Here is a 57671-nt window from a genome sequence, read left to right as displayed (position 1 = left end):
AGAAGAATTGCTGCGCATTGCTCAAGAGAAATATCACAGCATTGTAGAAAATGCGATTGCAGGCATTTTTCAAAGCACACCTTCAGGAGGCTATATCAGCGCTAATCCAGCTTTGGCAAAATTGTACGGTTACGACTCGCCACAAGAATTGATGTCCGACATTACAAATATTTCTCAGCAACTGTACGTTAACCAGGCACGCCGCCTCGAATTCGTGGCTGCTATGGAGGCTGACAATGCCGTTTCTGGGTTTGAATCTATGGTATGCCGCAAAGACGGGCGCCGGATTTGGGTGTCAGAAAATGTCCGGGCTGTTCGAGATGCAAAAGGTGAGCTGCTCTACTATGAGGGTACTGTTTCTGACATTACAGAGCGAAAATTAGCGCAAGAAGCGCTCAAAGTTCAACAGGAACAAAGCGAGAAGTTGCTGTTAAATATTTTGCCCAAACCAATAGCAGAACGCTTGAAGGCGCAGCAAAGTACGATCGCCGACAGTTTTGCCGACGTAAGTGTTTTATTTGCTGATATTGTTGGCTTTACAGAGTTGTCTGCTAGAATGTCTCCGACGGAGTTGGTAAAGCGCTTGAACGTGATTTTTTCCCACTTCGACCAGTTAGCAGAAAAGTACGGTGTGGAGAAAATTAAGACTATTGGCGATGCTTACATGGTAGTCGGGGGATTGCCTAGGCCGAGAGATGACCACGCCGAGGCGATCGCCCAAATGGCCCTGGGAATGCAGGCAAAAATAGCAAAGTTGTCCGCCGACACAGGGGAAAAACTGGCAATTCGCGTCGGCATCAATTCCGGGCCGGTGGTGGCGGGAGTAATTGGTGTGAGCAAGTTCACCTATGATTTGTGGGGAGATACGGTGAATGTAGCGGCGAGGATGGAAGCTACGGGGAATGCCGGCAGAATTCAAGTTACTGATGTTACTTATGAGCTTTTGAAAGATAAGTATTTGTTTGAGAGGCGAGGCGTGATTCCGGTAAAAGGTAAGGGGGATATGATGACTTATTGGTTGCTAGAAAAAAAGTAAAAATTAGGAATTGGGCATCGGGCATTGGGCATCGGGCATTGGGCATCGGGCATTGGGCATGGGGCATGGGGCATTGGGCATGGGGCATTGGGCATTGGGCATCGGGCATCGGGCATTGGGCATTGGGCATCGGGCATCGGGCATGGGGCATCGGGCATTGGGCATTGGGCATTGGGCATCGGGCATTGGGAATAATGTTCTTGTGGGGCCTTGCTTCTAGCCCGTTCCTAAAGAGATGGTGCTGCTATGATGAAAGTAGTTAACGAAACTTTACATAATAGCCGTGACTGCACAACAATTAGTATCTGCAACGAGTTTTGAAAAGCTAATTTGGACTTGGAAAGGTCACAAAATCCAATATACCGTCCAAGGAACCGGCCGCCCTCTGATCTTGATTCACGGATTTGGGGCTTCGATCGGACATTGGCGGCAAAATATCCCCGTACTCGCGGCCGGCGGCTATCGTGTATTTGCTCTGGACTTGCTGGGATTCGGTGCTTCCGCCAAACCAGCCCTAGATTACACTCTGGAATTGTGGGAAGAATTGCTGACAGATTTCTCGGCGGATCTGGTACAAGAACCGGCTGTATTTGTCGGGAATTCGATCGGCGCTTTGCTGAGTTTGATGGTAGTGGCCAACCATCCAGAAATATCAGCCGGCGGTGTCTTAATCAACTGTGCTGGCGGGCTCAACCACCGGCCGGAGGAACTGAATTTCCCGCTGCGAGTAGTGATGGGGAGTTTTAGTAAATTAGTTCGATCGCCCCTGATCGGCCCGTTTGTATTCAACAACATCCGCCAAAAACACCGAATCCGCAACACCCTGCGCCAAGTTTACAGCAACCACGAAGCCATCACCGACGAACTCGTAGAACTCCTGCACGCCCCCTCCTGCGAGCCCGGAGCTCAACAAGTGTTTGCCTCAATTCTCACAGCCCCAGCAGGCCCTCAACCCTCAGAACTGCTGCCCAAAGTCGATCGTCCGTTATTGGTACTTTGGGGCGCAGACGACCCCTGGACGCCCATCGCCGGCAGCCAGATTTATCAACAATTGGCCGCCAACGGTAAACCAGTGAAATTTGTTTCAATTCCCAACACAGGCCACTGTCCCCACGACGAGCGGCCCAGTGAAGTCAACACTCTGATTTTGGACTGGCTGCTGGAAGTCAAGTAAAATTTTTCTGATCGAGGCAAGCCTTGGGCGATCGAGTCAAACCCTTGCATGGCAAAAGTTTTGCCTCACTCCACCGCACTTTCAGCCCGGCAACAGCCGACTCAAAAAACAATTTTTGTAAAAAGTATTGACACAATTTACTGAGTCGGCTATAGTGATGGACGTGTGAGGAGCGAACCAGAAGAAGCACCGAGACGAAACACGGCCAGTCGTCGGTGCTTTTTCTGTTGAAAAGCATTTTTAAGAGTTTTAAATTATCTATAATTCACATCCCCCATATCTGTAAGCCCGCCCCGCCTTCTTCATTTCTTCCTTCGCGTTCTTCGCGTCTTCGCGGTTCGTTAAATAAATATTCTGATGCTGCAAAAAAAGTAATTGACTGGACTTGAACTCAAAAAATCCGAAAGTGTGGATTTTTTTTTCTAATCAAAACTTGATTGCATAGAACTCAAAACTAGACAGTTATATAATAACTTACATATTGTCCCTGAGTTGGGGCGGGTCGATCTAGATTTTTTCCAGATGTCGGCAAACCCGCCCCTGCGGTATTTGTGCTACAAATATCAGCGATCGCCCAAAACAAATTGTTCGATCGCAGCCGCCACCCCGTCTTCCTCCACATCCGGCGCCACCCAATTAGCAGTAGCCTTGACCCCCTCAGGAGCATTGCCCATCGCCACGCCCACGCCAGCGTAGGTAATCATTTCTACATCATTAAAATTGTCGCCGATCGCCATCACGTTCGCCGCCTGCAAACCCAAAAATTCCTCCGCTAAATACTGCACGGCATCTCCCTTATGCGCCAAAGGATGCGTAGCTTCAAAAAAAGTAGCAACCGATCGAGTCAAATAAAGCTCCGCAGGCGTGTAGCGCAGCCGCATACTGCTGAGCAAGCCGTCGAGTACCCCCGGATTCTCGCACAAAGCCAAAACTTTCGTCGGTTCCCCCGGAATATCTCGCCGCAAATCTTTAAGCGCGATCGGTTCAATGCCCGATCGTGCGGCATAAATTCGGGTAGCTTCGGTAATTTCCGGCACGTAAAGTTGGTCGTCAATGTAGAAATGGATCGAAAGGAGCGATCGCAAATGCGGTTCTTCAAAAGAATCTAACAGTTGCAGAGCAGTTTGTTTCGACAGCGGCAAGTGCCTGAGCCGCTTTTGAGTAGCCGGATCTTGAATCCACGCGCCCTGGTAGCAAATCAGCGGCAATGTTGAGCCGATGTCGCGGTGAAAACGCAAAGCCGATCTGTACATCCTGCCCGTAGCGATGGCCACTTTCACTCCCCGCGACGAGGCCGCCAAAATTGCCTGCTTGACGGATACTCGGATGTCATTTGACAAACCTGCGATCGTGCCGTCGATATCCAGTACCAGTAGTTTAATCTCTGCGGTGCCAAAAGCGCGATCGGCCGCAGTCGCTGGATTTGAGGCAGTTATATTCTGCATGATTGTTTTTAGATTTTAGCTGTTGATTTGCACGCACCAGTTTATTTTGGCACTGCCGGGATAGCAAAGTGTGGCTTCGGATTTTTTGAAGACTAAGATATATATAAGTAAGTAAGCGCAAAAATCAATAAGATCGAGGATGGGCCCTCCGGGGCGGGTTTAGGTAATATCACAAGATACAAGGCACTCTACTGCTACAAAACCCGCCCCACCCATCTAATGTTTATTTGTAACCACTTACTTAATATCCATAAGAGCCCCCCGTAAACTGGCGTAATAACCGCCCTCGACCTGCGTTATGTATTCCCACTTACTTAAGTAGACCACTTTCATAAAATCCTGCAACTGGAGGCAATATCTCAACCATTATGTTATCATTCATTTTCACTTCTTCAATCTCAAATCTTCAATCTAAAATCTAAAATCGTTATGATTACCATTCCGGGATACCGCATTGACGGAGAACTTTATAAAAACTCTCACACAGCTATTTATCGAGGGATGCAGCTTAAGGAACAAAAACCTGTTATCCTCAAAACTCTCACGCCGCCATACCCTACCCCAGCGCAAATAGCCCAACTCCTGCACGAATCCGAAATCCTTAAAAATTTGAATTTGCCAGGAATATTCAAGCTTTACAAAATAGAAAAATACAATCACTTTCCTGTTTTAGTGTTAGAAGATTTTGGCGGCATTTCTCTAAAAGACTTTCTCAGCCACAACCAGCTAGAGTTACAACAATTTCTGCAGATTGGCATAAAACTAGCAGAAACTATCGGGCAACTCCACGAACACCACATCATCCACAAAGATATTAAACCCAGCAATATTATTGTCAATATCGAGACAGGAGATATCAAGATTGCTGATTTTGCGATCGCCTCGCTGCTACCAGGCGAAAATCAAGCCCTCAGCCATCCCAATTTACTCGAAGGAACCCTCGCCTATATGTCTCCCGAACAAACCGGACGCATGAATCGGGCGATCGACTACCGCACCGATTTTTATTCTTTAGGCGTCACTTTTTATGAAATGCTCTGCGGCGAATTGCCTTTTAATGCGATCGATCCAATGGAATTAGTACACTGCCATATTGCCAAAAAACCAGTTTCTCCTTGTAAGAAGAGAAAGCAGAAAATAGAAGGTAGAATCAATCAAGCAGAAATCGGCGAGATTCCTCAAGTCGTTTGCGATCTCGTAATGAAACTATTAGCAAAAACCGCCGAAGATAGGTATCAAAGTGCTTTCGGACTTGCGTGGGACTTAGAAAATTGTCTCACTCAACTCCAAACAACCGGCGAAATTTCTCACATCACCCTCGGCGAGCAAGATCAATCAAGTCACCTGCAAATTTCCCAAAAACTTTACGGGCGAGAAGAAGAAGTTAATCTGCTGCTGAGTACCTTCGATCGCATCAAGCGAGGAAATACAGAAATCGTCCTGATTTCCGGTTGTGCCGGTCTGGGCAAATCCTGCTTAGCCTATGAACTCTTTAAGCCGATAGTGCAGGAAAACGGGTATTTTATTGACAGCAAATTTGAGCAATTTAAGCGCGATATTCCCTACGGTTTTTTGCTGCAAGCTTTTCAAGAATTGTTGCGGCAAATCCTCACAGAAACTGCCGCCCAAGTCCAAGTTTGGAGAGAAAAAATCTTAAAAGCTCTCGGCGGCAACTGCCAAGTAATTATTGAAGTTATTCCCGAAGTAGAACTGATTGTTGGGCCGCAACCCCCAGTGCCAGATTTAGGAGCAAATGAATCTCAAAATCGCTTTAATTTAGTATTTAAAAAATTTATCCGCGTCTTTACTCAAAAAAAACACCCGCTGGTAATATTCATCGACAATTTGCAGTGGGTCGATTCAGCATCACTCAAGTTAATACAACTGCTAGCAACTGACCTCGAAATTCAATACTTATTAATAATTGGAGCCTATCGAGAACAGGAAGTAGATGCCAATCATCCCGTAATGCTGACTGCAGAAGCAATTTCCCAAGCAGGCGTGACTGTGAGCGCGATCGCCCTTTCGCCTTTAGATATTAACAGCGTCAATCAATTCGTTGCGGACACTCTGAACTGCGCACCAGAAAAGTCGCTAACTTTAGCAGAATTGCTCTTTAAACAAACCGCAGGAAATCCATTTTTTTTGAGTCAATTTATGAAGTCTCTTTACTCAAAAAAATTGCTCCAGTTTAAATTTAAACCCTCGCAAAATTCCGTCGAGCGAGCCGAACCTAACAATTCTGACTATACCCAAAAAATCCCAGAAGGATTGGTGAACAAATGCCAACCCAAAGGCGAGTGGCAGTGGGATATCGAGCAAATACAAGAAATGGGAATAACTGACAATGTTGTAGAATTAATGATAGACAACATTCATAAACTTTCAGAGAATACCCAGGAAATGCTCAAATTAGCCGCTTGTATCGGCAACAAATTTGATTTAGGAATTCTCTCCACGCTCGGCGAAAAACCTCTGGCTTCCGCAGCAACAGACCTCTGGGAAGCACTTAAGTCCGGCCTAATTTTGCCCGTAAATAACGCCTACAAAATTCCGATTGCCCTAGCAGCGAGCACAGAATTAACAGACCAAATATCTAGAGACTTTACAGATGGATTGTCCCTACCAGTTGCTGATGCTGCTGGCGCGACTTACAAGTTTTTGCACGAGCGAGTGCAGCAAGCAGCTTACGCTTTAATATCCGACTCTCATAAACAAGAAATTCATCTCAAAATCGGCAGATATCTGCTGCAAAATGCCCATCCAGAGCAATTAGAAAAAAATATTTTTGAAACCGTTAACCAACTAAATGCAGGCAAAGAAATCATCAGTAGTGAATTAGAAATATTTAAATTGTGCCAATTAAATTTAATGGCAGGCCGCCAAGCAAAAGCAAGTGCAGCTTACGAACTCGCCGTCAAATATTTAACCGCAGGTATTGAACTGCTTCCCCCGGAAAGTTGGCAAACTGACTACGACTTGACTCTTGCACTCTACGAGTCAGCTGCAGAAGCAGCTTACCTGAATACGGAGTTTGAACAAATGGAAAAATGGGCAGAAATTGTCCTGCAACAAGCAAAAAATGAACTAGACAAAATCAAAGTTTTTGAAATCAGAATCACAGCTTGTGCGATGCAAACCCAACTCCAAGAATCGGTAAAAATTGGTCGGCAAGCACTAAAAATGTTAGGAATAAACTTTCCCGAATCGCCTAGTCCCCTCCACATTCAGCAAGCATTGACCCAAACCGCAGCTTATTTTACGGAAAAAAACATAGAAGATTTAATTAACTTGCCGATCATGATAAATCCGCGCAAATTAGCAACAATGCGCGTGCTTTCCAGTATGTTTTCAGCTACGCTTATAGTTGAACCAGTGCTGCTGCCCCTGATTGTATGTGAGCAAGTTAATTTATCTATTAACTACGGAAATTCTGCTTTTTCCGCCTTCGGTTATGCTCATTACGGGGCTATTTTAAAAGGAATATTTAGAGATCTTGAATCAGCAGACCGCTTCGGTCAATTAGCTTTAGATTTGCTCGCTCAATTAAATGCTGTAGAGTTTAAAAGCAAGACGCTTAATTTAGTAGCATTCATTTGGATGCACGGCAAGCATCACGTTAAAGACACTTTACCGCTGTTAGAGGAAGCCTATCAAATCGCGCTAGAAAATGGTGATTTAGAAGGGATAGGATATTCTGCAGTAAATATTTGTCAGTCTTTGTATTTCATCGGTCAAGAATTGCCACAACTCCAACAAAAAATGGCAAATTACAACCATTTGCTGTCTCAACTCAAGCAAGAAACAGTATTGACTTGGAATCAAATATATCGGCAAACAGTTTTGCAATTGATGGGAAACTTAGCAAGTTCTGAAATTTTATTAGGTGAAGCTTACAGCGAAGAAAAATTGTTGCCACTGCTGTTGAAAGTTAACGATCGGGTGGGACTCCAACACTTTTATTTACAAAAATTAATTTTAGCGTATTTATTTGGAGATGTCGAGCAAGCGCTAGAAAATGCAGCGCAAGCCGAAGTTTATTTAGACGGAGTTGTGGGCTTTATTAATGTTCCTGAATACCATTTTTACGATGCTCTGGCGCGACTAGCAGCATATCCATCTGCAACGAAGGAAGAACAAGAAGAGCATCTTTATTACGCGACAGGTAACCTAAAAAATCTGCAAAAAAAAGCGTTTTTTGCCCCGATGAACCTTCAGCACAAATGCGACTTAATCACCGCAGAAAAAGCGCGAATTTTGGGTAACATTGTGAGCGCAATGGAATATTACGACTGCGCAATTCAAGGCGCACAAGAAAACGGATACATACAGGTACAAGCACTTGCAGCAGAATTAGCCGGAGCGTTTTATCTATCCATAGGACGATCAAAAATTGCTAAAACTTACTTGACAGAGGCGCATTATTGCTATCAGCGCTGGGGAGCAAAAGCCAAAGCAGCGCATTTAGAATCAAAATACTCGCAGTTGCTAACTTCAGCCTCGATTTCAACTAATATCGAAACTCACAAATCTACCAGTAGCGCTTCCACTACGAGCGACTGTGCAGGCGTGCTAGACTTGACAACAGCAGTCAAAGCATCGCAAACCTTGGCTGGCGAAATAGTTCTAGACAAACTGCTGGCAAAAATGATGAAAATTGTTATTGAAAATGCCGGGGGGCAAACAGGCTTTTTAATACTAGAAAAAGACGGTCAATGGGTGATTGAAGCATCAGGATCTGTAGATGTCGATCGCGTAACTGTCATGCAATCAATTCCGATAGATTTTGGAGCCGAGGATCGAGAAGTAACTTTGCTGGCAGTTGCAGTTGTCAACTACGTCGTTCGTACCCAGGAAAGCCTAGTTTTAAACGATGCCGCCCGCGAAGGACAATTTACTCGCACACCCTATATAAATGCCGTTCAACCTAAATCAATTCTTTGCACTCCGTTAATCCACCAAGGCAAACTCAGCGGCATTATATATTTAGAAAATAATCTGACTACAGGCGCTTTTACGCCAGATCGGTTAGAAATATTAAAACTGCTGTCTTCTCAAATTTCTATCTCCATCGAAAACGCCCAACTTTACGCCAATTTGCACCAATTCAATCAGAATCTCGAAAATTTGGTACAGCAGCGTACCTCCGCTCTCTCCCAAACTTTAGAAGATCTAAAATCCGCCCAAAATAAATTGGTAGAATCGGAAAAAATGGCCGCCCTCGGAGGGTTGGTTGCAGGTGTTGCCCACGAAATCAATACTCCCATCGGCATCGGCATCACCGCCGCCTCCCTGCTAGCTGAAAAAGTCACAAAATTTGTTGAGCTTTACACCAATGGCCAAATTAAACGCTCTGAGTTAGAAAAGTTTCTGGATACCGCCATGCAAAGCAGTAATATGATCTTATCCAACCTGACGCGGGCGGCAGACTTGATTCACAGTTTTAAAGAAGTGGCAGTAGATCAGTCGAGCGAATTAAAACGAACGTTTAACTTAAAAAACTATCTTGAGGAAATTTTGATATCCTTAACTGTCAAACTAAAAAGAACTAAACACAAAATAGAGATTAAGTGCGATGAAAATATTGTACTGAACAGTTACCCTGGGGTGCTGTGTCAAATTGTGACAAATCTGGTGTTGAATTCCCTAATTCACGCTTACGATAGAGAAGACGCAGGAATTCTGACCTTTGATTTCAAACTAGAGGGCGATCGGCTAATATTTGAATATGCCGATAATGGCAAAGGAATTGCCCCAGAAAATCTCAGTAAAATTTTTGAACCGTTTTTTACAACCAAAAGATCTCAGGGCGGCACCGGATTGGGATTACACATTATTTATAACCTTGTTACTCAAAAACTAAAAGGCACTATTCGCTGCGAAAGTCAAGCTCAAAAAGGCACAAGATTTATGATTGAATTTCCCGCTAAAATGAGCAATTAGTTATTATACCGCCAGCATAAATATAAGTTTTATTTAGGAGAATGATAAATGTCAGAAGCTAGTAAAAACCTGTTGGCTGGGGGCGATGACGAATTAATAGCCGCAGGCGACGATGAATTAATATTTGCCGAAGAAGACGAGGTAGAAGAAAAGCCGATAGAAGCCAGTTGGAAAATATTAATTGTAGACGATGAAATAGAAATTCACAATATTACAAAACTAGCTTTAAAAGACTTTACATTTGAAAACAAACTCATTACATTTATTAGCGCTTACTCAGGCAAAGAAGCCAAAGAAATTATCCAAGCCCATCGAGATATAGCATTGATTTTACTCGATGTAGTTATGGAAACAGAAGAGGCAGGCTTGGAAGTAGTAAAATACATCCGCGATATTTTAGACAATCAGATAGTGCGGATTATTTTACGCACTGGACAGCCGGGACAAGTCCCAGAAGATGTAGTAATTGTCAGCTACGATATTAATGATTACAAAACTAAAACAGAACTGACAAACAAAAAGTTATTTACGACGGTAGTAACAGCACTGAGAGCATTTCGCTCCCTGACTCAAATCGAAGCCAGCAAAAGCGAACTCGAAAAAATTGCAGCAGCTTCCGCCCGCTTTGTCCCCCGCGAATTTTTAAGATTTCTTAAAATTGAAAGCATTGTTGATGCGAGATTGGGAGACTCTGTACAGGCAGAAATGACGATTATGTTTGCCGATATTCGCTCATTTACAAGTCTGTCAGAAAGTATGTCTCCCCAACAAAACTTTGATTTTATCAACTCTTACTTAAGCCGAGTTGGCCCAGTTATCCGTCAGTACAATGGTTTTATCGATAAATACATTGGTGACGGGATTATGGCTTTGTTTCCTAACAAGGCTGAAGATGCTGTGCAAGCAGCAATTGAGATGCAGCACCAAGTTAAAATTTATAACATACATAGGCAAAATAGCGGCTATCAACCTATTGCGCTCGGCATTGGTTTGCATACGGGGACTTTAATGTTAGGTACGATTGGCGAAGCGGAACGAATGGAAAGTACGGTGATTTCTGATGCCGTTAATTTAGCTTCCCGTGTGGAAGGATTGACAAAGCTCTATGGAGTTGGTATTGTAGCTAGCGTGCAAACCCTTTGCCGGCTAGACGATCCTCAACATTACAAGTGCCGGTTTCTCGATCGCGTTCAAGTAAAAGGAAAAAAAACACCTGTTGGTGTATTTGAAATTTACGACGGCGACTCGGAGACAATGATCGAACTAAAAGCACAAACCCAAACTTATTTTGAACAGGGAATTTTTTTATACTACCAGCAGCAATTCGCGCAAGCAAGGCGAATGTTTCGGCGCGTCTTGCAAGTCAACAAGTCTGATAAGGCAGCATCTTTTTATGCAGAACGCTGCGGTATCTTGATGAAGAATGCACTAATTATGACTCTGGAAGAAATTGAGATTTAGTTAAAAATAATGGGTAATGGGTAATTGATTATTGATAATTAGTATTTTTTCTTTCTTCCCTCGAACCTCTTCCTTCTCCCTTCTCCCCCATGCGCTTAAAATCCCTTGATGTTTTTCGCGGAATTGCGATCGCCTCGATGATTCTAGTCAACAACCCCGGCAGTTGGGAACAGGTGTATCCGCCACTAGAGCACGCAGAATGGCACGGCTGTACGCCGACAGACTTAGTATTTCCCTTTTTCCTGTTCATCGTTGGCTGTGCGATGTCTTTCTCGCTGTCAAAATACAGTCAAACTGCTAAAAAATCCGGCGCCGCAAAATCCCAATTGTTAGAAACAGAGGCACAAAAAAACGCTGATAAAAAACCTGCTTCCTGCTTCCTTCTTCCTGCTTCAAATATTTACTGGCGAATTGCGCGCCGCGCCGCGATTCTATTTATATTAGGATTGCTGCTAAATACATCTTCGATCGCCCTTGACGTACTTCTCAACAGCGCCCCCGTGGAAAACTTCGGTAAAATCCGGATCATGGGAGTATTGCAGCGCATCGGCTTAGCTTATTTTATCAGTGCGATCGCCGTTCTCAACCTTTCCCCCCGCAATCAAAAACTGCTCGCTGTTGCCGTGCTTTTGGGCTATTGGGGTGCATTAACCGTATTTGCTGTAGGGGGGTACACTGCCGGCGAGCTCACGCCAGAAGGGAATTTAGGAGGATATGTCGATCGGCTAATTCTCGGTAGCCAACACCTGTACAAAGGAGGCCCCTTCGACCCGGAAGGATTGTTGAGCACTTTACCCGCAGTTGTCACAGTCCTCACAGGCTACTTTACCGGAGAATGGCTGCGAGTACAGCAAATCAAAACCCGCACCAGTATCAACTTAGCAATCTGCGGCCTCAGTTGCGTGGTAATCGGCCACTTGTGGGGATTTTTATTTCCGATCAACAAACAACTTTGGACAAGTTCTTATGTAGTTTTTACTGCTGGTTGGGCCTTGCTATTGCTAGCAGCTTGCTACGAAACAATAGAAGTGCGGGATTGGAAATGGGGGAGGCCGTTTGAAATCATGGGAGTGAATGCAATTTTCCTGTTTGTTGCTTCCGGTATAGTTGCCAGAATTCTCTTAAAAACTCATATCGGCAGCGGGGAAACTGCTGCAACTACCTACACTTGGATTTACGAAAACTGGTTTTTGCCGTGGGCGGGGCCGCTGAATGGTTCTCTAGCGTTTGCCGTGACTGCGGTATTATTTTGGTGGTTAATTTTGTATGGAATGTACCGCCGTGGTTGGGCGATTAAAATTTGAGTAGTCAGCAATAAGTAAGCCTGCCTAAAAAAATAGAATAACCAGATACCCCAGATACCGGACTTCTTGAAGAAGTCCGGTATCTAAGAGCTAGTCGGTCTTGACATCCACAGCCTTTGGCCGTTAACGTTTGAAAAAAGTGTTTCAATGTTGAAAAGGAGAGAGCAATGGCGGAGCTTACGGTGGCGATCGTGTTCTGATGGCTCTTTTGCAAATCCTGTCGGCTCGTCTGAGCCAAGTGAATTGTCTAGTCTTTCATAGGAGTGATGCTATAGGAAGCGAAAATCTTGCAACGGCTCAACAAATAGTCGATCGGGATTTAGTACCTGATAATTCACCCGTTAAAGTTTCAGCTTTGGTAGAAAAGATTCATGCGATGGAATTCCCGTGGGGATTTAGCGATGGAAACTAACAGGCTATTCGAGCCAAGTGATACCTGGACTGAGGAAGATTGTCTCGATGTCACAACCTTTTCTTTGTTGATTGATGTCGGCTTCCTCAACATCGATCGCCTGCGGGATCGGAAATCCGATCGCACACCCGCCACAACTTCGACAAAATACGGCCCCAACCCCGCCCAGATCAAGGATTTTGCCGATTTTTGGCACGCACGCCACCGATCGCTAACTATAACTGAGCCCTAATCGCTAAAATTAAAAAAAGATACGTAATAGGCAGGCCCGGTCAATGATCCCAACAGTTATAGAACAATCCGGTCGCGGCGAACGCGCCTTTGACATCTACTCGCGACTCCTGCGCGATCGCATCGTCTTCTTGGGCCAACAGGTTGACTCTGACTTGGCTAACCTGATCGTTGCCCAATTGCTATTTTTAGACGCCGAAGACCCGGAGAAAGATATTTACCTCTATATCAACTCCCCAGGGGGTTCGGTAACAGCAGGTATGGGCATTTTTGACACGATGAACCACATCCGCCCCGACATTTGCACTATTTGTCTCGGTTTGGCTGCCAGCATGGGCGCTTTTCTGTTGAGTGCCGGCGCTAAAGGCAAGCGGATGAGTTTGCCTCACTCCCGGATTATGATCCACCAACCTCTAGGCGGAGCTCAAGGCCAAGCAACCGATATTGAAATTCAGGCCAAAGAGATTTTGTACCACAAACGCCGCCTGAACGAACATCTTGCCAACCATACCGGTCAGCCACTTTCCCGCATTGAAGAAGATACCGAACGGGATTTCTTCATGTCCGCTGAAGAAGCAAAGGACTACGGATTAGTCGATCAAGTGATCGATCGCCGTCCTTCCGCCAGCAGACCGATCGCCGCTGTCGTCTAAATAAAAAGTTAAAAATCAAAAATGGGGAAATATTCTTCATTTTTGATTTTTAATTTTTAATGGTCATATAGCAGTTTTCAGTTGAATGAATTACAGATATCGGGCGCTGGACACGGCGCCGTGCCCCGTGTCCCTACTGTATTTCATAGAATTGAAAACTGCTATATGTAGCTCCCTATAAAAAACATCACACCTAGCAACCCATTTCTTTAGGGGCAGTGCGGACCGAGCACCCTACATAATTACGTCGGGCAAAGATTCGAGATATTGCAGGAAGTCGAGCAATTCTACTTGATTTAAGAAATGGCGCGCTTCTTTGCCATAACCTTGTTTGAGATAATCTTTTCCTTGGCTGGGATTCCACTTCAACCGCTGGATTTCCTCAGTGGTTCTGCTGTAGATTTCCAGATATTCTAGGAAGTCCCCCAACTGTTCGCTAGAAAGCTCTCTCTGGGACGACTTGCCGTAATTGTGTTCGAGACAGTCAGTTTCTTGTTTCTTAGTCCATTTCAAGCGCCTGAGGATTGCCTCTATCTGGGCGATCGTATCAGAATTATCCTCGATCGCATCGCTCGGGATTCCCACCGCGATCGGTTGCAATTCCCTGACGGAGGCCGCACCCTGTAGCACTTCACTTTGGCTACCAGCAGGCACATCCAGTTCCGGAAGCGGTTCCCCGTAGCTGGAAGAAAGCCAAGCGTCCGAGTCTAACTGCTTCGGTACAAATCCACTACCCTCGGCCCGATCGACCTTCGGCGGCAGCGGTTCCGGTACAGGTGCGATCGGCTCTTCATTTAATTTCGCTTCCGTCTTGACAAAATTGCTTTGATGCGGTACAGGCAATTTGTCTGCAACAGGCATTTCTAGAACAGGAAGAGGAGCAAGAGCAGGCCCAACCGGAACGGGAACAGCATCGGTGGGGGGAACAGGAGCAACCGGAGCAACTGGAGCAACCGGAGCAACTGGAGCAACCGGAGCAACCGGAGCAACCGGAGCCGGAGAAACACTCGCGATCGCACGATCGGGCGCAGCAAATCCGAGGACAGCGATCGCTCGCAACCGGGCGCGGTCTTCAGCATCCTCAACAGACTCAGCAGCAGACATAGCCGTAGCAAGAGTTTTGCCGTCAACCTGAACCAGACAGCGAACAACAAACTTACCGTGATGAACAGTCAGCAACTCACAGATTAACTGTCCAGCGGGATAAAGGGCGCGAAATTCAGCAAACATAATTTTTTGACCCCGAAACCAGAAGGGGCTTATGACTTAAGTGTAGTACAGCGAGAGAGAAAACAATTTTCTGAAAGCACATATTCAACATACAATAAATTAAAGGTGAGTCATCCGCGCAACCTTTCACGCCACTAAACCCCATCCCACATCCAGCGGTTTAAGCTAAGAAGCATCGGGCGTCATTTCTATCTATAGGAGATGACACAGCAACTAAGCAAAAGTAGTAAAAGTCTCCGGTTTTGTGTACCTTGCACTTTCTACAGCATAGATTGCTCCCGACCCGCTCGTTGCACCTCCGTCCGCAAGGGCAGATCGCGTGCAAAAAACAGGGGCATTGCAGCAGCGAGGTACTAGCAATTTTGCCTCGATCCGGTAAATTCTTTGCTAAAGCAAGAGGCAAGAGGCACTTCAAAAGGAAGAAGGAACAAGGCAGAAGGAACAAGGCAGAAGGAAGAAATGCAAATTTTCTCCATCTGCATCCCTCCATCGGCTCATCCTCGACTCAAGCCGTAGCTTTCAGTATCGAGCCATCTTTTAAGAACCGACAGGGGCTTTATAATTCGCGAAGTGCTCGGCGCTGCTGACCTAAAAGCAAATAAACCAATGCTAAAAAATTGTATTGGGTAATAGCGTGCGGAACTGTTTTCTGCACCGTCAGCAGTCAGTTCAAGACAGACAGCAGACAAATAGCACGGATCCGGTGTCGGGAGAGAATCTCAAAAAATCCTCGCGATCGAACAAGGTGGCTGTGCTCGCGTCTCCACCTATTAACCCGCGCATTTGTTGGGAAGCAGGCACAGCGAGGGCCCGAGGGGGTGCGGGTGATTTCGCCAAAATAAGACTAATTGCTGGAAACAAGAGGATCGATCGCTACATGGAATTTTCTATCGCTGCACTGCTGGCAAATTTTACAGAAGACAAATTAGTGGCCCCTAAAGCATTGGAGAAAAAACTCGACTGCAACGACGCCACCAGTCAACTCAAACTTCAAATCGCATTAGAAGCTCTAGAGAAAATTGGCATATTAGTCAAAGACAAAGGCCGCTATCGCCGAGTAGCTGAAGACGACGTAGTAGAAGCAAAACTGCGCTGTTCGAGCAAAGGATTTTGCTTTGCTATTCAAGACGCCGAAGGCTCAGAAGACGTTTACGTGCGGGAAAGTCACCTCTCGACAGCTTGGAATGGCGATCGAGTCTTAGTCAAAATCATCAAAGAAGGTAGCCGCCGCCGCTCGCCCGAAGGCGAAGTCATGCTCATCCTCGAACGCGCCAACCCCTCGGTACTGGCGCGAGTCAAGCAAACCTCCACTCCCACCGGCCGCCTCAGCTACAGAGCAATTCCCCTGGACGATCGCCTGCTGTTTGAACTAGACTTGCTCGCAAACGGCACAAATCTCCAAGAGGCGATCGACCACCTAGTACACGTCGAAGTCAAACGCTACCCCCTCGGCACCCATCGGCCAGTCGGCAAAGTAGTACAGGTACTCGGTTCCGACGCCGAAGCCGCTGACGACCTCGACATCGTATGCTGCAAACACGACTTGCCACGATCCTTCCCCGCCGCCGTCATCAAAGCAGCCGAAAATTTGCCCAGCAAAGTCAAAAAAACCGACCTCAAAAAACGGCTAGACTTGCGTAACATCCTGACTGTTACCTTCAGCAAAAACGAACCGGGAACAACCAACAGCCAAAACGATGCCCCCCAAGCCCAGGAGGAAAATCTCTCCGAGCCAGCAGCCGAAAACGAGTTTGACCCGACATCATTCCTGTCCGATCCACCAGTGGAACGCGCTTTGTCGATCGAAACCCTGAAGTCCGGCGGCTGGCAAGTAGGAATCCACATCAGCGACGCCGCCGAGTACGTGCAGCCAGAAACCCCGATCGACCGCGAAGCCCGCAAGCGAGGCACCGCCGCCCATCTGGGAGAAAAAATCATCGCCGTACTGCCAGAAATCCTCAACGAGCGCTGCTCTCTGCTGCCAGATACCGAACGGCTAGCCTTCAGCATACTGCTCACCCTAGACGAATCAGGAGAACTCCTAGAATACGAAATTCAAACTAGCGTCATTCAAATTGACTACCACCTCACCTACGAGCAAGCTCAAGCAATTCTCGAACCAAGCGATGCCGAAGAGCACCCTTTATCCTCCGCCCTCCGTCCTTTCCTCGAGCAAATCTCGGCTGCCTCACAGGCTGCCAGACACGCAAGGCTCAAGCGAGGAGCTTTTGAACTAAATTTGCCCGACGCTAACTCTCACTTCGACGACGAAGGCGAATTAGGAGCTTTTGCAGTCGCTCCCCCCACCCAGTCGGCTGTCTCCGAGTTGGTGGTACTCGCCAACCAAGCTGTCGCCACTCACCTGCAAGCCTTGGGAGTCCCAGCAATCTACCGCGTCCAGCCGATGCCAGACCCGGCAGACATTCAAGAGTTCATCAAACTCTCCAACAACCTCGGAGGCGAACTGTATCTCGAAAGCGAAGAAGAAGTTCTGCCCTTTGACTTTCAGCGATTTACCCAGCAGTTTGCCGGGCTGAAGTCCGAAAGAGTTCTCACCTATCTGCTAGAGGACACCATGAAGCCCGCTGTTTACAGCACAACTCCCAAGCCGCACTTCGGTTTGGCGCTGTCAGAGGGTTACACGCGCTGCACTTCGCCGCTTTCCCGCTACGCCGATTTGCTGGTGCTGCGGGTGTTGCAAGCGGTGTTCGAGCAAGGCCGCAGCAGCCGCACTACCAGGGCTAAGGAAAAAGTTGACTTGCACCATTCCTCCTGTCACGGTCAAATTACTTGGAACGTTCTCCCGCCAGATTTGCACCACGAATTTGAGACGGAGTTGGCATCGGTAGTAGTACACCTAACCGAACGCGAAAGGGTTGCTGAAGACGCTGAAAGCGATTTGCAGGGATTGAAGAAAACCGGATTGATGAAAGAACGCACCGGCCAAACTTTCCAGGGTTTGATTACAGGGGTGCAATCTTACGGTTTCTTTGTGGAAATTGAGGTGCGGCCACCCGAGAGCGACATCCTGCGTGTTGAGGGATTGGTGCACGTTTCTTCGCTGAAGGATGACTGGTACGAATATCGATCGCGCCAGCAAACTCTGGTGGGCCGCAAAAACCGCAATCAGTACCGTTTGGGCGATCGGGTAGAAGTTCAAGTCAAGAGTGTTGACTACTACCGCCAGCAAATTGATTTAGTTGCAGTTGGTGGTGGCAGCCAAGCTTTTGATGATGATGAATAATCAGTTGACAGTTGACAGTTAACTTTTATCAATACTTAGTTGTCATGGTCTAGCAACTAAGTATTAATAAGTTGGCTGCCAACTCTACTCAGCAATCATCAAAAAATAATTAATGGCTAATATCCAATCCGGTAGCATCGTCGGGCGTCAAATCCAGTCAAAACTCAACAATCACGGACGGTGCCACCGGAATTTCTATAATTTATCTGCGTTAATCTGTGTTAATCTGCCTGTATCTGCGGTGAAAAAAAAAATAATTTGTTAACCGCAGATGACAATGGATGGACGCTGATTCACGCAGATTAAGAGAAGAGAGATATGAATAATTCCGATGCTAACAGATTTGATCTAACAACTAATTACTAACAACTGTCAACCGTAAACTAACAAATAACTAATGACGAATAACAACCCCCTCATTGTAGGAGTTACGGGTGCATCGGGACTGATTTATGCGGTGCGAACTCTGAAGTTTCTCTTGGAGGCCGATCGAGCTATTGAACTGGTCGCTTCTAAGTCTACTTACATGGTTTGGCAAAGCGAACAGAACATCCGGATGCCGGCAGAACCGACTCTGCAAGAGGAATTCTGGCGGGAACAAGCAGGAGTACCCACAGCAGGTAAACTCCGGTGTCATCCGTGGCAAGATGTCGGTGCTAATATTGCTAGTGGCTCGTTTCGCACCCAAGGGATGATGATTATTCCCTGTAGCATGAGTACACTAGGCAAGTTGGCGGCTGGCTTGAGCTCGGATTTGCTCGAAAGAGCGGCTGACGTTCAACTCAAGGAAGGGAGAAAATTGGTACTTGTGCCTCGGGAAACGCCTTTTAGCTTGATTCACTTGCGGAATTTGACTACCTTGGCAGAAGCTGGAGCTAGAATTGTGCCAGCGATTCCCGCTTGGTATCACAATCCGCAAACTATTGAAGATTTGGTAGACTTTGTGGTGGCTCGCGCTTTAGACCAGTTGGGGGTTGATTGCGTTCCTCTCAAACGCTGGAAGGAAGATGTCAGTTGACAGTTGACAGTTGACAGTTGACAGTTGGCAGTTGACAGTTGACAGTTGACAGTTGACAGTAACAACCAATAACCAATAACCAATAACCAATAACTGACAACTGACAACAAACAAATTCTTAATATTTTTAATATGCGTCCTGTTTTTTTGCTAGTGATTGTGGTAGGGCTAACTATTTTTGCCCTGCAAAATGTCGAGCCGGCATTATCGCTGGTGTTTTTGGGTGTTCGATCGCCTGCTGTGCCCTTATCTATCTGGATTTTGCTGAGCATGGCGGTGGGATCTCTCACATCTTTATTGATTTCTGGTTTGCTGGCTTTTTCAAATTATCTATCTGCAACGCGAGACCGCAACGGCAGATCCAGTCGCAGCCGTCCCGATACTTTCCCAGAGGACAGCAGAACGCCTTACACGCCACCTCCCCCTCCTAGAAAACAGGAAATTGACCCGGATCTGAATAGGGAAAATAGTCAAACTCAGGCTGCAGGTTCCTATCGAACTGAGTACGGCACGTCGGCGGGTTACAGTGCCCGGACTTTCTACCAAGAAACTCCGAACCCGGATGTGGCGAAGGATTACGCTCAACCGGGGATCGATCGAGTCGCAGACGATGAGGACGATTGGGTTTCTGATGGCTCAAAATCCGGCTCTCAAGGTGGCGATGATGATTGGGGGGACGATCGCGATTTTCCCGCCGAACCTGGGGTAACTGACGTTGCAGGGGCAAATCCGAGGGATTACGAAGCTAAACAGGAACCGAAAAGCCAGTCTTGGGCTGGCTCGGTATACTCTTACGGCTATCGAGATCCAAACCAGTCTGGGGTGGGGCAAACTGAGTCTGTATACGATGCAGACTATCGGGTGATCGTTCCCCCGCAAGAGGCGATACCTCAACCCGCCGATCAAGCACCGAAAACTCCTAGTGCAGAAACAGAGGATGATTGGGGATTGGATGAGGATGATGAGTTTGAGGACGACGATCGCCCCAGTGGCGGATCGATTAACCTGAAAAAATAGAAAAATATGGGAGGGTTTGGCGGTGGATTTGTTGAGGGGAGTGAATATCTATCTCGTTGGGATGATGGGTGCGGGAAAAACAACGGTGGGGCGGCTTTTGGCAAAAACATTAAAATACCGTTTTTTTGATACTGATGAACTAATTGTTCGAGTGGCTAATCAGTCAATTGCTGAGATTTTCGATCGAGAAGGGGAAGAGGCTTTTCGGGAACTAGAAACTAAAGTGCTCGGTGAGTTGTCTGCTTATAAAAATTCGGTCGTGGCTACGGGCGGCGGCATTGTGGGGCGATCGATGAATTGGGGTTACTTGCACTACGGTGTAGTGGTCTGGCTGGATGTCCCTGTAGATCAACTGTACGCTAGACTGGGTTCGGACACCGCTCGACCGCTACTGCGGGAGGGCGAGCTCAAATCTAAGCTGCAAAGCCTTTTGAACGAGCGAGAGCGTTTCTACACTCAAGCAGATGTCCGAGTTTGCATTCGTGGAGGCGAAAGGCCTGAAGAAGTTGCGCGTCGGGCGATCGAGGAAATCAAAAAAGTTATCAAACCAGAAACCGCGCCCGATCTCAATTGATACATTCAGAAACCGAGTTTCTGAGAAAATAACAGGTTTCTAAGGACTTTTGATACCAGTTCCAAAAAACAATGCAACCATAGGCAAGTTCCAAACCACAAGCTTCCTCAGTCATTCCCGAAATCTAAAATCTAACATCTAAAATCTAACATCGTATGACTTCGATAAAAATAGTGGTTTTTGCCGCTCGTGTGTCCGTTTAACCGCGCCATGTTTGGGAATCAACCGGGTTTGAGTGGATGCGATGCGTAAGTTTTATAAGTATGAGGATGTGGTGATGCGGAGATTTTATACAAAAACTAATGGCAGACTCGTTTGATGCGTTAAAGTCGGCTATTGAGTTCTCCCTAAAAATAAAATGGCCCCACCGCTGAAGGGCTGTAGGGCGCAAGGACAGTTAAACGCTAACTTGATTGTCGGGAAATTTAGCATTGATGCTATCCTCCTATGTGACGATTTTACGATCGTCCATTCACTCAACAACTCTCCCGTATCAAAAAATGTAACCCAGCACCGATCGAATTCAAACTGTCCTATTCTAAAAACAATACCTCATGCATTCTGACGAGCAGCTCTCTAAAGCTGCTTTTTTATTGCGATCGAGTTTTTGGCTGCCAGACTTGCGGGATCTTGGGAATAACATTTTTAGCAACAGTCGCTACACCTCAATACTGCCATAGCGGTTTTCAGTTCCACTCCAGGTTCGTGGGTAATTGGTAATTGAGAATTGGGAATTGGTAATTGGGAATTACTAACGCGCAACGGGGAATCGACCATTGACAAGCTGTACCTCACCCGGCTTGAAAACTGCTATGATTGCGGCGCGGAAGGGGGCATTAATCCGGGGGTGGGGGATTGAAAAAAAATGAGCTGTATTTATCGATCGGCGATTTGATAATTTTCGGCTAAATATCCGTTGCGAGTTGTAGAATTTGGTTGGGTGAATTTCCCGTTCCCCATTAAGAGAATACCAGCCTGCCGGTTTTTAACGCAAACTCGATCGCTCCGCCTAACCCCACACCTGCTAAAGAAATGGTAGTTAATACTACAAAAGCCCGCCAATTTTTCCAACCAGATACTTGAATATCGAGTCTTGCCAAAACTCCTGCTGAAATCAAGAGTAAACAAGTAGCAAAAAGGTGCAGCCAGGCAAAAACTACCACTGCCAGAAAAGCTCCTAGAATAATAGCAAGAAAAGCACCCATATCACTCGAAAACCACCCCCTAATTAAGGCTTTTGTGTTTCTCATCGGGAACGACAAAAATATATCCAACACTAAAATTGAAGCTAGGGCTACAAACCAAGTCTGGTGCGGGGGAACATCAAACTCAGTTAATTTCCAGCCCAAGGTGAAATAACTAACAAAAAGTAGAGTTAAGGAAACCCAAGATTTTTTTTTCATCCGATGGGGAAATTAGGATAACCAGGAAAATAAAGATGATGATCCCGATGAGTTTGTACAGGGCCTAGAGGTTAGTAGAAATAGCTTGCACGGGACAGGTAGGGATGCACTGCTCGCACACGATACACCGCGATCGAGCAAAACTTAGTTTAAAGCTTTCTGGATCAAGGGTCAAGGCTTCTGTCGGGCAAACCCCCGTACACAAACCGCAGTGAACGCAGATATCTTCGTCTATGAGTATTTCCCGACTGGCTAGGGAAACGCCGATATTTTGCGATCGCATCCAGTCGATCGCCGCTTCTAGTTGGTCGATGTCCCCTGATAACTCTAGCACCAGTTTGCCCACTTGGTTCGGAGCCACCTGAGCGCGGATAATGTTGGCTGCAACATTAAAATCCTTTGCCAGTCGATAGGTGACAGGCATTTGGATCGATCGTTGGGGAAACGTCAGTGTTACCCGTTTTTTCACCCTGCAAGTCCTCGGTAATTTACAAACAATCTTTGTTATCTTATGTTTTAGCGCACTTGGTCTAATTCTGGCCTCTTCAAAAATTTTTATGAGATTGGTCTGATTATCTCAAAATGTGGTATAATCTTAATTTATTATTAAGAATAAAAACCTAGAAATAAAACAGCAATCTATTTTATGACCCAGAATTCGCCCAACTCAACAGTCGCCCCCGCCGCCAAAAATCCCGAAACAAAAGTCGCCACGCGCCTGAGAAACTTATTGATCGTGTTAGCAGCGATCGCCCTTTCAATATCCATATTCTTCGGGCTGCGAACTCAAACGCCGACAACAACCCTCACCGAAATGGCAAAAGCCTCCGCACCGCTAGAAACAGCTTTAGCAAACGGCAAGCCGACGCTGATGGAATTTTACGCTAATTGGTGTACTAGCTGTCAGGCAATGGCTAACGATCTGAGCGAAATCAAACAGAAATATGCCGAACCGCTGAATTTTGTAATGTTGAATGTAGACAATGACAAATGGCTGCCAGAAATCACAAAATATCGAGTAGACGGCATTCCGCACTTTGTCTATTTGAACGACAAAGGCAGCGCCGTTGCTGAAACGATAGGCGAAATGCCGCGCAGTATTATGGAAGGTAACTTAGAAGCTTTAATTGCAGGAAAACCTCTGCCCCACGTCCAAGCTGGCGGTCAAGTTTCTAATTTTACTCCCCCCACAGAACCTGTGAAAACAAGTAGCTCCGACCCCCGCGCCCACGGCAGTCAAGTACAGTAAATGAAGGAAGTTCGGCAACGGATTCTGTAACGGATGTAACGGATGTCAGGAAGAAGGAACAAGGAAGAAGGAAGAAGGAAAAGGGAAAAGGGAAGAAGACTTTAGGAACAGGCAAGATGCCTGTTCCACAACAAATAAACTTTCTTGTGGAACAGGCATCTTGCCTGTTTTTGATTGCGATAACTTACAGAGATTAAAAAGCCCCTCGCAACTTCTCTCGCTCTCTATTTTGGGCGATCGACTACCTCTAAAGAAATATTCACAAAAACTTTGGGGAAAATTTATTAAGATTTATTATACTCCTCGTAAGGTGCGTCAGTAGATATTCTCTCACCCCCGAGAGAAATTCAAGACAGAGGCAGCCTACTAGAATTAGTCTGACTGACTGGGTAAACTTTTCAAATCTAAAATCTAAAATCTAAAATCTAAAATCAAATGACCGCCGATAAACCCGGATTCAGCATTAGCGCGACCGCCATTCGCCGCCATATCGGCACCCTCATGCTGACACTTGCCATTATAGTCGTGGGCATTTTCTACATCACCCAACTGCCCGTTGACTTGCTGCCCTCCATCACCTATCCCCGCATCAGCGTGCGCTTAGACGCCCCCGGAGTCTCCCCAGAAGTCGCCGTTGACGAAATTACCCGCCCCCTCGAACAAGGACTTTCAGCAACAGAAGGAGTCACGCAAGTTTTCTCCCGGACCCGCGAAGGACAAGTCAGCGTCGATTTATTCTTTAGACCGGGCGGCGATATTGACCAAGCCCTCAACGACGCTACAGCCTCCGTCAACCGCATTCGCAACCGACTTCCCGATACAGTTGAATCGCCAAATCTGTTTAAATTTGACCCTTCTCAACAGCCGGTTTACGAATTTGCCCTGACTTCAGACTCGCGCCAAGGCGTAGATTTGCGGGTATTTGCCGATGAAGAATTGGCCAGGGAAATAAACGTGATTCCCGGAGTCGCTTCCGTTGACATTTCCGGTGGCGTTCAAGAAGAAATTCAAGTTAATATTGACCTGAATCGGCTGCAAAGTTTAGGAGTTAATCTTAACGACGTTTTTAATGCTTTGCGCGATCGCAATTTAGACACTTCCGGCGGTCGGCTGCGACAAGAATCAAACGAACCGCTGGCGCGGACAATCGGCCGCTTTAAAACAGCCTCTGAAATTGCAAGTCTTTCCTTTCAAGTATCTGGTTCCAACCCGCCCAAACGAGTTTACCTGCGCGATTTTGCCAAAGTCAATGACGGTACAGAAGAACAGCGAGTCAAAGTTTTTCTCAATCAAAAACCTGCCGTTAAAATTAGCATTTTGAAACAGCCGGACGCCAACACCATTACTGTTGTGGATGGAGTGAAGAATCGCATCAAAGAAATGCAGGAGTCAGGCTTAATTTCGGCAGACATGACCGTAGTTACGACCTTAGACGAATCCCGATTTATCCGCAATTCCTTAGCCGATGTGACTAATTCGGGAATTTCCGGCGCAGTCCTCGCCGCGATCGCAGTTTTGTTCTTTTTAGGTTCCCTGAGACAAACCCTGATTATCTCTCTGACTATTCCCCTGTGTACTCTAGCAGCCATTATTTTAATGCGGCTGTTCGGCTTGTCGCTGAACTTGTTTAGTTTAGGCGGTTTAGCGTTAGGAATCGGTCAGGCGATCGACACCAGCGTAGTTATTTTAGAAAATATTGTAGTCGGTCTAGACAGCAACCCTCATCTGAAAAAAGGCAGAATCAAAGATCGAAAAGAACGCACAATAGAAGAGTCTGTATTGCGGAGTGAAGAAGTAGAATCAGCAATGGTTGCCTCAACAGCCGCCAACTTAGTATCAGTGCTGCCATTTTTGCTGATTGGCGGCTTCTTTTCGCTGCTATTTAACGAATTAATTTTGACAATTAGCTTTGCAGTAGCAGCGTCTCTGCTAGTAGCTTTAACTGTAGTGCCGATGCTGACTTCTCGCTTGATGGGAATGTCTTATTCCAGCGGTATCAATAAGTTCGGGCCGATAAAACATTTTAACCGCGGCTTTGAAAACGGTACGCGTGCCTACGGTTCAATGCTGTCAAAAGTTCTGGGTTTGCGGTTAATTATCATTGCACTCGCTTTTGTGATTTTAGGCGGCGGCACTTGGGTAATGGCAGGTCAAATCCCCCAAGAAATTTTGCCGAGAGTTAATACAAGTCAAGCCCGATTATTTGCTTTGTTTCCTCCGGGTACTAACTTGGAAACAAATCAAAAAGTGGTTGCCGCCGCCGATAAACTTCTGCTCGCACAGCCAGAAACAGCGTACACTTTAACGACAGCGGGAGGGCTGCTTTTCGGCAACAATACAATTGAAAATTTGCTCAGAGGAAGCAGCACAATTACGCTAAAACCAGGTACGAATACCATCGCTTTTACGGAAAGAATGACTGAGGAGTTAAAGAAAATTGACCTTCCTAAAGGAACTCGCCTCCGGCTAGTTCCCGAATCGATTAGGGGTTTAGTTTTAACTAATTCCCCAGTGCGGGGCGGCGAAATTGATGTGGTGGTTCAGGGGCCAACTGAAGAAGTATTGCAGCAAGCAGGTCGTCAGATATTAAAAGAATTAGATGAGAAGGTAAAGTTAGCTCGGTTTCGCCCGGACGGAGACGCGCCGCAGTCAGAAGTGCAAATTCGTCCAGACTGGGAAAAGGCCTCTGTGTACGGGCTGACGGCCCAAGACATTGGGGAGACAATTCAGACAGCAATTGAAGGTGCTGTTCCGACTCAATTGCAGCGGGGAAACCGCTTGGTAGATGTGCGGGTGCAGTTCGATCGCACTTCTGTAAAAAATACTTCCCAACTCGGACAAATTCCCTTATCTGGCGGCAATAATAGTATCATCCGTTTAAGCGATGTGGCAAATATTACGATCGGCAAAGCACCGGGAGAAATTCAGCGTCTCAACCAGCGGCAAGTTTTCTTAGTTGTAGGAAACTTGAATAAGGGTGCAAGTCTCGGCGATGCTGTCCAGCAAGTCGATGCAGTTTTAGCAGAAATGAAGTTGCCGCGAGGAGTAAGCATTGTGCCGAGTTCGGCTGCTGAAACTAATCAGCAATTGCAAACTTCTCTAAAACTTTTGGGCGGATTGGCGACTTTTTTAGTGTTTGTAGCGATGGCGGTGCAGTACAATTCCCTGGTTGACCCGCTGGTGATTTTGCTGACAGTGCCGCTGGCGTTGGCGGCGGGAGTATTCGGGCTTTATGTGACCAAAACTGCGATCGGTGCGACGGTGATGATCGGTGCAATTTTGCTAGTGGGAATTGTGGTGAATAACGGCATCATTATGCTCGAGTTGGCGAACCAAATTCTCGAAGACGAAAAGGTCGATCGCACAACAGCAATTCTCAGGGCGGCACCTCAGCGCTTGCGGCCGATTTTGATGACAACTATTACTACAGTTTTGGGTTTGTTTCCCCTAGCTTTGGGAATTGGAGAGGGTTCGGAGTTTCTGCAACCTTTGGGTGTGGTGGTGTTTTCCGGTTTGTCGCTGGCAACTTTGCTGACGCTGTTTATTATTCCCTGTTTCTATATTTTGCTGCACGACTTCTTTGGGATGTTTGCAGAGAAGAAGAAGCCGCAGACAGTTGCTATTCCCGTGCAGAAGGCGGCGAGAAAGACTCCGAATTTGTAAAATCCTGAGATTTTACACCATTTTTAAGAACAGGCAAGATGCCTGTTCCACAAAGAATGAGTTTTCTTGTGGGGTGGGCATCCTGCCGAACAGGCAGGATGCCTGTTCCACAAAGAATGAGTTTTCTTGTGGGGTGGGCATCCTGCCCGCCCATAAAAGGCTGACTGAAAATGATGCAAGATTTTAGTTTTAACCGACTGTAGAAAATATGAGCCAGAACAGGCAGGATGCCTGTTCCACAAAACAAGGGAAAGTGCGATCGATTTTAGTCCTCTTTGAGAGGACTTTTGCTATAAGACAGGGGTTTTCAACCCCTGCGGGACTGTCGGACTGCGGAACTCACAAATAATACCGGTACTGTACTTGATGTTCAGTTGAGACGCCTAGAATTAGTCAATAATATCAACTCCGCTAGCATCGTCGGGCGTAAAATCGAATCAACAGTCAATACTCAACTACCCCGTCAGTTTTTCGACTGACAGTTAACAGTCAACAGTCAACAGTCAACAGTCAACAGTCAACAATAATTCCGGTGCAACCGGAATTGATATAAGGTGTGTTTGACATCCAAAAACTTCTTATGCTACAATAATACTACATAATAACCTGGCAAAACAAACTTAAACAAAAATGCCCTACGAAAAATTAGACATATCAGCCCCGAAACCAGTATTATCTTGGGCAAATCACGCCCTGGGCGAAAAAGAAACCAAGATGACGGCAAACGTAGCATCTTTGCCCTTTGTATTTAAACACGTCGCACTAATGCCGGATGTACATTTAGGCAAAGGTGCTTTAGTCGGTTCAGTAATTGCCACAAAAGAAGCGATTATTCCGGCTGCTGTGGGCGTGGATATTGGCTGCTTTACTGATGATACACAAATTCCTCTAGTTGATGGCAAATCTTATGCGATCGGGGAACTGGCTAGGAGTCAAAAAGAATTTTTTATCTACTCCTGTACAGAAACAGGCCGAATTGTTGCTGCTAAGGCTACAGCCAAATTAACTAGAAACAATGCCGAACTGGTTAAAGTGGTACTGGATAATGGAGAAGAAATCAAATGCACTCCCGATCATCAATTCATGTTGCGGAATGGTGAATACCGAGAAGCGCGGGACTTGACAACTGGAACGTCATTGATGCCCTTTTATTCCAAAGTAGATAAGGATGGGTATACCTTAGTACAGCAAAACTATTCAGGTAGATGGCAGAAAGCTCATTGGATGATTGCTCGTTGTGGTTTGTTAGGAGACATACCATCTTTCCACAATCAGAGAACTGTGATTCATCACAAAAACTTTGATACCGCAGATAATAGACCCGAAAATTTAGAATTCATGGGTAATAATGATCACTCGGCCTATCACCGCTCATTGGTTGATAGAAACACCTATTGGCAATCCCTGGAATTTGAACTGAAAAGAAAGCAAGCCCTAGCTGATAAAGCTCAAACCTCAGACGGACACAGATATTATGCAGAACGCGGAACGAAAAATCTCCTTAAGTATATGGAGAACAATCCCCAACACTTCAGAGAGTCAGTTGCAGGGAATGGCGAACGAGGAAAGCAGTATCTAATTAATTACAATCAGAGTGAAAATGGTAAAGCAAAGAGTAAAGAAATTGCTAATCGGCTATACCCTTGTGAGACTTGTGGAGATAAAATTAAAACTCCTATCGGACTTCACAATCATCGGAAAAATCAGCACGGCTACAACCACAAAGTAGTTGATATTATTCCTTTAGTTGAAAAGGAAGATGTCTATTGCCTAACAGTTCCAGAATACGGCAACTTTGCGTTAACTGCGGGAGTATTTGTCCATAACTGCGGTATGATGGCTGTGAAAATGCCTTTCACCGCCAACAAATTAGAAGGCAAACTCAAACAAATTCGACTCGATATCGAAGCGGCGATTCCTGTGGGATTTGCCGAAAACAAAGAAGTAGAAAAAACTGTCACTAACTGGCAAAAATGGGGTGAATTTAAGGAACTTCATCAAGGTGTGCAGCATCAAAACAATAAAGCCTTAAAACAAATGGGTTCCCTCGGCGGCGGCAATCATTTTATTGAGGTTTGCGTTGATACTGAAAACTTTGTTTGGCTGATGCTGCATTCCGGTTCTCGCGGCATTGGAAATTTGCTCGCACAGCAGCACATCGAGACTGCTAAAGATTTAGCTAAACTGGCAGAAATTAATCTGGCTGACAAAGATTTGGCTTATTTTGTAGCGGGTACGCGGGAGTTTGCGGCTTACTGGCACGATTTGCAGTGGGCGCAAGATTATGCTCGTTTTAATCGCGATGTAATGATGAATCGGTTTAAGCGAATTGTGGAAAAGCACGTCGCGGGAGGCAAATCTGTTAAGCCGTTATTAGAGGTGAATTGCCACCACAATTACGCGGAAAAAGAGGTGCATTTTGGGGAAGATGTGTATGTTACTCGCAAGGGTGCCGTGCGCGCGGATGTTGAGGATTACGGGATTATTCCGGGTTCGATGGGGGCGAAGTCTTTCATTGTTAAGGGTAAAGGTAATGTTGAAAGTTACTGTTCCTGTTCTCACGGTGCGGGGCGCTTGATGTCTCGCACTCAAGCGAAGAATGTATTCACTCTCGATGATTTGGTGCGGCAGACTGAGGGGGTTGAGTGCCGGAAAGATGAGCAATTTTTAGATGAAATTCCGGGGGCTTATAAGCCGATTGATGAGGTGATGAGTCAGCAGTCGGATTTGGTGGAAGTTGTGGCGACTTTGAAGCAGGTGGTTTGTGTCAAGGGTTGACAGAAACTGGTTTATTTGTATTTCACTTAGCTGAAAATTGCTTTATGGGAAGAGGGGGGAAATCAAGCCGCTGTTGATTTCCCCCTCTTGACAAACGCTTTGTTTTCTGATGCTTTTCTCTAACAGACCATCTGTCTCGACTCAATTTCTAGCAAGCGCAGCAGTCTTTCATCGCCCTTGGCCTTGGCTGCTTCCTTTCTACGATCGAGAATATTGCAAATATTCGCCCGGTGGACTTGCGCCACATCCACAACTGTTGGGTAAGATTTAACCGTCGCTGGGGCGCTAGCTGCTGCGAGATTCCCATCGCCAGCTTGAGAATCTTGCTTTTTGGTATAGTTTGGGCCGCCGGATTTTTGGGGGACGGGAATGTGTCTCGGATAGCGATAGTTCCAGTTTTGGCCCCGATATTTGCCCGCGACTTCGCCTTCGATCATATCGACAGTCGGAATGTCGTACTCGTAGTTTGCGCCGCGATAAGTGAGTTTCATATTTTTTGATCCTTATATGTATGGAGATAAAAAGGGCAGTCAGGTCAGCTTGGGTTTTCTTCGCTAAAACTTTTTTAGTTTCTGTATTCAATTATACTGTTTTTTCAGATGAATCCGTTAAGTTTACAAAAATTTAATATTTTGAGGGGGAGAGGGCAGGAAAAAACCCGCCGCAGCGGGTTTAATCGAGCTTTTGACTAATTCGAGCCACACCCGGAGCGAAACTGCTTCGGTTCCGAAGAACTACCCGACTGTCACCTGATCGGTTTGCACGTTTGTTGCGCCTTCTTCCGCAGAGGCGATCGCCACCAACTTGTCGAGAATTTCCTGACTCGCAACTTGACCTTTGAGAACAACCGTACTGCTGAGCTGAGCAACCCAAACAGTATCGATATCCGCAACTTCTGGATCGCCGTCAAAAGCTAAAGCAACCCGCTTCGCCAAGCCGCTTTCGTCAAAAACTCCCTCGGGGCCGACTTTAGCAGGATCGATGGAATTCGCTTGGGCTGCTTCCTGTACTACTTGTGCCATCGGTTGAGCCTGCTCTTGAGGCTTTTCGAGTCCGAACAGTCTTTTAAACCAACCCATAGTATTTGAGTCTCCTGAAAATACACTTTTTCCAAGATAGCTCTAGAATTCCCCAAGACTGGTAATTGTTGCAAAACTCAGCGAAATTTATCAAAATGTTTTGCCGGAAGACTTTCACAATCTAAAATTTTTAATGGTATCTAGATGTTGATGTTGCTATTTGATGTATAGGACGATCGCTAGGCCACCGATAGCAGGCGCGTAGTCGAAGTAGTTCCCACTCTCACATTGAAAAAACTGCACAGCGCGCCAGAATACCTTCCCGGTTTGTTTAACTACCGGGGACATCTCGTGCCATCGTAGACCCGTCCCAAATGATATAGGAACGGCGGCCCGCGCTTACTTCGGGGTAGTCCTGTATCAGTAGCGATCCGATTTGATGTAATATCAATTCCGGTTGCACCGGAATTATAGTTGACTGTTGACTTTGACTGTTAACGGTCAGTCGAAAAACTGACGGGGTAGTTGAGTATTGACTGTTGATTCGATTTTACAATTCTGATGCTAGCGGAGTTGATATAATATCGTTTCCGGTTGCATCGGAATGATTTAACCACAGAGGGCGCAGAGAACGCAGAGGGAGAGAATACAGAGATGAATAATTCCGATGCAACCGGATTTGATATAACCCGCTGTTTATAAGGAGATGAAAGGCAAAAATTACTACTTATTTACAAATTCCCAATTACACATAATTAAATCTAATTCTTAACTTTTTAGATAATATTGTTCTGCTTCCGACCAATTCAATTTAAGCAACGAATCATCTCCCCATGTCAGCTTGAGACTCGGCTTAATTGCTTTCACGCCCAAAGCGCTGATAATCTGTGCTGCTACAACTTTCGCCAATCGCGGTGGTACAGAATTTCCGACTTGGCGAAAACCGTGCCATTTTGTGACGTGAAATCTAAACCAGTCAGGATAGGAATGCAGCCGCGCAGCTTCTCTGACTGTAATGCACCGAGGGGCGATCGGGTGAATCGGCCTCGGCGAAGTATAAGCCCCCCTCGCCCTGTCGGTTCCGGCCCTGAGAGTGTTGCAAACTCCCTCGGGATGCAGCTTGTAAAAACGGCTGATCGGCTCTTTTTCGCCATGTTTGGCAGCCTGAAACCTTTCCATACATTCCTGAGAATGTTTAGTTCGCAAACTACAAGAGAGGATTTGTCGATCGTACTCGCGATCGTAGGAATAATCATCATCCAAACCATCGATTCCGCGCATTATACTCGCATAAGTGCTGCACTTTCCGTACTCCGCGATTACCCAATCTCGGTGCAGCAACTCGCTGTAGTTTTCCACTTCCGGCAAATCTCCAATCGCATCCCAAACTGTCGGGACAGCAGGTAAATTAACTTTTTTATAGCGTTTAGCAACTTTATTTTTCAGCAGTATAGTAGTTGGCTGAGGGTATTTTGGCAGCTCAAAATCTTTTTTGCACCCAATCAGAAACAATCGTTTGCGAGCTTGCGGCACTCCATAGTTAACGGCGTTGAGAACTTGATAGTTTTCTTCTACTTTATAGCCTGCTTCCAGAAAAGAGCTAATTAAAATATTCAGGAGTTCTTTGTGTTCTCCTGAGGCAATTCCCGGCACATTTTCCATTACAAAAAACTTGGGTTTTAGCTCTAAAACTAAGCGCTGAAAGTGAAAAATTAGAGAATTTCGCGGGTCGTCCACATCGCGCTTGCCCATCATCGAGAATCCTTGACAGGGCGAACCGCTGATTACTACGTCTATCTCGCGCCCCCCGATCGCCGATTTTTTCCGAATTTCCGAGCCCCGAAGCTCTGCGACATCTTGGCACAAAATAGAACACATCGGGAAATTAAAGTGGTGTGTGGCGCAGTGGACTGGGTCAATTTCGACTGAGGCAAGTACGTCAAAACCTGCTTGTTCAAAGCCCAGTGTCATGCCGCCCGCGCCGGCAAATAAATCAACAGCGATCGGTCGCTTTTTCCGATTGCTTGGCATAACATTTCAATAACAAAGTTGCTTTAATTTGCTCTATTTAATTTAACATTTTTCATTATTTCCGCAGCCGCGCGATCGCACACCCCCACATCTCCGAGACTTTCGCGCATTTCCCGATAACCTGCCAAAGTTTGCTGGCGTCGATCGGCATTTTGCAGCAATTCCAGTGCATGGTTCACTATATTTTCCGCAGTAGCGTCGTCTTGCAGCAACTCAGGGACGATCGGCTTCATTTGCACCAAATTGGGCGGAGACATAAAAGGAATCGAAAATTTCAGCACGTGGCGAGCAATAATCGCCGTAATCAGACTGACACGGTAGGCCACAACTTGCGGAACGTCGAGCAAAGCTAGCTCCAGATTAACAGTACCAGATTTAGTGAGGGCCAGATCGGCAGCAGCCAAGATTTCCAGAGTTTGATTTTCTAACAAAGTAGCCCGCAAACCGTAATTCTCGATCGCCTGTGCGATTTTGCTGCGGAAAGCTTTATTAGCAAGCGGAATCCAAAAATGAACTTCCGGCAATTTAGCTTGAATAATTTGAGCGGCCTCAAATATGACCGGCATCAGGTACTTTAGTTCTTGGTGTCTGGAAGCGGGAATTAGGGCGATAGACACCTGTTCCGGCACAATTCCCAAAGTTTTGCGGGCAACTTCCCGGCTGGGCGCAGATTGCATTCTATCCACCAAAGGATGACCAACCCAACTCACTTCGGCTCCTTTTTCCCGAAAATAACAAGCTTCTTCCGGAAAAATTGCCAAAAGTTTGTCGCAAATATTGACAATCAGATCAGTATTGCGAGGAGAAATCGACCAAACCCATTCTTGAGGTGCGATGTACCAAACCACAGGCAAATCCGGCAAACAGCGGCGGATGTAGCTGCCAATACCGAGATTTGGAGTCAAATAATCAATCAATACAACCGCATCGGGGGGGAAGTTTTTGAGATATTTCTTAGCTTTTTCCTGAACTTTGATCGTTGGCCAAATATAGGGTACTGATTCTATAATGCCCATAGAACCAATGCCCACAGTATCGCCTAAAATAGTAGCACCAGCTTCCGCCATACGATGGCCGCCCAATCCGGTTATTTCTAACTCCAAACCAGCGGCGACAGCGTGACGTTTTAAGGCTGCAACTAACAAAGCTCCTTGCAAATCGCCCGAAACCTCACCAGTGCTGATAAAAATCTTCATAAACTCCTCAATATCATCGGTAAGGTGCGTCAGACTAAAAACTCTTTGAGTTACCTCTAGGTGGTGACTGACGCACACTACAGCTTCCTTCTTCTTCTACTTCTTCTACTTCTTCCTTCGTGTCCTTCGCGTCTTCGCGGTTCAATAATACTAATTATTCGGATCCGAAAGAATTAATATAAGCCTCATTCACTTTTTGCCAGGAATCAAACCGCGCCGCCCTTTGGTTATAGACTGCTGCATAAATCTCCGCAGGTGCTGCAAATGGGGGTTTTCCTGCAACAAATCCAAGTGTTCCAAAGCTTGATTGAGAGTGTAGCCAGAACGGTATAGAATACGAAAAGTTTTCTTCAAAACTAGCAAATCTTCTGGGGTAAAACCGGCGCGTTCGAGACCTACTTTGTTGATTGCTCGCACTCTCGAAGGATTCCCCTCGACTAGCATATAAGGAGGTACGTCTCGATCGATCCTGCTCAAGCCACCCACCATAGACAAGCGGCCGATGTGGACAAACTGGTGAACGCCCAAAACACCGCTCAATCGGGCTTGAGACTCGATTTTAACGTGTCCGGCTAAGGCTACAGCATTGGCGATAATTACTCGATCGGCGATCGCGCAATTGTGTCCCACATGAACATAAGCCATCAATAGATTATGATTGCCAATTGTCGTGCTTTCCCCCGGTCCAGTAGCGCGGTTAATTGTCACATATTCCCGAATCAGATTGCTGTCGCCAATTTTCACCCTAGTCAGAGAACCTTCGTATTTCAAATCTTGAGGTTCCAAACCAATCGCCGCACCGGGGAAAATTTGATTTCGAGCGCCTATTTCTGTTAGCCCGTCGATAATTGCATGAGCGCCAATCTTAGTTTCCGGCCCGATTTTCACTCTTTCCCCAATTACAGCATAAGCTCCCACTTCTACAGTCGGGTGAAGTTCAGCACCGGGATGAATCACAGCAGTTGGGTGAATCAAAGTAAGCATTTGTCTGTTTTTTTGCTTGTAAGTGGGAAGGAAGTTCGGCAACGCGCAGTGTAAGGGATTGAACCGATTTAACGGATTTAACTGATGGATGTTGACGGAAGACGGAAGGAAGAAGTCAAGGGTGAAGAAGGATGTTTTTAAATTTTAAGATTGCTTCATTCCGAGACACGGTTCGCGGTTTTAATTTAAATTCAAAACTCACAACTCAAAACTACCCGCAAGCCCTCACCAATTCCCCAATTTAATCTACCATCGAAAACGTCAATTCTCCTTCACACACTTTTTGTCCGTCTACTTCAGCCAGAGCCTGCATTTTTGCAAAGCGACGGCGTTTTACCCACAGCAATTCTACAGTCATCAGCAACTGATCGCCCGGTACAACCTGACGACGGAACTTGACTTTATCAATTCCCGTAAACATCCACAATCCTTGCTCAATGTCGGGCAACTGAGCGAGAACAATACCGCCAACTTGAGCCATCGCTTCGACAATTAATACACCAGGCATAATCGGCCTTCCGGGAAAATGCCCCTGAAAATGTGGTTCGTTGAAAGTCACATTTTTAATTCCTACAGCCTTCTCGGACTGCACATAATTAACAATCTTGTCAACCAGTGCAAAAGGATAGCGATGAGGCAATAATTTCTGAATTTCTTCGAGAGTAAAAGTAGATTTAACCGCTGGAGAATCCTCACCGTTTTCGGTGGGAACGGATTCAGAATTAGCAGTATTGAGGGTGTTAACTTCAGTCAGCGTGGACATTACTTGAAGACTTTTGAGTGTGGTAGAAACGCGATGGATCGCGTCTTGGGTTGTAAATTGTAACAGGGACGCGGGCTCGAACCTTTGTTTCTAACTTGTCTCCTTCACGGCCCGCCCGCTTGGGAGTTTACGGCTAAGGCAAGTTGGACGTGCAGGTTGTGACTGGCTTTGTAAGCCAAGTAGTGAGCTTTTGGCCAAGTTCCTAGCAGACTGAGGTCGCCTACTAAGTCTAAGATTTTATGGCGCACAGGTTCGTTGGCAAATCTCAAGGGCGGGTTGAGCCAGCCGGAGCGATCGCAAACTAGGGCGTTTTCTAGGGTACCACCTTTGATCAAACCTGCTTGTCGCAATTGGTCAACTTGACGAGCAAGTCCAAAAGTGCGGGCTGGGGCGATCGCCGTCGCAAAACTTTCTGCCTCTGGCGACCAACTGTACCATTGATTGCCGATCGCCTGTTCCTCAAAATCAATTCCGTAACTAAACCGAGTTTCCGCTGACGGTAAAGCTGCTGCAAAAGCATCCCCGTGACGCACCCAAATAGGCTGTTCTAGGAGGCCGGAGGGAGTGGGGTCTTGCTTGGATTCTTGAGGAACTAAGCCGGTATGGGCGATCGCCTCTACCCAAACCTGAGCCGAACCGTCCAGTAGCGGCACTTCCGGCCCATCAACCTCAATTCGAGCATTATCCGCTCCCATCCCCGCCAAAGCGGCTAATAGATGCTCTACAGTGCGAATTTGAGCATCGATACCTGCGAGTTCAGTGGAAAGTGCAGTCTGACAAACTGCCTCAATTTTTGCAGGAATTATCGGAGCACCGGGCAAGTCTATTCTGACAAAATAGCGGCCTTCCCCAACCGACGCCGGCAAAACTCGGACGCGAGTTTGTTCGCCGCTGTGCAAACCGATTCCCGACAGTTCAAATTCAGATTTTAAGGTATGTTGAGTCATTAGTTATTGGGAATTGGGAATTGGGCATGGGGCATGGGGAATTGGGTATCGGTAATTGGTAATTGGTAATTGGTTATTGGGCATCGGTAATTGGTTATTGGTTATTGGTTATTAGTTATTAGTTAATTACTACCAATTACCAATTCTAAATGTCCAATGCCCAATACTTCGACTACGCTCAGTACGAGTGTCCAATGCCCAATTTCCCATGTCCAATGCCCAATGCCCAATTCCCAATGCCCAATTCCCAATTAGAATCGCTCACCAATCCCAAAGTGAATTTGATTGTCCCCGGTGTCGTTGATACCGTAATCGATGCGGATCGGCCCTAAAGGAGATTGAATCCGCACGCCGAGGCCGTAACCGTAACCGCTACCCGGCTTTCCGCGGATACCGGCAGGGTCGCCCGGGACATCTTCGCCCGTGCCCAAGTCGGTGCCAGCATCCAAAAATAGCGCTCCGCCGAGAAACGAAATAATCGGGAAACGGTACTCAACGCTGGCTTCTAGGAAGCTGCGGCCGGCTCCCATGTCGCCTTCGTCGTATCCGCGCACCGAGTTGGCGCCGCCCAAGGCAAAGGCTTCGTAGGGAGGCAAATCTCCGAATACGGTGCCGCCTCTAAAACTGAATGCCAGGGTTTGAGGGCCGGGGCTAAAGTTAGTGTACTTGACTGGTAGGTAAAAGCTGTAGCTGGCCCGCAGGCGGTTTAACAGGATGCTGCCGGAACCGACAGGAATCGATTGTTCCATGCCAAACCTGAGCAGGGAACCGCTAGTGGGGCGGAGGGGGTCGTTGCGCCGATCGCGCACAACACCTGCTTGCAGTGTTGTCAAGTCGTCGGAGCCCGAATCGCTAAAACTTAACAGGTTGCCGAGTTCGTCCTTGGATTCGCGACGGCCTTTGCGATCGGTAATTGAGACTCGCTGGTACTGCAAGCCGACTGAAGCAGTCCACTCAGAATCGGCAAAAGGATTGGGCGATAGGGGACGGGTGAAATTGATACCGGCACCGGTGCGGACGATGCGGGGTCGATCCTCGTTGGGCAATCTGACTTCCCGTTCGCCACCGTCAAAAATCACGCTGATCGATCGTCTTCTAAAAACATTAGCGGTGAAAGAAGTGCGGTAAGGATCGCCCGCAATCCAGGGGTCAGTAAAACTCAGGTCAAACAGCGTTTGGCGTTCGCCGATTTGTACTTCAGCCCCCAATTTCTGGTTCCTACCGCCCAAGTTTTGCTGCTGGTAACTCACCGTACCGAACAAACCCGTCGCGGAACTCAAACCCGCACCAGCAGCCAGAGAACCAGTATTTTTCTCGATGACATTGACAATTACCCTTGCCTTGCGGGGGTCAGTCGTTCCCGGTTCCAAGGCAAGCCGCACGTCTTCAAAAATTCCCAAACCAAACACCCGTCTCAAATCTCTTTCCGCCTTGGTGCGGTTAAAGATGTCTCCGGGCTTGAGTTCTACTTCGCGGGTGACGACAAAGCGACGGGTGTTGCCTCCGATGGGCTGACCCGTGGCATCTGTTGCCTCTCCCTCCTTGTTCAGGAAGCGGACATCAACGGATTCGATCTGGCCTTCTGCCACTACCAGAGTGACTGTGCCGTCGTCTGCTACTTGCGGGGCATCAGTGATTTGGCCCAAAACATAGCCGTTCTCTTGATACCACGCATTAATTTTTTTCACTCCCTCCTCAAAGCGGCGGAGGTTAAGAATTTGGCCGTACTGATCGCGGAAGCTTTCGTCAATTACGCTTTGGGGCAGCACTTGCTGGCCGGTGATTGTCACTCCCCGCAGCACCGGATTTGGCTGCACAATAAAAGTCACCCGGACGCCCAACGGGGTGTCTTCCGGTACTGCCCGCACGTTTCTGAAAAAGCCCGTGGCAAAAATGGCGTTGATGTCTTGTTGCAGTTGGCTGCGGTTGGTCGTGCGTCCCGGTTGGGTGGTGATGACTCGGTAAATCTCGCGTTCCAAGTCTCCCGTCGCCCCGGTAACGGTAACTTCTGCAACTAGCACTTGCGGTTCGGCAGACCCGGCGGGTGCGGGGGTTGGTCCCGGCTGCGGTGCTCGGCCAGGGGGCAATGGGGGCACGGTGTTAGCCGGCGGTGCCGTCGGGGCCGGTCTGGGGGTAACTTGGGCGTTTTGAGCGATCGCCCCGGATTCATCTGGTTTCCCTAGCTCTGCTGCGATCCAGGCGGGCATTTCAGCCGATTCCTCGGGGGGGAGCGGGCTGCCCAGTTGCGCCTCTGGCAGGGCGTTTTGGCTGCTAGAGGCAGGGGAGGGGTTGGATGCTAGCTCGGGTTTGGGTTGAAGCAAGGAAGGCGAAACCGGGGAGGGCGTGTCTGTGAATCGGTTGGGGGGTTTGCGGTCGTTTTCTCCATCTCCTCTGGCAGGGGCCTCCGCTATTTTTAGGGCTTCCCCTTTGCTGGTTTTACCGGCTTTGCGGTTTTGAGGAGGATTTTGGGTTAATTCTGGAATGGGGCGATCGGGTAATTCGATCGACGGGGCGGGGGTAACGGCGGCGAAAGTTTCCTCTGCTGATTCAGAGTAGGATGTTTCGCCGGAAGCAGAATTTGATAACCCGAATGTTGCTGAGGCAGTAAAAACTGCCACCAATACAGCAGATAAGCGCATTTTTGTTAACTTTTTTAGGCAATCCACACAGCACATTAGCCATCAGTCATCAGTCATCAGTCATTAGTCATTAAGTCGGGTGAATTAGCTATCTCCCACTAACGGATGACTGTGGACTGCTGATTGCTGACTAGGAATAATGGCAACAAACTGTGCAATTATGACACTCCTGGGCCCCAAGGCGTGAGGATTCTTAGTTCAGCGACCGGACGTGAACTACCCAGCGCTGACATAAAGGTACAGCGTGAGCTTCTGACTTCAACGGGGATTGCGTTAACTTAGACTTACGTCCCAGTTTCGGACTCACCTCCCCTCCATCAGCAGAAGTCCTTCCAAGACCCATAGCATTCTGATTCCTTCTGCTCTGATATTTATTGAGGCGTTTCCATCCCTATCGTGATGAGTACCACAACTAGGACAAGTCCATGTCCTAACATCTAATGGCATTTCCTTCACCTGATAGTGGCAATTTGAGCAGAGTTTCGAGCTAGGGAACCATCGGTCAATCTCTACCAACACTTTGCCTTCGCGATCTAGCTTGTAATGCAAGAAATTGACAAATATTCCCCAACCTACATCATCCATTGCTTGAGCTAGTTTGTGATTACGAACCATGCCCTTAACGTGAAGGTTTTCGACTACGATGACTTGGTTATCGTCAACAAGCCTTCTAGATAGCTTATGCAAGTAGTCTTGACGGACATTGCTAATTCGTTCGTGAACCCTAGCCACCAGTTTCCTGGCTTTATCTCTCGACTTGCTTCCTTTCTCCTTTCTGGCTAGTTTTTGCTGTTTTCGTTTGAGGTTGCGCTCGTGTTTTGCTAAATGCTTAGGATTAGGGTATTTGGATGTCTTGATACCATCATTGACAATCGCAAAATCTTTCAATCCCAAGTCAATTCCTGCAACTTTTCCATCGGTGTGAACAACTGGTTTGTCTCCTTCGAGTTCTGTCAACACAGAGGCATAGTATTTCCCCGAAGAAGTAACACTGACGGTTACGGTTTTGATAGTTCCCTCAAGCGGTCGATGTAACGCAAGCTTTGACAATGCCGACACGACCGGGAAACTTGAGAAAGTCGTCAACAAGTTTGACTGATTGCGGATACTGAATTGACTGCCTATTTTTTTTTGATTTGAATCTAGGGTATTTAGCCCTCGACTCAAAAAAGTTTTTGTAAGCAGTTACCAGGTTGAGCGTAGTGGATTGCAAAACCTGAGAGTAACACTCCGACAACCATTGTGTTTCTTCTTGTTTTTTGAGAGTTGGTAGGAGTTTGTTCAATGCAATTTGAGTCAAGCTTTTACCCGTGGTTTTGTAGGTTTCAATACACATATTGAGTGCGTAATTCCACCACCAGCGAGAACAGCCAAAGTGCCGAAGCTCATATCGTCTGTTGTTCAATTGTTGGATACAGTCTAACTTTGACGGCTTGATGTTGCATTGCTTCCACCTCCTTTTACGATGATATATATTCCTGATAAAAAGTCAACCGAGTTGGCAAATTTTACGCCTGTTTGACCGGATAAAATTTGCTTAGGGTGTCCATGTATCCCAACGCTGACCCAAAGGCTACAGCGTGGGACTTATCGCTCCCCCAAACCCCCTCAAAAGTTAAAACCTCTCAACTTTGTGAGCTAGAACCCGTTGGAGAACTTGTTGGTAAGCGGTTTCCACCGATCCCAAGTCGCGGCGGAATCGGTCTTTGTCCATAACACGGGCGTCGGGGTCGGTTTCTGCGTTGTCCCAGAGGCGGCAGGTGTCGGGACTGATTTCGTCGGCGAGGATCAGATTTTGATGTTGGTCGATACCAAATTCTAGTTTGAAGTCTACTAGGGTGATGCCGCACTCGGTGAAAAATTCTTTGAGTATTTCGTTAATTTCGCGGGCGGCGATTTCTAGTTGGTCTACTTGTTCGGGGGTGGCTAGCTGCATTAACTGCAGTCGGCCGCGGGTCAGCAGCGGGTCTCCCAAATCGTCGTTTTTGTAATAAAATTCCACCAGCGGCGGATTGACTATTGTGCCTAGGGCGAGGCCGGTTTGCTTGCAAAGACTGCCGGCGGCAATGTTTCTGACTACGACTTCCAAGGGCAAGATTTGGACGCGACAGACTCGCATTTGGTTGGGGGCCGGCGTGTCGATAAAGTGGGTGGGAATGCCTTTGGCTTCTAGTATCCGAAACAGGTGGGCGGATATGGCGCAGTTGATTTCGCCTTTGCCGACGATGCTGCCGCGTTTCTGGGCGTTAAAGGCTGTGGCGTCGTCTTTGAAGTGGGTCAGCAAAATTTCGCTGTCTTCGGTGGAGTAGAGGATTTTGGCTTTGCCTTCGTAGAGTTTGCGATCGGCTGACATGGCGATTAATAATGTAGATGAGTTTTAGATTTTACAGTACCTCTCTGAGGGCCTTATTGGCGAGTTTTTGGCTCTCGCCTGTCCCGCTTATGCCCCTGACGGGTGAGTACGCCCGCAGGTAGATACCGCCATCGGCCCAGGCAGAAATGATTCTTTACAAAGGACAATAGAGATTAAACCTGCTGGGTTCGCGATCGGTGCTGACTAAACCTCGCGAAGGAGACTGGCGCTTAAAAAACATCTGCAAAGTGGCTGATTTATGGAAGACAAAAAAATTCATATCCTCTTGGTAGAAGATGATGAGGTTGATGTGATGAACGTCCGGCGAGCGTTCAAAAAAAATAACATCGTCAACCCCCTCTACATTGCTGCAAATGGATTAGAAGCTCTGGCTATATTGCGTGGAGAAGGAAAAACCGAGCCTGCAATGCCTCAAGCGCGCCGGTTAATTCTGCTGGACTTGAATATGCCGAGAATGAGCGGGATCGAGTTTTTGCAAGAATTGCGACTCGATGAATGTTTGAGGTCGATTCCGGTGATCGTCCTCACAACTTCTAATGAAGATAGAGATAAAGTAAATGCTTATAATTTGAATGTAGCGGGCTATATTCTTAAACCTGTCACTTTTTCTAACTTCGTGGAAGTTATGGCTACCCTCAACAGATACTGGATGCTGAGCGAAATTCCCTAAATTAAGATAAAATTTAACAGAAAAAGTTTCAAGGTGGCTTTAGTGATTTTCAGCGGTGCATTTATTTTAATTATTTTTTGTATGCCGCAGCTTTTTCGGAGTAATCCACAATTCTGTTGTTATGGACAAACTTATCAAAATTCTGATTGTTGATGACGATGCTGTCGATCGGATGGCGGTCAAACGCTCGCTCAAGTCTGCTGGGGTTTCGGTAGAAGTTACTGAAGCAGAAGACTGCGCCGATGCCCTGGCCAAACTCTCGGTCAGCAAAACTTCTACCCAGGCGATCGCGAAACTCTCCAAACAAAATAAATCTCAACATTTAAGAGAGGTTGAGGAGACAGAAAAGGGGCTGCTATTAAATCAGATATTTGAGTGCAAATTTGACTGCGTATTCCTCGACTACGGATTGCCGGACGGAGACGGACTGAGTTTGGTACAAAATGTACGGGAAGCTGGGCTGAAAGTTCCCTTAATTGTGCTCACAGGTCAAGGCGACGAAGAAATTGCTGTGGAATTGATGAAGGCTGGAGCTTCTGATTATATCGCTAAAAGCAAGCTTTCTCCAGATAGTTTGTCCCGCAGTATGTACAATGCCATTCGCATTTACCGCGCCGAATCTCAGGCGTTTCATACTAGTCAAAAACTTAAGGAAAGTGAGGAACGGTACAGGTTAGTTTTAGAGGGAGTGAACGACGGAATTTGGGATTGGGATTTAAGTAAAAATGAGGTTTATTGGAACGATCGCCTTTTGGAAATTATCGGTTTGTCGCGAGATCAATTTGGCAGGACTATGGAAGCTCTCTACAACCGCCTGCACCCCGAGGACAAGGAGGGCATCGTCCGGGCGATCGCCGCTCACTTGGAACAAGAAATAGACTATAATGTAGAATTTCGCCTGCTGCACTCTTCCGGTTTTTACCGCTACTGCACTTCTCAGGGAAAAGCTCAGCGGAATTATCATGGAGAACCGCTGCGGATGGCTGGTATGATTAGCGACATTACTGAGCGCAAACAGGCGGAATATGCTCTGGAAAGGGAACGGCAGCAACTGAGACAAATTATTACTTGCGTGCCTGTAGCAATGGCGATGTTCGATACACAAATGCGCTATATGGCTAACTCTAAAAAATGGGTTAGTCAATTTAATTTGGAGTTGCCCTCCCTCAATAATCTCAGCCATTACGAATTGTTTCCAGATACGCCGAATCGCTGGAAAGTAATGTACCAAGAAGTGCTCAAAGGCCAGGTAGTTTCTGTGAGCGAAGATGCCTGGGAACGAGCAGACGGATCTGTTCTGTACCTGCGGTGGGCTGCTCACCCTTGGTACGATCCCGACGAAAAAGTGGGGGGAATTGTGATGGTTGCCGACAAAATTAATGAGTTGGTGGAAGCGCGGGAAACTGCCTTAGAAGCCAGCCGGGTGAAGTCGCAATTCTTGGCGAACATGAGTCACGAAATTCGCACTCCGATGAATGGGGTTTTGGCAACGGCTCAATTGCTGGTGCGCGCTACTCTGGAACCGAAACAGCAGGAGTACGCTCAGACTATTTACCGCAGTGCTGAACATTTGCTGAACGTTATTAATGATATCCTCGATTTCTCTAAGATTGAAGCTGGAGAAATGCGGCTGGAAAAGGCGGATTTTGATTTGGATAGCTGCGTTGAGTCGGTGATAGAAATGATAGCGCATTTGGCAGAGGAAAAAGGTATTGAATTGAATATTTTAGTGGACAGTTCGGTGCCGAGAAAGTTGGTGGGCGACTCTGGCCGATTGAAGCAAGTTTTGCTGAATTTGACGGGGAATGCCATAAAATTTACAGATTGCGGTCAAGTTCTAGTTCACGTAACTGTGAAACAGGGCAAGCGACTGGCAGATGGTAGACAAGAAGCAAGATTGCTCTTTTCGGTGCGGGATACTGGCATTGGAATTTCGGCAGAAGGGCAAACAAAGCTGTTCCAATCTTTTTCTCAGGTAGACCCTTCTCTTACTAGGCTTTACGGCGGAACGGGTTTGGGTTTGGCTATTTGCAAGCAATTAGTGGAGATGATGGGAGGCGAGATTGGAGTTCGCAGTTTGCTAGGCAGCGGTTCGACTTTTTGGTTTACTGTACCTTTGGAAAAACAGTTGCAAGTTGAGCCTCAAGATCCCGAACTTGCGGGAAAGAAGCTGTTAGTAGTCTCTGGAAGCGCTTTGAGGAGGGCAGCAGTGCGATCGCTCGCTCAAAGTTGGGGTGCCCGCTGCGACGAGGCAGAAACTGCTGCTGAGGCTTTGAGTTGGTTGAACAAGGCCCTGGACGGAATTTCTCAGCATTCGGGGGAGGGGGAAAAAAGCTGCGATTTGGTGCTTGTGGACTTGCAACTGCCAGAGTTGGATGCGGAGGAATTTGCGATAAAAGTGCGATCGACCTCGGCAGTTGGCTCGTTAATCGCCATGACTGCTTTGCGGGAACAGCAGAAGGCGGAAGCGCTTTGCAGTCGGGGTTTTAGCGGGTATTTGATCGAGCCGGTGCGGCCTAGCCGCCTGCTTGAGGCAATGCTTGCGCCGGTTAAGGGAACGGGAGATTTTGAGAGATTGGAGGCTGCTAGTAGTTGCAAATTGCCAGCAGTTAAATCTCAATATGTTACTCCCAATTCGCCGTCATCCCTGAGAATTTTGCTGGCGGAAGACCACCCGATCAATCAGCAAGTTCTTGTCGAACAGTTGGCAGTTTTAGGCTATCACGCTGACTGCGTGGTCAACGGTCAACAAGCCCTGGATTTGCTGGCAGAAAAAAGCTATGATTTAGTGCTGATGGACTGTCAAATGCCGGTACTTGACGGTTACAAAACGGCGCAAAAGTTGAGGGAAATTGAAGGAAGCGATCGCCATACTTTTGTGATGGCTTTAACTGCTCATGCTATGCCGGGGGAACGAGAAAAGTGTCTGGCTGCGGGGATGGACGATTATCTCAGCAAACCTGTAGATTTAGATGCTTTGGCGGCGGCCCTGAAAAAGTATGAAGCCCGAAATGTTCAGTGTGAAAATAAGTATGGAGTTAAAAGTATTAATTCGGAAAAAAAATCTCAATTAGCAACAAATTATACAGAAGTTGTGGAAAAAGCGCAGGTTGTGGCTGTGCCGACACCAAGGGCGAGCACACTTCAAACTTGGGAACATAGAGACTGCGACGGACTGTTCGACAAGAGCAGATTGGAGCAACTCGGACGAGTTAATATTAAATTGCCCGAGCGACTATTGCAAGCTTTTGTGGCAGACGCGCAAGCTGATGTGGCTGCTGCCAAAAGAGCCGTAGAAGCTAAAGATTGGCAAGCTGTGGAATATCAAGCACACCGTCTCAAGGGAACTTCTGCTAATGTGGGAGTTGCTCTGATGTCGGATTTGGCCACACAATTGGAGCATCAAGCGCGAGGCTTTCAATCTGAACCACCAGGGGTTGAATTGTCCAAGATTGAGAGGGTTGAGAACATATTAGTGAGTTTGTCCAGTCATTTAGCGCGGGTTCAAGAATTTGTGGAAACTAGAATGTTTGGTTAATATCTTACTCGATCGTAGTCGATATTAGTCTGCCATTAAAATCGCCATTACAAAAACGAAGTCCCTCTCTAAGAAACTCAGAAATAAAGCGGTACGGTACGGAGCGTGCATCCTACATATAGAAATTCTAGGGAAATTTTGTTTGTTTCTTCACTCCGTGTCCTCTGCGTTCTCTGCGGTTAATTAAAAAAAATTAATTTAGCTATGAATTACGATACCAGTACAAACACTATTTTAGATAGCGATTCATTAGAAAATGATGAAAAACTGCTAACGCCTTTGATGAGTTTTGCTCGGGAAGTTTTATTGTATGAAAACGAGGCTATTTCTGAGCAATATTCTGTAAATGCTGTGCCGTACTCACCCGAGGAAATCAAGGATTTTTGTGTTGACAATCTGGTGGCAAAAGTGGCTTGCTGCTGTCGCGAAAGCAAGGTGGGGAAAAAATTACCTACGGCTTTTTACGTTCATGTTTCGGCTTTGCAAGCACTCAACCCAGTCCTCGGAATCTACGAAAATTGTGCCAGACGCACTATCGAAAATATTGATGAAGCAACTTTAGTTAAATTTTCACTCCAGCAACCTAAAATATCTTATCTTTTTTACCCGGATTTCGATACAGATGCTCACCCTGCTTTGCAAACCAGCATCCAAATTAATCTGGAAACAGGGGAAGTTAAATATTTCGATTACAGCAACAGCGAAAATCCCCCGGTTTTGCACCGCAAGGAAACTTTTGTAACTGCGGATTATCCCAATTACGAAAAGTTTGCTCGACTCACTCGCTGCGAGGAAAAGTGGGGACTGCTTGACAATACTAGCGTTATCGGCACTCGTGAGGGTTGGCTCAAATATTTGGGATATTGCGGTGTGGAAATTCAAGATCATGCTGTTGTCGAGCGTTTGAAACAGGAGAAGAGCGAGCTTTCAATCCCTAAAATCGAGCGACACAAAGCTGCGATGGTACGCCACTCGCTTTCTAAACCTTTGCGTCTGGTTTTAGAAGCGGATTTAGCGATCGACGGGGCGACTTTTTTTGATTACGGTTGCGGTTACGGCGGGGATATTAAATATATTTCTGAAGAAGGTTATGCTGTTTCGGGTTGGGATCCATACTATCAGCCGGATACTCCGCGAATTTGTGCAGATATTGTGAATATTGGTTATGTGATTAATGTGATTGAATCTTTGGCGGAACGCCGAGAAGCTTTGCTGAATGCTTGGGGATTGACTAAAAAATTATTAGTTGTAGCGGCTCAGGTTTTGATTGACTCGCGCCAACAAGGTCAAATTGCTTACGGGGATGGGGTGATTACTTCTCGGAATACTTTTCAGAAGTATTACGAACAGGAAGAGTTGAAGATTTATATCGACCAAGTTTTGAGTGTTGATGCAATTCCTGTAGCTTTGGGGATTTATTTTGTATTTCGGGATGCAGCGGAGGGTGAAGGTTTTCGTGCTTCTCGGTTTCGATCGCACTTATCGACTCCCAGAGTGCGATCGCAAGTTAAGCGGTTTGAGGATTATGCGGAAATGCTGGCTCCTTTGATGGCTTTTGTGAGCGATCGAGGCCGGCTTCCGGTTAAAGGCGAACTAGCGGAAGAATCGGCGATTAAGGGGGAATTTCACAGTTTTAATCGCGCTTGGAGGGTGATTTTGCAAGCAACGGATGCGGATGATTGGGAGAAAATCGCCGACAAGCGCCGCCAAGATTTGCTGGTATATCTCGCTCTCAACGGTTTGGGCGATCGGCCTTCAATCCGCCGACTCCCCGCTCAAATCCGCAACGACATCAAAGGTTTGTTTGACAATTATCAAAAAGCTTGCACTTTGGCAGATTTAATGCTGTACAGTCTGAGCAAACCTGATATTGTGGCTGACTGCTGCGAAGATAGTGCGATCGGCTACAAACAGCCCGGTTCCCTTTCAGTGCACGTCTCTGCATTAGAAGAACTTGACCCTTTGCTTCGGCTCTACGAAGGCTGCGCCAACCGCACGATTGGCAGGCTTGACGGCGCTACAATCATCAAATTTCACGCTCGCAAACCTCAAATTTCCTATTTATTTTATCCCGATTTTGACACTAACCCGCATCCAGCCCTTCACACTTCTATGCACATAGATTTGCGCGACCTTTCTGTGAGCTATCAAGACTATTCTGATTTGTACAACCCGCCAATCTTAGTTAGGAAAGAAGCTTTTGTTACTGCTAGTTATCCCCATTACGAAAAGTTTGCGAAACTCACCCGCCAAGAAGAAAAGTTAGGAATTCTCGATCGTGGCGCAGTTAAGAAACATCGGGAATGGATGAAGTGTTTGGAGGAAAATTGCGTTAAAATTAAGGATCATAAGTTGTTTTGGCGATCGAATGCTGATCCAGAAAGGTTGAAAATGCTGCAAAAAGCTGCCTCGGAACGTCAGCAGAAAAAGATTGAGGTTAATGCAGGAAAGATTGAACAAACCGCAGAGAGCGCAGAGGGCGCAGAGGATGGGAAATAAGAGGGAACAGAAATAAATGCGAAGCGTAGCGAAGATGCTCAGATATATTAAATTGAGTAGATAGGCTTGTTGCGCTCGCAAAGATATGCTACAATAGTCGGAGAATTTTATCTTGTTAAAATTTCTATGATTTCCCAACAGACAGACTTGCAGATGGTGGAAAATCCCAATGTTTTATTAAAAGCTCTCAAAATTCAGTTCAAAGATTTCTGTGCAGAGCGCTTCTCTCTCAAGGATATTAAAGGTATTTTTTCACGCTTCGGTTTTACTGTAAATCATGAGAGTACCGTTTCAACTGAAACACGTCGTGGATTAGTTGATGAACTCTATAATTCACGTGATTGGCAGAATGTAGACACAGTTAAAAATTTCTTGAAATTGCTTGAATATGTTCTACAACTGCACGACTTATCGCCTGAATCAAAGAGCTTTCTTTCATCTTTTTGTGAAGAACTTGGATTCGTGATAGAAGATAATAAAATTACCTGTATAGGCTCATTTTCTGGTAAAGACTTGTTTACATATCAATTTCCTGCTGGAATGCCTTTCGGAAAGAGGAAGCCAGGCTTTTCCATTACTGCTGAAAGGGGAAGACAAACATTAAAATATGCGGTAGAGGATGGACTGGGATTATTGACAGGAAAGGTATACCCAAACTTTAGCTTTAGAATGCTAGAGGCATTTTACGGTCTTGATAATTCAACAAATGGAGTATTCAAGAAAGCTCTGAGAGACATGAATCAAACTAAATATGAAAAGGATTTTTTTTTAGAATATGCAAAAAGATTTGACATGGGAAATAAGGATGTACCTGTATTAATTCCTCAAGCGTGGATTCAATGGCACTCTCAACCTAAAAGAAATCTTCGTTCTATTGCGGGAACACATGCCGATGAACTTTATCGAGTTGATTTTGTAGCGTTTTGGAATAGTAAGAGATACGCAATTCTAGTAGATGATATCAGCCACTATGGAGTAGAGGAGAAATCAATATGGCGCGCAGACGAAGAATCCTATTCAAAGCGATTAAAGGAGGATAGAAAGCTAAGCACAGAAAATTGGCAAGTGTTTCGAGTCAGCAATTGGGAACTGCGAGATAAGGAAAAAATCCCAGGCATTCTGGAGGATTTGCGGAAATTTATTGGTTTCCAAGAATCATAAAATGCGTATATAGACTAACAATTCGGTTGCAGCGGACGTGCAAAGTCTTTGCGTCTAGATTTGAAAACGATCGTTTTTTGTGAATAATGTATTGACATTGTAAATACATTTTACCTATACTAGGGAGCATGAATGTATACTTCGTGCTCAATGGCATTACCTTCGTATGGGACGACTCAAAAGCGCGGATCAATCCCACAAATCATGATGGGGTTACTTTTCAACAAGCTGCTGAATCCTTCTTTGACCCATTTCTAGTTGTCGTTGATGCCAGTCGCAATGAGGAAGCGCGTGATGCTGTGATTGGGCTAGATAGTCGGTGGAATCTACTGTATGTGGTTCACATTGAGCGTGAAGAAAATGTCATTCGGATTATTTCAGCACGTAAAGCAACTCGTCAGGAGAGGGCAGAGTATGAAGGTTGAAGCATTAAAGCAGCGATTAGATCGAAACCGTCCAATGACTAGCGTGACGATCCGTATGCCCGAAGATGTTGTGGAAGATCTAAAGAAAGTTGCACCATTATTGGGTTTTTCGGGTTATCAGCCATTAATTCGTGCTTATATCGGTCAAGGTTTGCGCGTTGATTTAGAACGATTTGAGAGCGAGACAGTAACAGCCTTAGTAGCAAGTTTGAAGCGTCGAGGTGTCAGCGATGCAGTGATTGATGAGGCTTTAAACGAAGTCCTTCGTGCTGAGTCCTGTTAATTGTGTCTAGCCAGTAGCATCTCATATCAAATCCGTTGACATCGGAATTATTCATCTCTCTCTTCTGGAGACTCTGCGCCCTCTGCGCCCTCTGCGGTTAAATCATTCCCATACAATCGGAATTGATACCATTACAAAAGTAACTGTCTCATAAACGCAGACGCAACCATCCTACTTTTGACGAAGCCGTTCGCCTCGGACAAGAATGGCGTAAGTCTGCTGAATAGCTCAATACCTGCACGTGAGCCAAAAACCCGGTTTCTGCGTGAATATCTCAAGGGATCATCCACGATTTTTCCTAGAAACCGGGTTTTTTAGGTTGATAGTGGGTAAGTCTTGTTAAGCAAACTTAATCTTCAAATAATCCTCCTCCATCTTCGCCCCGGAAGGTTGCAGCGCCGCTAAAGCTTGGGGCAACACCAAATTACGGCGGTGATTCCCAATCCGAACATTCAACTCATCTCCCGTTTTGCTCAACTGGATCTGATCCTTAGCAATTCCGGGCAAATACAGCTCAAGACTATATTGATTGTTTTCCTGCACGATCTTAATCGTATTTTCTTTGTAATAAACTTGACTTGGGTCTTCATCTTTGTAAAGCGTTTCTTTCAACCGTTCCAAAGCTGCCAAACCGCACATTTCTTCAGAATAAAGTGGCACCTCCTTAACTGGCAGCGGCATGAAATCTGAGTGAATTTCCTGACGGTACTGTTCCTGGCTTTCTTTCCACCGTTTGAAAAATGGGTCAGTTACTTCTGCGGGAATAATCCGGTTAGCTACTACTAAATCTGTGGCTACATTGTACAAACTCAAATAGGCATGAGCGCGCAGAGATTCTTTAATTACCATTTTTTCTGGATTGGTAACTAACCTTACCGAAGTCACAGTATTGTCAGTTAAAACCTTTTCCAAAGCTTCGATTTGTTCGTAAAATTCGTAAGGTGCATCCATCACCTCTTTGTCTGGTAAAGAAAAACCCGCAATTGGTCTAAAAATAGGTTCAACTAAAGGTCTAAGGGCGGCTGATATGCCTTGCAGCGGCTTGTAAAATTTTCTCATGTACCAGCCGCCAACTTCCGGCAAACTTAGCAGTCTCAATGCTGTGCCAGTCGGAGCAGAATCGATAATTAAAACATCAAATTCGCCTTCATCGTAATGCCGCTTCATTCGCACCAAACCGAAGATTTCATCCATTCCTGGCAAGATGGCTAATTCTTCAGCTTGCACCCCTTCGAGCCCCTGCGCTCGCAAGACTTGAGTAATGTAGCGCTTAACGGCTCCCCAATTGCCTTCTAATTCCCTGAGAGCATCTAATTCTGCTCCCCACAAATTCGGTTTCACCAGCCGCGAATCGTGCCCGAGTTCCATGTCGAAGCTGTCGGCTAAGGAGTGGGCGGGATCTGTGCTCAGCACTAGGGTTTTGTATCCCAATTCGGCACACCGCAGCCCAGTCGCAGCGGCTACGGAGGTTTTGCCGACGCCGCCTTTTCCGGTCATTAGTATTAAGCGCATTGATTGTTTAGCTCGCCTGAAAATTCTTTACTTCTTTATTGTAACGTTCTGTAACAGAGATGAATTTAATGGGGGAATTAATTTTGGCGACAAGCAGCCGCCGGACACAGCACATTTTCGCTAATTCACGAAATTGCTGCCATGTCAAGATCAGTTAAAATTATTTATCTCAGATATCAATTGCGACACATAAAAATCCATCAGCGTTCATCTGTGTTTATCTGCTAACATCTGCGGTTAAAAAAGGACTCTCGCTCTTGAAACACCATTTTTTATTGCTAACAAACCTAAGAACAATTCTCAAACATTAGTTTTCACAGGAAATACAAGCTGTTTGATCACATCCAACCGCGAACAGTTCCAGTAATCGATGTGAGAAACAATTAAATCATCACTGTTGACTTTAAGTTCGCTCCTACCGGCGATCGCCATTTTCGGTTTCCAAGGTAGCGGTGCGATCCAGCTCAGAGTCCAGCGAGTTTCTATAGTATCTCCAGACTGGGAAATGTTGTGCAAGTCGAGTTTAACCTCTTTAAAAAAAGTCCCCATAAACCCGATCATTTTTTGGTAGCGATCGACTCCTGTAAATCGATTCACTGGATCTTCAAAATAAACATCTTTTGCGTAAATGTTGTAAGTCTGATTTTCGGGGAATCTTTGATAATCGTCTTTGAGAATTTCAATAATGTCCATTTTTCTTAATTAACCGTCACCCATCCCAAATCTTATTATAATAGAATTGTTAGCAAAACCTTTCTTTAATTGTGCCTTCTGCCTTCTACCTTCTGCCTGAGGATGGCTCGATCGCTCAAAGACTGCGCAATTTATGTCCAAATTCTGATATTATGTCCGGTTATTTCCTTCATTGCAACTTTTAACTTAACAGCACAACTATGATCGACCTCTACACTTTTACCACACCGAACGGCCGCAAAGTCTCGATCATGCTCGAAGAAATAGGTTTACCCTACAGCGTGCACGTCATCGACATCACCAAAAACGACCAATTTAGCCCAGAATTCATTGCCATCAACCCCAACAGCAAAATTCCGGCGATAGTCGATCGAGATAACGGCATCACCGTCTTCGAGTCCGGCGCCATCCTGATCTATCTAGCCGAAAAAGCAGGCAGATTTCTGCCCACCGACAAACAAAAATACTTTCAAGTTATGGAGTGGCTAATGTTTCAAATGGCCAGCGTCGGCCCGATGTTTGGTCAGCTCAACCACTTCAAACGCTTTGCACCCGAACAAATTCCCTATGCCATTGGGCGCTACGAAAAAGAGACCTTGCGGCTCTACGGAGTATTAGACACTCAACTAGCAAAATACGAATACATCTGCGGCGACTATTCGATTGCCGACATTGCTACCTATCCGTGGGTTGCTATTTACGAATTTCAAGGATTAACCCTGGACAACCACCCCCACCTCAAACGTTGGGTAGAAACCTTGCAGAAGCGTCCCGCCGTTGAGCGCGGCATGGCTGTTCCCGAACTGCAAAAATAGCAATTTTTAAACCGCAGACAGACAAAGATATTACCAATCTTATCGGCGTTTATCTGCGTTCATCTGCGGTTAAAAAATCTTTAAAACCTAATCAGCAAAGTGCTTAATAATCGCCTCAGCAAACTCCGAACACTTCAACTCCGGTACCGGCGGCTCCATCAACCTCGCCAAATCGTAAGTAACTTCACCGTTAGAAATTGCCGCTCCCAAACCCTTCTTAATCAAATCTGCGGCTTCCTGCCATCCCATGTATTCTAACATCATCACCCCGGACAAAATCAAAGAGCCAGGATTGACTTTATCTAGACCGGCGTGTTTCGGTGCAGTGCCGTGAGTTGCCTCGAAAACTGCACATTCATCACCAATATTCGCGCCGGGACCCATGCCCAATCCGCCGACAATTGCTGCCGCCGCATCCGACAAATAATCCCCGTTCAAATTCATGGTCGCCAAAATCGAATATTCGCCAGGTCGAGTTTGAATTTGTTGGAAAATACTGTCAGCAATTCGGTCGTTGACCATAATTTTTTCTTTCCACTGACCGCTGCCGTGACTGGCCCAAATTGCAAACAAAACGTCGGCGACTTCTTGACGAATTTTCGCTTGTTTTTCGGGAGTCAAAGCATCGTATCCCGGGTCTATTTGGCGGGCATTATCTTCTAAGCTAATGTCGGGATTTTGTTCTTTGTTGCCGAGAATCCAAGACTCTCTTTCAGTCACGCACTGTTGGCGATATTCGGTGGTTGCTAATTCGTAACCCCAATCTCGGAAAGCTCCTTCGGTGTATTTCATGATGTTGCCTTTGTGCACCAAAGTCACTTGCTGCTTGTCTTTCGGCAACCGCAAAGCGTGGGCGAGGGCGCGCCGCACTAAACGTTGAGAACCGCTTTTGCTAATTGGTTTAATTCCTATTCCAGAATCTAGGCGAATTTGTTTTTTGGCGTGTTCTGGTGTTGCCGGAATTAACTCATTATTGAGGAATTCAATCAATTTCTTTGCGATTTCGCTGCCTTTGGGCCATTCAATTCCCAGGTAAATATCTTCTGTATTTTCCCGGTAAATAATTACGTCTAGCAGTTCAGGTGTTTTGTGCAGCGATGGTGTTCCAGCATAATATTTGCAGGGCCGCACGCAGGCGTAAAGGTCAAAGATTTGTCGCAAAGCTACGTTGAGCGATCGAATGCCGCCCCCGATTGGGGTTGTCAGGGGCCCTTTGATGGCGACTCCGTATTCTTTGATGGCGTCTAAGGAATCCTGCGGCAAATATTGGTAAGTACCGTAGACATCGCAAGCTTCGTCGCCTACATAAATCTTAAACCAGTTAATTTTCCGCTTGCCGCCGTAAGCTGTTTCTACCGCAGCATCCATGACTTTCTGGGATGCTGGCCACAAGTCCACACCCGTACCGTCACCGCGAATGAAGGGAATAATCGGGTCATCGGGGACGATCGGCGAACCATCTTTGAAAGTAATTTTAGAACCAGTTGTCGGGGCTACAATCTTTTCGTACATATCTTAACAGGGCGGATAGCAATGTTCCCTATTTTGCCACGATTATCTGCCTAAACCTCAACAAATCCTAAATATTTGTATAAATTTAAGTTTGATTTTTGGGCTATCGGCTGGCCGTCACTGTGACTTTTGGGCGATCGTAAATTTAAAACTAACTTTAAAAAAGTAGCAAAGATAGCAGAAGTTTCTATCAAATATGCATCTCTCTCTTTCAGCGCTAATGTTGGGAAGATGCTGGAACCGAGTCAGTGGATTTGAGATTTGAGATTTGAGATTTGAGATTTACTTTACAGATTCATCTGGGACTTTGAACTAGGGTCTAAAACTTGGAACCGCTCACGACTCCTGTAGGAAACTTGTATTCGTTTTTGGGCGGGGTCAAAATGGTGATTGTCGCCGCAGATGAACGCGAATCAACGCAGATTAGTTTCACAAAATTTGCATTTATTTGCGATATTTTTCCTTTTGCATATTCTTTTTGACCACCCACAAAATAAACCAAATGACAATACTCACCACAACTATTTTGGAAACCGGATCCAGATACTCCTCTACAAGTCGATAATTTTCGCCGAGTTTATATCCGGCAAAAGTCAGGAAACTCACCCACAAAAGAGTGCCGCCTGTTGAGTAAAGTAAAAAAGGAATTAAAGGCATATTGTTGATGCCAGCGGGCAGGGAAATCAGGGTGCGAACTCCCGGTACGAGGCGACACAAAAACACGGCTTTGTTGCCGTGTCTATTAAACCATCTATTCGCTTTGTCAATATCGGCGCCCGATACAGTGATCCACTTGCCGTATTTGTCGGCTAAATTCCTCAAGCGTTCTTCGCTCAATAATTTACCGGCATAGTACCAGGGAAGTGCCCCCAGAACTGTACCGATTACTCCTGCTGCGATCGCCGGTGAAAACTCCATTCCGCCCTTGAATACCGTGAATCCTGCCAGCGGCATAATCAATTCTGATGGTATGGGCGGGAAAAGATTTTCTAAAAACATCAACAGCCCTATTCCGAGATAGCCCATGGACTGCATTGTGTTAGTTATCCATTCAACCATTTTGATTCAATAGGTAATATGTACTTGGTATTTTTCTCGTTTTTGCTTCCAGGCTCTGCCTGGGAAGGCATATATAGAGGCTCTGCCTCGACTCCGAATACAGGAGGCAGAGCCTCGTGGTATTCATTCCCAGGCAGAGCCCGGGAACGATAAACGAGAATATTCCCAGGCAGAGCCCGGGAACGATAAACGATGATTAGGTGCCCGAAGTCCAAGAGTTTGTGTACTCAATTTGTTCGGGAGTCAAGGTATCAATGTAAATACCCATTGCTTCCAATTTGAGACGGGCAATTTCTTTGTCAACTTCCACGGGGATTGAGTGAATACCAGGCTCTAGTTTGCCTTTGTTCGTAACCAGATATTCGCAGGCTAAAGCTTGGTTAGCAAAGCTCATATCCATCACGGCGCTGGGGTGTCCTTCGGCTGCTGCCAAGTTGATCAAACGACCTTCGCCCAACACAATAACCGACTTGCCATTATTGAGGTGATATTCTTGAGTGAAAGACCGGACTGTTTTCACGTCGGTGCTTTTTTCGCCGAGGGATTTGAGGTCAATCTCAATGTCGAAGTGACCGGAATTGCAAACAATTGCGCCGTCTTTCATGGTCTCGAAATGTTCGGCACGAATGACGTGTTTGTTGCCCGTAACGGTAATGAATATATCTCCGACTGTTGCCGCTTCGTCCATCGGCATGACGCGGAAACCGTCCATCACTGCTTCGATCGCCCGAATCGGATCGATTTCGGTGACAATTACGTTAGCGCCCATGCCGCGGGCGCGTAGTGCCGTGCCTTTGCCGCACCAACCGTAACCTGCAACCACAATATTTTTACCGGCTAACAAAATATTGGTAGCGCGGATAATGCCGTCTAGGGTAGATTGACCGGTGCCGTAGCGGTTGTCGAAGAAGTGCTTAGTGTCGGCGTCGTTGACGTTCATTGCGGGGAAAGTCAGCACGCCGTCTTTCAACATTGCCCGCAGGCGCACGATGCCTGTGGTAGTTTCTTCGGTAGTTCCGATTAAGTCGGAAATTTGGTTCGGGCGGTGCTGGATCAGGGCCGCTACCACGTCGCTACCGTCGTCGATGATAATATTGGGGCGGTGGTCTAGGGCTGTGTAGACGTGACGTTCGTAGGTAGCGGCGTCTTCTCCTTTGAGGGCGAAGACGGAAATGCCGTAGTCTTCAACTAAGCAAGCCGCTACGTCATCTTGAGTGCTCAAGGGGTTACTGGCGATCAGTACGGCGTCCCCACCCCCGAGTTTGATGGCGATGGCCAAATGAGCTGTTTCTGTGGTTACGTGGCAGCAAGCAGCCAAGCGAATGCCAGCGAAAGGCTTTTCTTTAGCGAAGCGTTCTTGAATTTGCCGCAAAACGGGCATTTCCCGGCCGGCCCACTCGATGCGTTGCTTTCCCAAGGGGGCGAGAGACAAGTCTTTGACTTCGTGTTTAATCTTGACGGATGTAGCAACCATGTATGTTATTTCTCAGAAATTATCAAACTTTGTTAGTTTTAGCAGATTAAGTCATCGGCGGGCAAGTTCTGTGATTTTACTCGATCGGGGGCCCTCGCGGTGGTGACATACTCCTACACCAACACAAGCTGTCACCAGTGGTGTAGGCGTCTTTGCAGCCCGATGAAGGGTATGCAAAATTTCCTTCGCGGTACTATCATCTATAGCTCCTACTATAGAAAGATTCCCGCCACGGCATTTTA

At 46.4% G+C, this 57671-nt stretch carries 44 protein-coding genes and 1 pseudogene (1 of these 45 running past the window's edge); 22 read left to right on the top strand and 23 right to left on the bottom strand.

Annotation, left to right across the window (positions count from 1 at the left end; all coding sequences use genetic code 11):
• Both ACUVJL_RS01810 and ACUVJL_RS01805 read left to right on the top strand, forming a co-directional pair.
• Window positions 1–1036, top strand: partial view of an adenylate/guanylate cyclase domain-containing protein gene (locus ACUVJL_RS01810; RefSeq protein ID WP_445244281.1) — the 3' portion only. The gene continues 992 nt to the left of window position 1, outside the view; 1036 of the gene's 2028 nt are visible here — the last part of the coding sequence; its start codon lies beyond the left edge, outside the window; its stop codon occupies window positions 1034–1036.
• A gap of 283 nt (window positions 1037–1319) precedes the next feature.
• A complete protein-coding gene (locus tag ACUVJL_RS01805) occupies window positions 1320–2210 on the top strand; it encodes an alpha/beta fold hydrolase (protein ID WP_445244280.1) in 891 nt (296 codons plus the stop codon).
• Window positions 2211–2773: 563 nt separating this feature from the next.
• Here the strand turns inward: ACUVJL_RS01805 and ACUVJL_RS01800 are convergent.
• Window positions 2774–3655, bottom strand: coding sequence for a Cof-type HAD-IIB family hydrolase (locus tag ACUVJL_RS01800; protein ID WP_445244279.1), 882 nt, complete (start codon window positions 3653–3655; stop codon window positions 2774–2776).
• A gap of 429 nt (window positions 3656–4084) precedes the next feature.
• On the opposite strand from ACUVJL_RS01800, the gene ACUVJL_RS01795 reads away from it, so the two are divergent.
• The 6 genes from ACUVJL_RS01795 to clpP all read left to right on the top strand — a co-directional run bounded on the left by ACUVJL_RS01795 (window position 4085) and on the right by clpP (window position 13659).
• Window positions 4085–9598, top strand: coding sequence for a trifunctional serine/threonine-protein kinase/ATP-binding protein/sensor histidine kinase (locus tag ACUVJL_RS01795; RefSeq protein ID WP_445244278.1), 5514 nt, complete (start codon window positions 4085–4087; stop codon window positions 9596–9598).
• Window positions 9599–9646: 48 nt separating this feature from the next.
• Window positions 9647–11059, top strand: a complete 1413-nt coding sequence (locus ACUVJL_RS01790; RefSeq protein ID WP_445244277.1) for an adenylate/guanylate cyclase domain-containing protein — start codon at window positions 9647–9649, stop codon at window positions 11057–11059.
• A gap of 89 nt (window positions 11060–11148) precedes the next feature.
• Window positions 11149–12363: an acyltransferase family protein gene (locus ACUVJL_RS01785; RefSeq protein WP_445244276.1), complete on the top strand. Its 1215-nt coding sequence runs from the start codon at window positions 11149–11151 to the stop codon at window positions 12361–12363.
• 199 nt (window positions 12364–12562) lie between these two features.
• On the top strand, window positions 12563–12775 hold the full coding sequence (locus tag ACUVJL_RS01780; RefSeq protein ID WP_445244275.1) for a hypothetical protein: 213 nt from the start codon (window positions 12563–12565) through the stop codon (window positions 12773–12775).
• Entirely contained in the window at window positions 12765–13007 is a 243-nt protein-coding gene (locus tag ACUVJL_RS01775; RefSeq protein WP_445244274.1) for a hypothetical protein, read from the top strand. Before ACUVJL_RS01780 ends, ACUVJL_RS01775 begins: the two co-directional genes overlap by 11 nt.
• A 19-nt stretch (window positions 13008–13026) precedes the next feature.
• A complete protein-coding gene (gene clpP, locus ACUVJL_RS01770) occupies window positions 13027–13659 on the top strand; it encodes an ATP-dependent Clp endopeptidase proteolytic subunit ClpP (RefSeq protein WP_333077590.1) in 633 nt (210 codons plus the stop codon).
• A 234-nt stretch (window positions 13660–13893) separates the two neighbouring features.
• Here clpP and ACUVJL_RS01765 read toward each other — a convergent pair whose 3' ends face one another.
• Window positions 13894–14889: a hypothetical protein gene (locus ACUVJL_RS01765; RefSeq protein WP_445244273.1), complete on the bottom strand. Its 996-nt coding sequence runs from the start codon at window positions 14887–14889 to the stop codon at window positions 13894–13896.
• Window positions 14890–15766: 877 nt separating this feature from the next.
• On the opposite strand from ACUVJL_RS01765, the gene ACUVJL_RS01760 reads away from it, so the two are divergent.
• The 4 genes from ACUVJL_RS01760 (at window position 15767) to ACUVJL_RS01745 (ending at window position 20742) form a co-directional block, all read left to right on the top strand.
• Window positions 15767–18133 (top strand): ribonuclease R family protein, encoded by a 2367-nt coding sequence (locus ACUVJL_RS01760; protein ID WP_445244298.1) that lies wholly within the window; start codon window positions 15767–15769, stop codon window positions 18131–18133.
• A 397-nt stretch (window positions 18134–18530) separates the two neighbouring features.
• Window positions 18531–19151 carry a flavin prenyltransferase UbiX gene (locus ACUVJL_RS01755; protein WP_445244272.1) on the top strand — a complete coding sequence of 207 codons (621 nt, stop codon included), beginning with the start codon at window positions 18531–18533 and terminating at the stop codon, window positions 19149–19151.
• 132 nt (window positions 19152–19283) lie between these two features.
• Complete coding sequence (locus ACUVJL_RS01750) at window positions 19284–20168, top strand: LapA family protein (protein ID WP_445244271.1); 885 nt, start codon at window positions 19284–19286, stop codon at window positions 20166–20168.
• 22 nt (window positions 20169–20190) lie between these two features.
• The gene (locus tag ACUVJL_RS01745) at window positions 20191–20742 is read left to right on the top strand and encodes a shikimate kinase (protein ID WP_445244270.1); all 552 of its coding nucleotides are present in this window, start codon (window positions 20191–20193) and stop codon (window positions 20740–20742) included.
• Window positions 20743–21701: 959 nt separating this feature from the next.
• Here the strand turns inward: ACUVJL_RS01745 and ACUVJL_RS01740 are convergent.
• Together ACUVJL_RS01740 and ACUVJL_RS01735 are read right to left on the bottom strand one after the other, a co-directional pair.
• Window positions 21702–22145 carry a hypothetical protein gene (locus ACUVJL_RS01740; RefSeq protein ID WP_445244269.1) on the bottom strand — a complete coding sequence of 148 codons (444 nt, stop codon included), beginning with the start codon at window positions 22143–22145 and terminating at the stop codon, window positions 21702–21704.
• Between the two features lie 64 nt (window positions 22146–22209).
• Complete coding sequence (locus tag ACUVJL_RS01735; RefSeq protein ID WP_006635751.1) at window positions 22210–22614, bottom strand: NIL domain-containing protein; 405 nt, start codon at window positions 22612–22614, stop codon at window positions 22210–22212.
• A 177-nt stretch (window positions 22615–22791) separates the two neighbouring features.
• Between ACUVJL_RS01735 and ACUVJL_RS01730 the strand changes: the two genes are divergently transcribed.
• The 3 genes from ACUVJL_RS01730 to ACUVJL_RS01720 all read left to right on the top strand — a co-directional run bounded on the left by ACUVJL_RS01730 (window position 22792) and on the right by ACUVJL_RS01720 (window position 29835).
• Window positions 22792–23394, top strand: a complete 603-nt coding sequence (locus ACUVJL_RS01730) for a thioredoxin family protein (protein ID WP_445244268.1) — start codon at window positions 22792–22794, stop codon at window positions 23392–23394.
• Between the two features lie 435 nt (window positions 23395–23829).
• Window positions 23830–27057: an efflux RND transporter permease subunit gene (locus ACUVJL_RS01725; RefSeq protein WP_445244267.1), complete on the top strand. Its 3228-nt coding sequence runs from the start codon at window positions 23830–23832 to the stop codon at window positions 27055–27057.
• A 630-nt stretch (window positions 27058–27687) separates the two neighbouring features.
• Window positions 27688–29835: an RtcB family protein gene (locus ACUVJL_RS01720; RefSeq protein WP_445244266.1), complete on the top strand. Its 2148-nt coding sequence runs from the start codon at window positions 27688–27690 to the stop codon at window positions 29833–29835.
• Window positions 29836–29954: 119 nt separating this feature from the next.
• On the opposite strand, the gene ACUVJL_RS01715 is transcribed toward ACUVJL_RS01720, so the two are convergent.
• From ACUVJL_RS01715 to purC, 13 genes and pseudogenes are all read right to left on the bottom strand, one after another.
• Entirely contained in the window at window positions 29955–30326 is a 372-nt protein-coding gene (locus ACUVJL_RS01715) for a DUF4278 domain-containing protein (RefSeq protein WP_445244265.1), read from the bottom strand.
• 243 nt (window positions 30327–30569) lie between these two features.
• Entirely contained in the window at window positions 30570–30914 is a 345-nt protein-coding gene (locus ACUVJL_RS01710; protein WP_445244264.1) for a phospholipid-binding protein, read from the bottom strand.
• A 708-nt stretch (window positions 30915–31622) separates the two neighbouring features.
• A complete protein-coding gene (locus tag ACUVJL_RS01705; RefSeq protein ID WP_445244263.1) occupies window positions 31623–32885 on the bottom strand; it encodes a DNA cytosine methyltransferase in 1263 nt (420 codons plus the stop codon).
• Between the two features lie 23 nt (window positions 32886–32908).
• Window positions 32909–34081 (bottom strand): lipid-A-disaccharide synthase, encoded by a 1173-nt coding sequence (gene lpxB, locus ACUVJL_RS01700; RefSeq protein ID WP_445244297.1) that lies wholly within the window; start codon window positions 34079–34081, stop codon window positions 32909–32911.
• Between the two features lie 189 nt (window positions 34082–34270).
• Window positions 34271–35065: an acyl-ACP--UDP-N-acetylglucosamine O-acyltransferase gene (gene lpxA / locus ACUVJL_RS01695; RefSeq protein ID WP_445244262.1), complete on the bottom strand. Its 795-nt coding sequence runs from the start codon at window positions 35063–35065 to the stop codon at window positions 34271–34273.
• A 241-nt stretch (window positions 35066–35306) separates the two neighbouring features.
• Window positions 35307–35828 (bottom strand): 3-hydroxyacyl-ACP dehydratase FabZ, encoded by a 522-nt coding sequence (gene fabZ, locus ACUVJL_RS01690; RefSeq protein ID WP_445244261.1) that lies wholly within the window; start codon window positions 35826–35828, stop codon window positions 35307–35309.
• A 104-nt stretch (window positions 35829–35932) separates the two neighbouring features.
• Window positions 35933–36775, bottom strand: coding sequence for a UDP-3-O-acyl-N-acetylglucosamine deacetylase (gene lpxC, locus ACUVJL_RS01685; protein ID WP_445244260.1), 843 nt, complete (start codon window positions 36773–36775; stop codon window positions 35933–35935).
• 251 nt (window positions 36776–37026) lie between these two features.
• On the bottom strand, window positions 37027–39414 hold the full coding sequence (locus ACUVJL_RS01680) for a BamA/TamA family outer membrane protein (protein ID WP_445244259.1): 2388 nt from the start codon (window positions 39412–39414) through the stop codon (window positions 37027–37029).
• Window positions 39415–39717: 303 nt separating this feature from the next.
• Entirely contained in the window at window positions 39718–40464 is a 747-nt protein-coding gene (locus ACUVJL_RS01675) for an RNA-guided endonuclease TnpB family protein (protein WP_445244258.1), read from the bottom strand.
• Entirely contained in the window at window positions 40433–40750 is a 318-nt protein-coding gene (locus ACUVJL_RS01670; protein ID WP_445244299.1) for a hypothetical protein, read from the bottom strand. The genes ACUVJL_RS01675 and ACUVJL_RS01670 overlap by 32 nt, the downstream gene beginning before the upstream one ends.
• Window positions 40751–40753: 3 nt before the next feature.
• A pseudogene (locus ACUVJL_RS01665) lies at window positions 40754–40819 on the bottom strand (helix-turn-helix domain-containing protein); the annotation flags it as partial.
• Window positions 40800–40859, bottom strand: coding sequence for a helix-turn-helix domain-containing protein (locus tag ACUVJL_RS01660; protein ID WP_445244296.1), 60 nt, complete (start codon window positions 40857–40859; stop codon window positions 40800–40802). The pseudogene ACUVJL_RS01665 and the gene ACUVJL_RS01660, both read right to left, overlap by 20 nt.
• Window positions 40860–41029: 170 nt before the next feature.
• The gene (purC, locus tag ACUVJL_RS01655; RefSeq protein ID WP_445244257.1) at window positions 41030–41767 is read right to left on the bottom strand and encodes a phosphoribosylaminoimidazolesuccinocarboxamide synthase; all 738 of its coding nucleotides are present in this window, start codon (window positions 41765–41767) and stop codon (window positions 41030–41032) included.
• 259 nt (window positions 41768–42026) lie between these two features.
• Here purC and ACUVJL_RS01650 point away from each other — a divergent pair, with 259 nt between their 5' ends.
• The 6 genes from ACUVJL_RS01650 to ACUVJL_RS01625 all read left to right on the top strand — a co-directional run bounded on the left by ACUVJL_RS01650 (window position 42027) and on the right by ACUVJL_RS01625 (window position 50364).
• Window positions 42027–42458 (top strand): response regulator, encoded by a 432-nt coding sequence (locus ACUVJL_RS01650; protein WP_445244256.1) that lies wholly within the window; start codon window positions 42027–42029, stop codon window positions 42456–42458.
• Window positions 42459–42579: 121 nt separating this feature from the next.
• A complete protein-coding gene (locus ACUVJL_RS01645) occupies window positions 42580–45996 on the top strand; it encodes a response regulator (protein WP_445244255.1) in 3417 nt (1138 codons plus the stop codon).
• 204 nt (window positions 45997–46200) lie between these two features.
• The gene (locus tag ACUVJL_RS01640; protein ID WP_445244254.1) at window positions 46201–48495 is read left to right on the top strand and encodes a DNA phosphorothioation-associated putative methyltransferase; all 2295 of its coding nucleotides are present in this window, start codon (window positions 46201–46203) and stop codon (window positions 48493–48495) included.
• Between the two features lie 126 nt (window positions 48496–48621).
• Window positions 48622–49656: a hypothetical protein gene (locus tag ACUVJL_RS01635; RefSeq protein WP_445244253.1), complete on the top strand. Its 1035-nt coding sequence runs from the start codon at window positions 48622–48624 to the stop codon at window positions 49654–49656.
• A 128-nt stretch (window positions 49657–49784) separates the two neighbouring features.
• Window positions 49785–50081, top strand: coding sequence for a BrnT family toxin (locus ACUVJL_RS01630; RefSeq protein ID WP_242718305.1), 297 nt, complete (start codon window positions 49785–49787; stop codon window positions 50079–50081).
• Window positions 50071–50364, top strand: a complete 294-nt coding sequence (locus ACUVJL_RS01625; RefSeq protein ID WP_333336328.1) for a hypothetical protein — start codon at window positions 50071–50073, stop codon at window positions 50362–50364. Before ACUVJL_RS01630 ends, ACUVJL_RS01625 begins: the two co-directional genes overlap by 11 nt.
• A gap of 339 nt (window positions 50365–50703) precedes the next feature.
• Here the strand turns inward: ACUVJL_RS01625 and ACUVJL_RS01620 are convergent, their stop codons facing one another.
• A complete protein-coding gene (locus tag ACUVJL_RS01620; protein ID WP_333176612.1) occupies window positions 50704–51876 on the bottom strand; it encodes a TRC40/GET3/ArsA family transport-energizing ATPase in 1173 nt (390 codons plus the stop codon).
• 300 nt (window positions 51877–52176) lie between these two features.
• A complete protein-coding gene (locus ACUVJL_RS01615; protein WP_445244252.1) occupies window positions 52177–52569 on the bottom strand; it encodes a DUF2358 domain-containing protein in 393 nt (130 codons plus the stop codon).
• Window positions 52570–52769: 200 nt separating this feature from the next.
• Between ACUVJL_RS01615 and ACUVJL_RS01610 the strand changes: the two genes are divergently transcribed.
• The gene (locus tag ACUVJL_RS01610; RefSeq protein ID WP_445244251.1) at window positions 52770–53384 is read left to right on the top strand and encodes a glutathione S-transferase N-terminal domain-containing protein; all 615 of its coding nucleotides are present in this window, start codon (window positions 52770–52772) and stop codon (window positions 53382–53384) included.
• Between the two features lie 87 nt (window positions 53385–53471).
• Here ACUVJL_RS01610 and ACUVJL_RS01605 read toward each other — a convergent pair whose 3' ends face one another.
• From ACUVJL_RS01605 to ACUVJL_RS01590, 4 genes are all read right to left on the bottom strand, one after another.
• A complete protein-coding gene (locus tag ACUVJL_RS01605) occupies window positions 53472–54896 on the bottom strand; it encodes an NADP-dependent isocitrate dehydrogenase (RefSeq protein WP_445244250.1) in 1425 nt (474 codons plus the stop codon).
• Between the two features lie 444 nt (window positions 54897–55340).
• On the bottom strand, window positions 55341–55955 hold the full coding sequence (locus ACUVJL_RS01600; RefSeq protein WP_445244249.1) for a DedA family protein: 615 nt from the start codon (window positions 55953–55955) through the stop codon (window positions 55341–55343).
• Between the two features lie 196 nt (window positions 55956–56151).
• Entirely contained in the window at window positions 56152–57429 is a 1278-nt protein-coding gene (gene ahcY / locus ACUVJL_RS01595; RefSeq protein WP_445244248.1) for an adenosylhomocysteinase, read from the bottom strand.
• Window positions 57430–57480: 51 nt separating this feature from the next.
• Window positions 57481–57671, bottom strand: a 191-nt coding sequence (locus ACUVJL_RS01590) for a hypothetical protein (RefSeq protein WP_445244247.1), incomplete at its 5' end; no start/stop codon positions are given.

Origin of the sequence: Microcoleus sp. OTE_8_concoct_300, assembly GCF_031383065.1 — a bacterium.
GTDB lineage: Bacteria > Cyanobacteriota > Cyanobacteriia > Cyanobacteriales > Microcoleaceae > Microcoleus.
This window is presented reverse-complemented; position numbering and strand designations above follow the sequence as displayed.

Coding starts and splice junctions, on each gene's coding strand:
- ACUVJL_RS01620 (WP_333176612.1), bottom strand. CDS start 51,876: ATGCGCTTAATACTAATGACCGGAAAAGGCGGCGTCGGCAAAACCTCC.
- ACUVJL_RS01650 (WP_445244256.1), top strand. CDS start 42,027: ATGGAAGACAAAAAAATTCATATCCTCTTGGTAGAAGATGATGAGGTT.
- ACUVJL_RS01785 (WP_445244276.1), top strand. CDS start 11,149: ATGCGCTTAAAATCCCTTGATGTTTTTCGCGGAATTGCGATCGCCTCG.
- ACUVJL_RS01605 (WP_445244250.1), bottom strand. CDS start 54,896: ATGTACGAAAAGATTGTAGCCCCGACAACTGGTTCTAAAATTACTTTC.
- purC (WP_445244257.1), bottom strand. CDS start 41,767: ATGTCAGCCGATCGCAAACTCTACGAAGGCAAAGCCAAAATCCTCTAC.
- ACUVJL_RS01635 (WP_445244253.1), top strand. CDS start 48,622: ATGATTTCCCAACAGACAGACTTGCAGATGGTGGAAAATCCCAATGTT.
- ACUVJL_RS01615 (WP_445244252.1), bottom strand. CDS start 52,569: ATGGACATTATTGAAATTCTCAAAGACGATTATCAAAGATTCCCCGAA.
- ACUVJL_RS01755 (WP_445244272.1), top strand. CDS start 18,531: ATGACGAATAACAACCCCCTCATTGTAGGAGTTACGGGTGCATCGGGA.
- lpxC (WP_445244260.1), bottom strand. CDS start 36,775: ATGACTCAACATACCTTAAAATCTGAATTTGAACTGTCGGGAATCGGT.
- ACUVJL_RS01680 (WP_445244259.1), bottom strand. CDS start 39,414: ATGCGCTTATCTGCTGTATTGGTGGCAGTTTTTACTGCCTCAGCAACA.
- ACUVJL_RS01640 (WP_445244254.1), top strand. CDS start 46,201: ATGAATTACGATACCAGTACAAACACTATTTTAGATAGCGATTCATTA.
- ACUVJL_RS01790 (WP_445244277.1), top strand. CDS start 9,647: ATGTCAGAAGCTAGTAAAAACCTGTTGGCTGGGGGCGATGACGAATTA.
- ACUVJL_RS01715 (WP_445244265.1), bottom strand. CDS start 30,326: ATGAAACTCACTTATCGCGGCGCAAACTACGAGTACGACATTCCGACT.
- fabZ (WP_445244261.1), bottom strand. CDS start 35,828: ATGTCCACGCTGACTGAAGTTAACACCCTCAATACTGCTAATTCTGAA.
- lpxB (WP_445244297.1), bottom strand. CDS start 34,081: ATGAAGATTTTTATCAGCACTGGTGAGGTTTCGGGCGATTTGCAAGGA.
- ACUVJL_RS01625 (WP_333336328.1), top strand. CDS start 50,071: ATGAAGGTTGAAGCATTAAAGCAGCGATTAGATCGAAACCGTCCAATG.
- ACUVJL_RS01730 (WP_445244268.1), top strand. CDS start 22,792: ATGACCCAGAATTCGCCCAACTCAACAGTCGCCCCCGCCGCCAAAAAT.
- ACUVJL_RS01725 (WP_445244267.1), top strand. CDS start 23,830: ATGACCGCCGATAAACCCGGATTCAGCATTAGCGCGACCGCCATTCGC.
- ACUVJL_RS01705 (WP_445244263.1), bottom strand. CDS start 32,885: ATGCCAAGCAATCGGAAAAAGCGACCGATCGCTGTTGATTTATTTGCC.
- ACUVJL_RS01780 (WP_445244275.1), top strand. CDS start 12,563: ATGGCTCTTTTGCAAATCCTGTCGGCTCGTCTGAGCCAAGTGAATTGT.
- ACUVJL_RS01765 (WP_445244273.1), bottom strand. CDS start 14,889: ATGTTTGCTGAATTTCGCGCCCTTTATCCCGCTGGACAGTTAATCTGT.
- ACUVJL_RS01600 (WP_445244249.1), bottom strand. CDS start 55,955: ATGGTTGAATGGATAACTAACACAATGCAGTCCATGGGCTATCTCGGA.
- ahcY (WP_445244248.1), bottom strand. CDS start 57,429: ATGGTTGCTACATCCGTCAAGATTAAACACGAAGTCAAAGACTTGTCT.
- ACUVJL_RS01670 (WP_445244299.1), bottom strand. CDS start 40,750: ATGTGTATTGAAACCTACAAAACCACGGGTAAAAGCTTGACTCAAATT.
- ACUVJL_RS01795 (WP_445244278.1), top strand. CDS start 4,085: ATGATTACCATTCCGGGATACCGCATTGACGGAGAACTTTATAAAAAC.
- ACUVJL_RS01610 (WP_445244251.1), top strand. CDS start 52,770: ATGATCGACCTCTACACTTTTACCACACCGAACGGCCGCAAAGTCTCG.
- lpxA (WP_445244262.1), bottom strand. CDS start 35,065: ATGCTTACTTTGATTCACCCAACTGCTGTGATTCATCCCGGTGCTGAA.
- ACUVJL_RS01720 (WP_445244266.1), top strand. CDS start 27,688: ATGCCCTACGAAAAATTAGACATATCAGCCCCGAAACCAGTATTATCT.
- ACUVJL_RS01630 (WP_242718305.1), top strand. CDS start 49,785: ATGAATGTATACTTCGTGCTCAATGGCATTACCTTCGTATGGGACGAC.
- ACUVJL_RS01740 (WP_445244269.1), bottom strand. CDS start 22,145: ATGAAAAAAAAATCTTGGGTTTCCTTAACTCTACTTTTTGTTAGTTAT.
- ACUVJL_RS01645 (WP_445244255.1), top strand. CDS start 42,580: ATGGACAAACTTATCAAAATTCTGATTGTTGATGACGATGCTGTCGAT.
- ACUVJL_RS01750 (WP_445244271.1), top strand. CDS start 19,284: ATGCGTCCTGTTTTTTTGCTAGTGATTGTGGTAGGGCTAACTATTTTT.
- ACUVJL_RS01775 (WP_445244274.1), top strand. CDS start 12,765: ATGGAAACTAACAGGCTATTCGAGCCAAGTGATACCTGGACTGAGGAA.
- ACUVJL_RS01800 (WP_445244279.1), bottom strand. CDS start 3,655: ATGCAGAATATAACTGCCTCAAATCCAGCGACTGCGGCCGATCGCGCT.
- ACUVJL_RS01710 (WP_445244264.1), bottom strand. CDS start 30,914: ATGGGTTGGTTTAAAAGACTGTTCGGACTCGAAAAGCCTCAAGAGCAG.
- ACUVJL_RS01760 (WP_445244298.1), top strand. CDS start 15,767: ATGGAATTTTCTATCGCTGCACTGCTGGCAAATTTTACAGAAGACAAA.